General features: G+C 44.9%; 39 protein-coding genes and 1 pseudogene. 4 read left to right on the top strand and 36 right to left on the bottom strand.

Annotation, left to right across the window (positions count from 1 at the left end):
- The 3 genes from CALK_RS08720 to CALK_RS08730 form a co-directional block, all read right to left on the bottom strand.
- Positions 1-284, bottom strand: a 284-nt coding sequence (locus CALK_RS08720; protein ID WP_034637585.1) for a hypothetical protein, incomplete at its 3' end; no start/stop codon positions are given.
- 115 nt (positions 285-399) lie between these two features.
- Positions 400-2,934 (bottom strand): polysaccharide deacetylase, encoded by a 2,535-nt coding sequence (locus CALK_RS08725; protein ID WP_022637319.1) that lies wholly within the window; start codon positions 2,932-2,934, stop codon positions 400-402.
- Between the two features lie 143 nt (positions 2,935-3,077).
- Positions 3,078-4,211, bottom strand: coding sequence for a helix-turn-helix transcriptional regulator (locus CALK_RS08730; RefSeq protein WP_162146722.1), 1,134 nt, complete (start codon positions 4,209-4,211; stop codon positions 3,078-3,080).
- Positions 4,212-4,449: 238 nt separating this feature from the next.
- Here CALK_RS08730 and CALK_RS08735 point away from each other — a divergent pair, with 238 nt between their 5' ends.
- The 3 genes from CALK_RS08735 (at position 4,450) to CALK_RS08745 (ending at position 7,175) form a co-directional block, all read left to right on the top strand.
- Entirely contained in the window at positions 4,450-5,058 is a 609-nt protein-coding gene (locus CALK_RS08735; RefSeq protein ID WP_022637321.1) for an IMPACT family protein, read from the top strand.
- A gap of 115 nt (positions 5,059-5,173) precedes the next feature.
- Complete coding sequence (locus CALK_RS08740) at positions 5,174-5,500, top strand: hypothetical protein (protein ID WP_022637322.1); 327 nt, start codon at positions 5,174-5,176, stop codon at positions 5,498-5,500.
- Complete coding sequence (locus CALK_RS08745) at positions 5,484-7,175, top strand: ABC1 kinase family protein (RefSeq protein ID WP_022637323.1); 1,692 nt, start codon at positions 5,484-5,486, stop codon at positions 7,173-7,175. The genes CALK_RS08740 and CALK_RS08745 overlap by 17 nt, the downstream gene beginning before the upstream one ends.
- Here the strand turns inward: CALK_RS08745 and CALK_RS08750 are convergent.
- From CALK_RS08750 to CALK_RS08910, 33 genes and pseudogenes are all read right to left on the bottom strand, one after another.
- On the bottom strand, positions 7,172-8,413 hold the full coding sequence (locus CALK_RS08750; RefSeq protein ID WP_081698095.1) for a peptidase U32 family protein: 1,242 nt from the start codon (positions 8,411-8,413) through the stop codon (positions 7,172-7,174). The two genes, CALK_RS08745 and CALK_RS08750, sit on opposite strands and share 4 nt — an antisense overlap.
- 8 nt (positions 8,414-8,421) lie before the next feature.
- Positions 8,422-9,225 carry a hypothetical protein gene (locus CALK_RS08755; RefSeq protein WP_022637325.1) on the bottom strand — a complete coding sequence of 268 codons (804 nt, stop codon included), beginning with the start codon at positions 9,223-9,225 and terminating at the stop codon, positions 8,422-8,424.
- Complete coding sequence (gene mltG / locus CALK_RS08760) at positions 9,222-10,256, bottom strand: endolytic transglycosylase MltG (protein ID WP_162146723.1); 1,035 nt, start codon at positions 10,254-10,256, stop codon at positions 9,222-9,224. Before mltG ends, CALK_RS08755 begins: the two co-directional genes overlap by 4 nt.
- Before the next feature lie 117 nt (positions 10,257-10,373).
- On the bottom strand, positions 10,374-11,501 hold the full coding sequence (gene dprA, locus CALK_RS08765; protein ID WP_022637327.1) for a DNA-processing protein DprA: 1,128 nt from the start codon (positions 11,499-11,501) through the stop codon (positions 10,374-10,376).
- A pseudogene (locus tag CALK_RS08770) lies at positions 11,494-12,048 on the bottom strand (flavodoxin family protein); the annotation flags it as partial. The pseudogene CALK_RS08770 and the gene dprA, both read right to left, overlap by 8 nt.
- A gap of 43 nt (positions 12,049-12,091) precedes the next feature.
- Positions 12,092-13,456: a TolC family protein gene (locus CALK_RS08775; RefSeq protein WP_022637329.1), complete on the bottom strand. Its 1,365-nt coding sequence runs from the start codon at positions 13,454-13,456 to the stop codon at positions 12,092-12,094.
- Between the two features lie 48 nt (positions 13,457-13,504).
- On the bottom strand, positions 13,505-13,975 hold the full coding sequence (locus CALK_RS08780) for a CYTH domain-containing protein (RefSeq protein ID WP_022637330.1): 471 nt from the start codon (positions 13,973-13,975) through the stop codon (positions 13,505-13,507).
- Positions 13,976-14,004: 29 nt separating this feature from the next.
- Positions 14,005-15,399 (bottom strand): cell division protein FtsZ, encoded by a 1,395-nt coding sequence (gene ftsZ, locus CALK_RS08785; RefSeq protein ID WP_022637331.1) that lies wholly within the window; start codon positions 15,397-15,399, stop codon positions 14,005-14,007.
- 49 nt (positions 15,400-15,448) lie between these two features.
- On the bottom strand, positions 15,449-16,681 hold the full coding sequence (gene ftsA / locus CALK_RS08790) for a cell division protein FtsA (protein ID WP_022637332.1): 1,233 nt from the start codon (positions 16,679-16,681) through the stop codon (positions 15,449-15,451).
- A gap of 14 nt (positions 16,682-16,695) precedes the next feature.
- Complete coding sequence (locus CALK_RS08795) at positions 16,696-17,496, bottom strand: cell division protein FtsQ/DivIB (RefSeq protein WP_022637333.1); 801 nt, start codon at positions 17,494-17,496, stop codon at positions 16,696-16,698.
- Positions 17,496-18,866: a UDP-N-acetylmuramate--L-alanine ligase gene (gene murC, locus CALK_RS08800; RefSeq protein WP_022637334.1), complete on the bottom strand. Its 1,371-nt coding sequence runs from the start codon at positions 18,864-18,866 to the stop codon at positions 17,496-17,498. The genes CALK_RS08795 and murC overlap by 1 nt, the downstream gene beginning before the upstream one ends.
- Entirely contained in the window at positions 18,856-19,932 is a 1,077-nt protein-coding gene (locus tag CALK_RS08805; RefSeq protein WP_022637335.1) for a UDP-N-acetylglucosamine--N-acetylmuramyl-(pentapeptide) pyrophosphoryl-undecaprenol N-acetylglucosamine transferase, read from the bottom strand. The genes murC and CALK_RS08805 overlap by 11 nt, the downstream gene beginning before the upstream one ends.
- Positions 19,929-21,032: an FtsW/RodA/SpoVE family cell cycle protein gene (locus CALK_RS08810; protein ID WP_022637336.1), complete on the bottom strand. Its 1,104-nt coding sequence runs from the start codon at positions 21,030-21,032 to the stop codon at positions 19,929-19,931. Before CALK_RS08810 ends, CALK_RS08805 begins: the two co-directional genes overlap by 4 nt.
- The gene (gene murD, locus CALK_RS08815; RefSeq protein WP_022637337.1) at positions 21,019-22,380 is read right to left on the bottom strand and encodes a UDP-N-acetylmuramoyl-L-alanine--D-glutamate ligase; all 1,362 of its coding nucleotides are present in this window, start codon (positions 22,378-22,380) and stop codon (positions 21,019-21,021) included. Before murD ends, CALK_RS08810 begins: the two co-directional genes overlap by 14 nt.
- Before the next feature lie 2 nt (positions 22,381-22,382).
- Positions 22,383-23,783 (bottom strand): UDP-N-acetylmuramoyl-tripeptide--D-alanyl-D-alanine ligase, encoded by a 1,401-nt coding sequence (locus CALK_RS08820; protein WP_022637338.1) that lies wholly within the window; start codon positions 23,781-23,783, stop codon positions 22,383-22,385.
- Entirely contained in the window at positions 23,780-25,255 is a 1,476-nt protein-coding gene (locus CALK_RS08825; protein WP_034637589.1) for a UDP-N-acetylmuramoyl-L-alanyl-D-glutamate--2,6-diaminopimelate ligase, read from the bottom strand. Before CALK_RS08825 ends, CALK_RS08820 begins: the two co-directional genes overlap by 4 nt.
- Positions 25,224-27,191 carry a penicillin-binding protein gene (locus CALK_RS12300; RefSeq protein WP_022637340.1) on the bottom strand — a complete coding sequence of 656 codons (1,968 nt, stop codon included), beginning with the start codon at positions 27,189-27,191 and terminating at the stop codon, positions 25,224-25,226. The genes CALK_RS08825 and CALK_RS12300 overlap by 32 nt, the downstream gene beginning before the upstream one ends.
- The gene (locus CALK_RS08835; protein ID WP_022637341.1) at positions 27,188-27,553 is read right to left on the bottom strand and encodes a hypothetical protein; all 366 of its coding nucleotides are present in this window, start codon (positions 27,551-27,553) and stop codon (positions 27,188-27,190) included. Before CALK_RS08835 ends, CALK_RS12300 begins: the two co-directional genes overlap by 4 nt.
- The gene (gene rsmH / locus CALK_RS08840) at positions 27,550-28,479 is read right to left on the bottom strand and encodes a 16S rRNA (cytosine(1402)-N(4))-methyltransferase RsmH (protein WP_022637342.1); all 930 of its coding nucleotides are present in this window, start codon (positions 28,477-28,479) and stop codon (positions 27,550-27,552) included. The genes CALK_RS08835 and rsmH overlap by 4 nt, the downstream gene beginning before the upstream one ends.
- Positions 28,472-28,915, bottom strand: coding sequence for a division/cell wall cluster transcriptional repressor MraZ (locus CALK_RS08845; RefSeq protein ID WP_162146724.1), 444 nt, complete (start codon positions 28,913-28,915; stop codon positions 28,472-28,474). The genes rsmH and CALK_RS08845 overlap by 8 nt, the downstream gene beginning before the upstream one ends.
- A 195-nt stretch (positions 28,916-29,110) precedes the next feature.
- Positions 29,111-29,533: a DUF2141 domain-containing protein gene (locus CALK_RS08850; protein ID WP_022637344.1), complete on the bottom strand. Its 423-nt coding sequence runs from the start codon at positions 29,531-29,533 to the stop codon at positions 29,111-29,113.
- Between the two features lie 15 nt (positions 29,534-29,548).
- Positions 29,549-29,941 (bottom strand): Smr/MutS family protein, encoded by a 393-nt coding sequence (locus CALK_RS12305; RefSeq protein WP_155851839.1) that lies wholly within the window; start codon positions 29,939-29,941, stop codon positions 29,549-29,551.
- A gap of 246 nt (positions 29,942-30,187) precedes the next feature.
- Positions 30,188-31,324, bottom strand: a complete 1,137-nt coding sequence (tgt, locus tag CALK_RS08860) for a tRNA guanosine(34) transglycosylase Tgt (RefSeq protein ID WP_022637346.1) — start codon at positions 31,322-31,324, stop codon at positions 30,188-30,190.
- Between the two features lie 9 nt (positions 31,325-31,333).
- A complete protein-coding gene (locus tag CALK_RS08865) occupies positions 31,334-32,104 on the bottom strand; it encodes an inositol monophosphatase family protein (RefSeq protein WP_022637347.1) in 771 nt (256 codons plus the stop codon).
- Between the two features lie 47 nt (positions 32,105-32,151).
- Positions 32,152-32,868 (bottom strand): hypothetical protein, encoded by a 717-nt coding sequence (locus CALK_RS08870; RefSeq protein ID WP_155851840.1) that lies wholly within the window; start codon positions 32,866-32,868, stop codon positions 32,152-32,154.
- 205 nt (positions 32,869-33,073) lie between these two features.
- Positions 33,074-33,253, bottom strand: coding sequence for a hypothetical protein (locus CALK_RS08875; protein ID WP_022637349.1), 180 nt, complete (start codon positions 33,251-33,253; stop codon positions 33,074-33,076).
- 85 nt (positions 33,254-33,338) lie between these two features.
- On the bottom strand, positions 33,339-34,004 hold the full coding sequence (locus tag CALK_RS08880; protein ID WP_022637350.1) for an LOG family protein: 666 nt from the start codon (positions 34,002-34,004) through the stop codon (positions 33,339-33,341).
- A gap of 94 nt (positions 34,005-34,098) precedes the next feature.
- The gene (lepB, locus tag CALK_RS12310) at positions 34,099-35,178 is read right to left on the bottom strand and encodes a signal peptidase I (protein WP_022637351.1); all 1,080 of its coding nucleotides are present in this window, start codon (positions 35,176-35,178) and stop codon (positions 34,099-34,101) included.
- Positions 35,179-35,197: 19 nt separating this feature from the next.
- On the bottom strand, positions 35,198-35,851 hold the full coding sequence (locus CALK_RS08890) for a helix-turn-helix domain-containing protein (RefSeq protein ID WP_022637352.1): 654 nt from the start codon (positions 35,849-35,851) through the stop codon (positions 35,198-35,200).
- Positions 35,844-38,003, bottom strand: a complete 2,160-nt coding sequence (locus CALK_RS08895) for a RelA/SpoT family protein (protein ID WP_022637353.1) — start codon at positions 38,001-38,003, stop codon at positions 35,844-35,846. The genes CALK_RS08890 and CALK_RS08895 overlap by 8 nt, the downstream gene beginning before the upstream one ends.
- Before the next feature lie 4 nt (positions 38,004-38,007).
- Entirely contained in the window at positions 38,008-40,620 is a 2,613-nt protein-coding gene (locus CALK_RS08900) for a coiled-coil domain-containing protein (RefSeq protein ID WP_022637354.1), read from the bottom strand.
- 15 nt (positions 40,621-40,635) lie between these two features.
- Complete coding sequence (locus tag CALK_RS08905) at positions 40,636-41,874, bottom strand: L,D-transpeptidase family protein (RefSeq protein WP_162146725.1); 1,239 nt, start codon at positions 41,872-41,874, stop codon at positions 40,636-40,638.
- 73 nt (positions 41,875-41,947) lie between these two features.
- Positions 41,948-42,322: a hypothetical protein gene (locus tag CALK_RS08910; protein WP_155851841.1), complete on the bottom strand. Its 375-nt coding sequence runs from the start codon at positions 42,320-42,322 to the stop codon at positions 41,948-41,950.
- 263 nt (positions 42,323-42,585) lie between these two features.
- Between CALK_RS08910 and CALK_RS08915 the strand changes: the two genes are divergently transcribed.
- Positions 42,586-44,721 carry a sensor domain-containing diguanylate cyclase gene (locus CALK_RS08915; RefSeq protein ID WP_022637357.1) on the top strand — a complete coding sequence of 712 codons (2,136 nt, stop codon included), beginning with the start codon at positions 42,586-42,588 and terminating at the stop codon, positions 44,719-44,721.
- The last annotated feature ends 144 nt before the right edge of the window (positions 44,722-44,865 follow it).

The raw sequence follows: 44,865 nt of genomic DNA on the forward strand, positions 1-44,865 counted from the left end.
AGTCTGTTCCATGCAGACCATGTTCTGTTTGCCACGCGCGCCTGAATTTCATCGGAATAGGGAGCAACATCTACAACACCTTCACGCAGCCTTATGGAGAGCCGATATATTGCCGTTTCAATAAACATCCGTGTTGTTTCGTTGAATTTTCTGTCCAATTGAACATAATAATCCATGATAGTTCGAGGAGTACCGGGGGGCATAATGCCCACAAAGGTTCCGGTCCTCTCCTCCACATAGGTCTCTATATCATCTATTAAACCAACAGCATAGAGGGCTTCCACATATTCCTACCGAATCATATAAAACTCCCGATACAATAAGAGTGGTCGCTCCTTTGGGAGCGACCACAGAAAACTGTGTGTGAATAATATATATATCTGACAGTAATTCAGATAATTATCGAATATACAGTTTTTGCTGTTGTAGATCTCCTCCTCGTGCATTTTCAATTTGCAACAGGTACACCCCGCGGGAAATTGTTGGAAGAGACAGTTGATTAACCCCCTGACTCAAGCTCTTTCCGTCAAAGGAAGCTACCTGTCGGCCCATGGGTGTAGTCAGACGTAGAGAATACTGCCCAGCTTCTGGAATAACAAGGGATAGTTGATTGTTGACGACACCTTCTACGGAAAATTGATATTCAGGGGACATGGTCATATCATCAATAATTGACGTTTCACCTTGTGACACAGATCCATAAAAAGTAATGTTTTCCACCATGAAGGAAACTTCATATGGATCAAGTCGGGGTCCCCATGAACCATCATGACGATTCATCGGTGCAAGAGGCTTGATCTCAATAGCTGTAATTTCTGTAGGATCAATAGGATCATAGGTAAGCTCACCCGTATAGGTCTCCTCATAATCAAAGGCATGCAGGGGAATCTTTCCTGATTGCACCATGGGTGATGAAGCAATATTTTCCTTAGGATAGATATTGTTCAATAAGGCTTGCCTCTTTTCTCCCGACTCAAGCTCTATGATAATTGCTAGAGGTGAGGTTGACTTATAGTCAAGGGAGATATGACTCAAATCATCAACATCAAGATTATATGCACTAAAGGTTGCCCAGGGATAATTAGAACCTTGTACTGCATCCACCACAACCTTTCCATCAAAACTTCCCGAGAAGGCTCCTTGGGAAGCACTTGAGTTTAGCTCTTCATTGCGAATAAAAGCAAAGGTAATATCATCGCCAGACTGTGCTTGAAGTGGCTCAGGAGCTTTATTTGCTAAATCACGAACACGATTGATTTGTTCTGTTGCTGTGACAAACTCCGTATTCGGCTGGCTTTGTGCATAGGTTATAAACTTTTCCAAAGCAGAAATACGATCTTCCCACGTATTCCATCCATTGACAACACATAATCCCCAGGCATCGCGATTAAAATCGGTCAGAAGGGTTGCGTTATCATAAATAGGAGTGTGGTAATCTGTGTGCATACCAATACTCAAGGGAGCACGATTTCCTTCCATACGTAAATCAAGGGTATGTTTCATCATCTCAACCCAGTTATCATGAGTCATCCCCCATAAAATCCACGTATTAAAATCGAACCCTGTAATTTTACCATGCTGCAACCAGTACTGTCGATCAGATCCACGAGTCTGATACTGTGTTCCGATGCTGCTATTATCAAAGCCCTCTGCTGCCGGCAGGATATCGTCATCATTTCCCCCACCACTTGCTTCAAGAACTATTTCATAATTGTCATACACATCATCACGAATATGTTCAGGAACAATAAAGGTGTTTACAGGAATCTGCCACAACCCTTCTCCCGCAGGCATTGAGTCGATATGACGACGTCCGCCTCTGCTATATTGAGTCCACGTATTTTGGGCACCGTTATCCACAGTGTATGGCCACAGCATATTCGTCCCATCGCGGTGATTCTCATACCCTTCCTCTAAGGAACAATCCCAAAGATAGCCAAGATCTGCCAAGGCATAGAATAGGCCGGAGCTTGTTTCAAGGCGGGGCGCACGAAACCCGATAAAGGTGTTTAAATCAAACCCTGCATCCGCATAGGCTTCACGAGAATATTCCAAGGCACCTTTCCAGGCATCTTCACTAACAAAACGCCCGGCATAAACAGCCCACCCCATGTGTTGCTGACGCGAACCAACGGGTTGTCCAAATTGCTCAGACTGAGTAATGGTATCTCCCCAGGGAGTTACCTGTGTATTGTTGGCATTAAACCCCTCTCCACCCCAGCTTGAGAAACCACCGGTATTTGACATACCTTGAATGTCTCCTTCACCGTATGGATTATTTCCCTCTTGATACGGAAGGGGAGAATTTGATTCCATGTGATCAAAGGTATGGTCTGCAATCTCATGTCCTGCATCTAAGGCCTGTTGTGTCGCTATTTTAATTGTGTTCGGCTGCACCAATTCTTCGGGGTTTCCACGGACCCACACTTCATGCTCACGCCCCCATGAAACAGCAATAGTATTGTGGTCAAGGCCATCTTCTGAACGTGGCTCATACCATCCATACTCCGATTGATAGTTCATCCACGCTTCTCCTTGCCCATGATTTCCATCGGACCACACATCCACATACAAACCGGTAATCATAGTAAAGGTCTGAGGAACTCCCAGATCAATGGCCCACTTCATACCCATATCACCTTCTTGGATATTTAATGCGTTATTTTGTGGAATCCACGATGGAAAGCCATGAGTTGCGTACGATCCTTGCCCACCAACAACGCTTGCATCTTCCCATGGAATATCTCCATCAGTATGCTCATAGGCTGTTCCATCAAGACCAGAATAGGCATTATCATCCCAAATAATTGAAATGAGCTGCGTAATACCAGCTGGGTCTTTCCCTGCAGGGTTCATGGGGGAAGGGAACACATAATCCTGCGCATAACTCAGTAAGACACATGCCAGAATCATACTTGAAATTCGTTTACACATAAAAACTCCTTTTTAGGGGTACCTAATTACTACTGCAAAGGTATATCAAAAGATATTCGCGAATACATTTCAAAAAGTTGACTTTTTCCCAGCAATCTTTACAACACACTGCTAAACAACACGTTACAACTACCTAAAGACTTTTAACACGACACTATCTTTCCCAGGGATTGTTCTACTTTTTTGTTATCTCTACGCAAACCATATCGATTTCGATACTCCTGGGGAGAAATCCCTTCACAATTCTTAAAGGTTCTGCTAAAAGAATTCGCATATTGATGTCCCGTGAGAAACGATATGCGGCTTATGGGATACTCGGTTGTCCGTAGAAGCTCCCGTGCTTTTGAAATACGTAGGTGTGTCACATATTCCTTATAGGTCATACCCCGCTCTTCTCTGAGAGCAGTTGTTAGTTCTGCTATGGTGTAGCCCAATTTTTCTGCCACGGCAGCTCGGCGCAGCTCTGAGGAGGTAAAATGAATATCGATATACGCTGCCACGGAGATCCGCTGCTCGTGCTTTTCGGGGAAAACTTCATCAGGAAGCACTTTCTTAGACGCATGCTTTTCAGAAACATCAAGGCCTCTTGAAAGAGTGCTCTTACTTCCATAGATACGGGCTTTTATCTTTCTGTTTTTATAGAGACGCATCTGCGTATATACAGTAACCAACAGGATAAATATACCAATGAAGGTGGTTATAGCTCCTGTCAAAGCAGCCCTTTTACTCGGGATAAAACGAATTGAACGAATAAAAAACCGCTCCCCTCGTATGGTAATGTTGCTCACCTTTGAAATATCCTGTGTTCCATACCAAGAGGCATCTCTTTGGGCAAACCATCGTCGGGGCACGGCAAAATCATTGATTGGAATCCGAACACGTCCTTTCAAAGAGCTCTCAAAGGAGTATTCTCTCGGCATATGCGTATCCAGTTTTCCATGATATGATACTGAGTCAATCATAGAACTGAGACAAAGGGTAAACTCTTCTGAGTAAGGATGGATATCAATCTCAAGATAGGAATAGCACGAGAGATCCATTGCACGATGCACAAAGGGTGAGTGATACCGAAAAACGGTCTGTCTATCGCCATCTGCACCAATAAGAGAATCAAGCACCACGCGAGTTCCGGAATCACTGGATACGGAATATTCAAAGAAGGGGTCCCTTTCGGGAAACACAGAAAGAGAAGCAGGGAGAAACAGAGCATACACTACGGTTCCCGCAATAAGAGAAATGAAAAAGATTTGTACATACACCCGCTGTCGTTTTTTCATACCCACACCCATGAGAGATACTGCATACCTCAATATAGTGTTTTTTGATATATGTAACAGACCCCCAAAACAACAAAACACTCTTAACAAACTGATTATAAGCTAATTGCAACATATTAACTCGTACATAACACAGGAAAATGAACACTATTTTGATACAAAAAAAGCTCTTTTGCCTTAAAAAGAGCTCTCAGCATATTGCCGCTTTACAAAAATGACAGCAAAAGGTATTTTTTATATGAAGAATACTTATCATATTCCCCGAAAATCCGAAAAAGATTCCCATGAGGTGAAAAAAAGCACATTCATCTCCTATCTCTTTCATGCGCCTCATATGAATGACGTGTCATCTCATCTCCAAGCCCTAAAACAAAAACACCCCAAGGCACGCCATATCTGCTGGGCTTGCATTGCCGGAGATCCAGCAGACACATCAGTCCGTGGATTTAGTGACGATGGAGAGCCTTCGGGCTGCGCAGGTAAACCTCTTCTAAAAGTACTTGCCTATTCCGGCCTCGGAGAAACCGCCCTCTTTGTGGTACGCTATTTTGGAGGGATAAAGCTTGGTACCGGAGGTATGGTGAAAGCATATACTACAGCTGCACAACGTGTAATTTCCCTCTGCAGTACGGAGAAAATTGTTCCGACCATCTCCGGTGAAATAACAATCCCCTATCGTATGGAGCCACTCCTGCGGTATATACTGCAAGATCCTGCAATTACTCATACTGAATTTCAGTACAGCGAAGCTGTGCGGGTACACCTTTCTCTTGAAGAGACTTCCTTTCAACGAATTTCTGAACGTATTCGCACAGAATGCAACTGCACTATTAGCCCAGATCCATAGCTCATTTTTGAAAACAGATTTCCTGCTGAAACAAAGAAAAAGGAACTCTTCCTCTTTTTTTTCAGAGCACCATGTATATATAGGTATACCTCTCAACACAGTAAAGGTGGTTTGTATGAAGAATTTTATTAAGGGAACTCTTTTTGGCGGAATTGGGCTGGGGCTCCTTACTTCAGAACGCATTGAGCGGCTCCTTAAGGATATGATACAGAAAAGCGAGATGAGTAAATCTGAGGGCGAACAATTTATGGCTGAAGTGAAAAAAAAGTCGGAAAAAACCCAAAAAGAGATTGAAAAACGTATTTCTGAGGAAATTCAAAAAGCACTCTCAAAACTGAATCTTTCTCAGGAAGAACAAGTCGCAAAGCAGGCAAAAAAAATAACCGCCCTCGAAAAACGAATACGGGAGTTGGAATCATCCCAGAATGATACGAGTAAATAAAAAGCAAACCATTGGGAAAACCTACATCCACTTTAGGCGCTATCGTGAGATTGTAGCAATACTTTTTAAATTCGGTTTTGATAACATCATCGATCAACTCAATATCGGCGATGTTATCCCCTTTCTGCCGAAGAAAAAACTTGCCAATATTCATGCCTACAGCAATGTAGAACGCTTACGTATGGCCGTGGAAGAATTAGGGCCAACCTTCATTAAATTGGCTCAAATTCTCTCCGTACGCCCCGATCTCGTCCCCTACGATATAGCTCGGGAATTTTCCCAATTACAAGATCGCGTCCCCCCTTTCTCCTCTGATACGGCCTGCGAGATCATAGAAGAACAAACGGGAGAAAAAATCCCTTCACTCTTTCTTGAATTTGACAAAACCCCCATTGCTGCAGGGTCAGTATCACAAATTCATTATGCCTTGCTTCACAGTGGTGAAGAAGTAGCCGTAAAAGTACAGCGACCCCATATCACAAAAAAAATTGAAGTTGATCTTGAAATACTCTATCATGTCGCAGGTTTTATAAAAAACCACCATAAGAAACTCACACACCATCGCCTCGAGCATATTGTAGAAGAGTTTGCCAAGACCCTCTCAAAGGAACTTGACTTTGTCAATGAAGCGCACAATATCATGCAGTTCTCATCGATGTTCAGATCTTCTGACCTACTGCACGTGCCTCGGGTCTATCACGAATATAGCACGGAGAAACTCCTCGTTATGGAGTATATTCGGGGAACCAAACCGGCTTGCCGAGAAGAATTATTGGAAAAGACACACCTTCCGCCCCTCGAAGAAATAGCAAAATATGGCCTCTCTCTCATCTTTGAGCAAATATTTATCTATGGCTTCTTTCATGCAGATCCTCATCCGGGAAACGTATTTATCCTCGACTCCGGGAAAATATGTTACATTGACTTTGGCATTACCGGACGGGTGACCCGGGAAGAACGAGAAACCTTTATGGATTTGCTCTTAGCAATTTCTCACCGTGATGAAAAAAAACTGGTTCGGCATATTCTCAAATTTACCCATGAATCACACTTAGGGGAAACAGAAAAACTTGAGCGGGATTTTATCGAACTTATCGACCAGTACATTAATGCCCCTTTGGAAGAAATGCGCTACTCCCGCATCATCCATCGACTCTTCGCCATATTAAATGAAAATAGGGTAAGCTTGAAAAGTCATATTTACCTCATGCTGAAAACCTTGGCAACAACGGAAAGTCTGGGACGGACCCTCTACCCCGATCTGATATTACTCGAAGAGATGCGCCCCTTTATACGACGAATTTACCGAAAACGGTTTAGCCCACGTACCCTGTCCGAAAAAGGAGCAACACTCATTGGAGAACTGCTCCAACTTGTCCGAGATTTTCCTGAAGATATTCATACCATCACGCAACGAATTTTACTAGGAGAACTTTCTATTGAGCTACGGCATGAAGGTCTTCGGGAGATCGCCGATACCCTTGATCGGGTAAGTAATCGCATCTCCTTTTCCATTGTGCTTGCAGCTCTTATTGTGGGTTCATCTCTGTTAATTCAGGCTCATACACCACCGCTATGGAATGATGTCTCAGTTATCGGCCTTGGCGGGTTTCTCCTCGCTGGACTTATCGCCTTTATTCTTATTTTTTCTATGTTACGAAAACGGGATTTTTAAATAGTCCGCCGCAACATGTCACCAATTCGAAGCTTTACGCCACCCTCTAAGACAACCACAACTAAACGATTTGTAACAGCTCGTTCTACTAAGTTTCCTGAAAGATCATAGATGCCGGATACACGCACCTTGCACGGGCCTTTTTTCTGATTTACCGGGAGTAAAGAAAGCGCTTCTCCGCACACAATCGGATTTTTAACATCAACCACGGCTCGTCCCCCCGTCAAAACATCCTTTACCCGTCCCAAAACACGTATCTTTGATTTTTCCTTTGCATACCCCGTAGACTGCAACTGATTATCTCCTCCAAGAAATCCCGTGGTATAGGGGCGATGATCGAGTTCATTTAGCTGTTCTACCAGAGCAGGATCTACACCAGAAGAGGGGTCTTTCATAAGCGTATCAATGACAATCCGATAGGCACGAACCACCGTGGTAATATAATTTACACTTTTATTTCGCCCCTCTATTTTCAGTGAGTCTGCCCCAAGGGAAAGCAGGGAAGGAAGAAGCGGCAAGGTATTTAAATCTTTCGAATTAAAAATATACGTCCCCCGTTCATCCTGTTCTAAACGGAGGGCAAAGGAAGGGGAAGGATCCTGTGATGAGGTACCATGGGGAATAAGATCATAAGGAAACCGGCACGGTTGTGAACATTCACCATGATTGGGATGTCTCCCGTCATAATATGCTCCCATGAGACATCTGCCCGAAAGTGACATGCAGAGCGCCCCGTGTACAAATATTTCTGTCTCACAAAGAGATGCCCCTACAATTTGCGCGATCTGACTGCTGTCAAATTCACGGGGAAGCACGACCCGACGTATCCCCTGCTTCACCCAAAAACGCACACTTTCAGTGTTGAATGTGCCCGTTTGTGTGCTCAGATGCAGTTCAATATCTGGGCAATACTCTTTACAAAGAACCAACACACCAGGATCACTCACAATGAAAGCGTGAGGGCGATGGCTCTGTGCTACCATTTCTTGCAAAAACTCGCGAACCGATTCAAGCTCTGTGTCGTTGGGAAGGATATTCAGCACGACGTATATCTTTCCCTGAAAACGATGGGCCAACTCCATAATCTGCGGAAGGTCGGTCACGATGAAGTTATCAGAATAGGCACGCAGATTCAACACTCCCATTCCAAGGTATACCGCATCTGCGCCACTCAGAAACGCTGCTTCAAGGCTTTCAAAATTACCCGCCGGAGCGAGCAGTTCCGGTTGTTTCATCATAGCCCTTTCTAAAAACGGGAAAAATACTCAAGACGAATTTCTCGTCCCCAGCCGTACACACTATCGTCGGCTGGATAGTTTTTGCTGCGAATGCGATTGCTGAACACATCACGAAAATGCAGCGAAAACTGTAAGGAAGAAACAAAACGCCATGAAAAACCGAGATTTAAAAAGCCTGACGTGATACCCCAATAGGTGTCAGGATCAGCGTCTTTCACCTGTTGATTGGTTGCAAAATCGTATTCTATAATTGCGGCAATTTCTGGATTAATTCGGATATTAGTGCCGATCCCAAAGTTAGGCCAGTGTACATTGTCAACATCTTCGAACGAGTAGTTGATATTCATGATAAATTCTGCAGGAAAATTAAAAAAGGCGTAGTTCCGCCCCATGGTTACGTAAACCCCTTCTGATTTGTATACAAACCCCCGATACTCTGGGGCATTACCGCTATAGCCCTGAATATCAACTCCTGTCGCCACACTCCAGCGTCGGTGGGGTTCATTAAATAAATGGTACTTTATTCGTGCTCCAGGCCAAGGATACCAATCAACCTCGTCTCTACCAATAAGCCCGTCACCACCATAGCCAACCCCAACCAATAAGCGATCTGACAACCCCACATCCACAGAAAAAATTACCCCTGCTCCGGAGGTACTTCCACCGGGTGGTGAGATACGACTTGACACAGAATATGCCCCGCGAGGAAGGGTTGATGGTGCAGACATATCGATGAGATGACCACTGTAAAGAGCGTGTGAAAGAGACACCATCACAAGAACCAAGAAAGAAGTATGGACACGTATAGTCATTGAAAGCTACCAATTTTGAAGAGTAGGGTTTTGTTCTCGTACCTGCAACTTTTTCCGATTATGTTCCGCATTTGTTCGAGAAAAATAGTGTTCCCCAGAACCATCCCATTTCGCCACAAAAAAAGTTCATCTGTTTCTAAGGGGTCAAGGGCTGCCACAATGGCTGCTTTTCCCGGGGAACAAATGGGCCCCGGAGGAAGTCCTCGGTGGATACGCGTGTTATAGGGCGAAGGATTTTGCAGCTCTGACACGCGGAGCGGCCCTGTAAATCGATTAATAATAAATCTAACCGTTGCATCAGCTCCCAGAGGGATATTTTGATCAAGGCGGTTATGAAACACACCTGAAACACGGCGGAGTTCATGGGCAACATTGGTCTCTTTTTCTATAATTGAGGCAAGGATCACTGCTTCATAGGGAGAAAGAGAGGGCGTATCAACCTCCTCCAGAATTGCCTCCATAGCTTGAGTGTATTGGCGGACTAATATGCGAATAATCTGTTCTTCACTCAATTCTTTGGGAAAGAGGTAGGTTTCTGGAAAAAGAAACCCTTCAAGGGATTCATAGGAATCTTTAGAAAGGGAGCCCATAAAGGAAGAATCACGGGCAAGGGAGTCAAACCGTACCGTATCAATGGGATACTGGCGCGCAATCGTTCGGGCTGTTTGCTCAATGGTCAGCCCCTCGGGAATTGTCACCGTAACTCCCTCAACAAGGGCAGATCCTAAAAGCACCTCCAGTGCATGAAGCACCCCAGACTGCTCAGGAACCGCATATGCTCCCGCTTGAATTTTATGGCCCACTTCCTGGTAACGAACATAATAATAAAAGAGAGCCCAATGGGGAATTATTTCTGCATCTTCAAGTAATTCAGCAATGCTACGCAGTGATGCACCGCGAGGAATTTCAATACGTACGGTTTCTCCCCGCCGTTCTTCAGGAGCATAAAAGCCCCAATAGGCTAAGAGCCCACAGAGAAGAGTCACAATTACGAGAATGAACATTACAAACTTTTTTACCACTATCTGCATAGCTCTAACCATCCATAAAAAAGCATAAAAAGCATACCCTGCTCCCGCTAATATATATAATAAACCGGTAAACCAGGTCTGTCCGAATTGGCGTATGAGAGAAAAGGCGTGGTGCATTTACCGTTGCAGGCGGTATACCTGCCCTCCTTCTTGGATAATATGCTCATCCATTTCTAATTGCAACAGCGTCGAAAATAACTCCTCATGACGATCAATTTCTTCCATAAACTGATCAAGGCGAAGCCCCTGCGGTGACGCTTTCAACAAAGTCATAATTTTTCGTGCCGCCCCAGTGAAGTTCTCAAGTGAAAGGCTATCAACGGGAGTTATAACTGAAGCAGAGGTACCGGCATCTGATATTGTCTGCCCTGTGGGATTTCCATACATGGCATCCATGGATGAAAAAAAGGAGTCCCCATCAAGATAGGGAGTTGCTCCATGACGAAGCAAGGTGTTTGTACCGCGACTTTGGGCAGAAAAAATTGATCCAGGTACAGCATAAACATCCCGATTCTGCTCTAAGGCATTATGTGCCGTGGACAGCGCCCCACTTTTCTCACCTGCCTCTACAACAACAGTAGCCATAGTTAAGGCCGAAATGATACGATTTCGCCGAAGAAACATATAGGGTTTCCCTCCTCGTCCGGGGGGATATTCTGTTACCAGTGCCCCCTGTCGACGAATACGCACTGCGAGATGCCGATGCCCTGCTGGGTAAATTCTATCCAAGCCATTGGCAAGAACAGCCACGGTGGTTCCTCCTTCCAAGGCCTGTTCATGAGCAACCCCATCAATCCCGTGGGCAAGCCCACTGACCACGCCATAGCCACGAGCGACCGCCTGACGTGCAATATTGGCAGCCACTTCCCGCCCGTATGATGAGGGGGTTCGTGTCCCCACAATACTTACGGAAGGTCGTGATAATGCTGCCGTATCGCCCATTACATAGAGAACAAAGGGAGGATCTGGACTGTTACGCAACAACTGCGGATACGCAGGATCTTCAGGAAATACCAAGGTAATTCCGTAGGAGAAACACCACGAACATACCCGATCGGCCTCATCCAACAGAGAGGGAGAAATATGCTGTGCAACCCGCGATGTAAGAAGCTGTTTTTTCCTTGATGAAGAACAAGTAAAAATTGGTGCTATAGCTCCATACGCTGCGCGTATTTTTTCAATACGTCGCGGACCAACCCCTTCAACAAGAGAAAGGGCAACGCGGGCTCGCTCCTCCTTATCCATACATCTTACGAGCGATAGATACCATTTTCTTTCCGAGGTTTTCCGCAGTCCGAATCCCCGCTGAATCTTCTCTGATTCCTGCAGGATACCCACTCCAAAGATTTGCTCCAAAATGGGCGGTAGGAGCAGCATCAGAAAGGGCGATCATACCATGAATTAAAGCACTGCGAAGAATCTCCATTTCTGTTAATTCCTGTCCCCCATGACGGGAACGCCCCACAGAAAGTGCTCCTGCCAAGAGATTTTCCCAGCGAAAGCCGGTGCGACGAAAGACCACACTCCGATCAAAAAAAGCCTTTAGCTGAGAACTCATACCCCCAAAGTATACAGGAGAAGCAAAGACATACCCCACCACATCGGTATCAACCATACGCGGCAGAAACTCGTTTGTATAGGAGTCATCCTGTGAACAGTTTGGTACATCCAGTCCTGAACAATAGCCGCAATCCACACATCCACTAAAGGTGTAATCTGCCAAGGGAAGTATCTCCGTCTGTATTCCTGCATCGGCAATAATATTCATAACGCGCTCTAAGCCAAAAAGGGTTGTACTCCCCTTTTTTTAGGACTTCCACATACTCCAATAATTTTCATCGACCCATCTCCTCATCTACAAAATCAGTTTCATATAAATAATCAGCCACGAGTAGCCGCATGTCAATCAAGGCATTATTCAAATCGTATAAGGCTTGTGCCCGCCGAAGACGCTGCAAAGCATACGCCTCTTTACGGTGATTCAGTTCTTCTACGGTCATAACCCCATTATCAAATCGAAGACGAGCTATTTCAAGTGCTTCTAAAGCTGCAGAAACAGCTCGATCCTGACGTTCTATGGCTGAAAGATGTTCTGTATACGTTGTATACGCATGACGAAGTTGCCACAGGACATCCTGCTTTTTCTCAATGTAGTCCAACTCCGCAATACGCTTGGCATACCGCGCTTCAGCAAGGCGTTCAACACGTGCACCAAAGGTAAAAAGAGGATATTCTACCTGAAAAAACGCTTCCCGATGATCCTGTAGTGAAATATCACTGTCAGGAAAGGTTCGTACCCCAGCCCGCACTCCCCAAGTAAATTGTGGTAAAAAGGCGGTTCGCTCTTGGCGATACTCCGCAGCAGCAATATCTCGAGCGATATCCTTAAGAAGAATTTCTTTATTTTCCGCAAGGGCCGTTTGCTCAATGGCAGATATCCCCTGTCCATATTGCTGCTGTACAAGACTATCCGTTAAGTCCAACTCCCTCTGTTCCTCTGAAAAACCGCCTAACTCCAAAAACTCTTGAAAGAGAAGCTCCTCTTGCCGTTCAGCCTGACGAAAATCATCCATGGCGTTAGAATAGGCAATGGATGTGACGAGTGTATCATAGGAATCCCGTGTCTCACCGTGAAAAAGGTCTACCGTACGCTTATGAAGACGCTCTTTTTCAGCGGCAAGATCAGCATAAATTGAACTCTTTTTTCGACTTAACAAAACCGAATAGTACATTTTTGTGGCGCGAGCCTTCTCTTCCATCTGTGTTAACTGCCACTCACAAATCATATATGATGTCTGAGTTTCTATAATAGCAAAGGAGTCACGGCGGGGATGAGTTATCCACAAGGGGTTTTCCATGGCAATTCCCGCGTAGACTTGATGGCGAGGCGCCTCTTCAAACCAAGTGGCATATTGTTCATCAAGTAGTCGTGATAAAAACTGCGTACCTGGAGCAGGAAAGGATGACTCCTGAACAAAACGCTCTTCCAGATGAGGCTTGTCATACCCTGCAAAGGGAAGATTTTGCGGCACAAATTGATAGCGACTAAAGGCCATTAGCTGTGGATAAAACTCCCGTTCAAAGGCAGTGTATTTTCGTTGCCACTGCCGATGAATCAGCTGAGATTGCTCTATACGAGGAGACGCTGCATATACGCTGTCAATATAATCAGTAAGAGAAAGTTCTTCTCCAAAGAGCATGAATTGAAAAAAAACATACCACAGAGCAGCGTACAGGAAAAGCTCACTCTATTGGCGAATACGGCCGTTACAAATGTGTTTATTTTTATACCGCTCATCATGGGTCACCTCTCGGCCAAACCATGCAGGTGGAACGAAGGCTGCACTGCTCGCACGGTTCTCAAACTCCACCTCCACAGAATAAAACCCGTTCAGCTCTTCATAATATATATCAAGTTCGAGCTGAAGGTGTGTATAGGGCAGATGATACCGACGTTTCACAACTCTTCGTCCTTCGGTTAAGCGCCACAGGAGAGTAAAATCCTTTTCTTTAAGAAGAATTTCTTCTTCCTCACGCACTTCACCTTGTCCCTGTTTTACCGTAAGCGTAAAGACCGTACCAGCCTGGCGAAGACGCACTTCACGGTCATCCTCAATGCTCAAATATCCCTGTTTGATATCGGTATATGGATATTGAGACAGGTTATCCGGCAGTTTTTTTACCAAAAACTGCCGTTCAATTTCCTGTGTATGCACCATACTATTACGAAAATATTTTCGAGATACTACTACTGCATTTGCTGACGAAGAAAGGCAGGAAACTCATTATCATCACGGGGAATGCCCGCTGCAGATGCTGTGCTTCGCTGGTCATTGCTTCTGTCACGAGAAAGCATTTCCTTCGTGCGACCACCGGACTGATGCTCTTTTCTCACCCAAGCGGGAGTTTCGATATCACGAGGATCAAAGTAATGGGGATTACTACGTGGTGACGGCGGCGTGGACGGTTCCACCTGTTCTCGTTCAACCCGTTCCCGTGAAACATCAACAATGGGCAAATCATCTGATGAAGATGCCGATCTTGCAGGCTCCGTAGTCTGTTGCTCATCGGTAACATTCATGGCCATTTTCTGTTGTACAGGGGGCTTTTTTTCCGTCTGTGCCCGCTCAACACTGCGGGGGCGTTGACCTTCCTGGGCAAACCCCGTGGCTACAACTGTTACCTGCACTCGACTTTCCATGGCTGGATCAATCATTGCACCAAATATAATATTTGTTTCAGAATCTTCTCCTACAAACTCATTGATACGTTGCTGTGCATCACTGACTTCATCAAGAGCCAAATCCATACCACCCGTAAAATTCACTAATAGTCCTCGGGCCCCAGAGATATTTATGTCCTCAAGAAGCGGTGAGTTGATCGCCTCTTCAGCAGCCTGAATAGCTCTGTTTTCCTTATCATCAGATTCACCAACACCCATGAGAGCATCACCCATATCTTTCATCACGGTTTTTACATCGGCAAAATCAACATTTACCAATCCCGGTTCGGTAATGAGCTTGGCAATCCCCTTGGTCGCATCATTTAAGACACGATCCGCTGTTTTAAATGCCTCAAGAATGGGCGTACCCTTCTCTACAATGGAAAGCAGCTTTTGGTTTTCAATAACAATAATGGTATCAACACATTTTTTAAGTTCCTCGATTCCAGAACGGGCATTCCGATCACGAACCTTGCCTTCAAAAAGAAAGGGTTTTGTAACCACCCCAATAGTGAGGATGCCCATATCTTTTGCCAAACGTGCAACCACCGGAGATGCACCTGTTCCGGTGCCACCACCCATACCGGCAGTAACAAACACCATATCAGCCGATTCAATTTCCTTGATGATCTCTTCTTCATTCTCTTCAATGGCAGCCTTTCCCACATCGGGGTTTGCTCCAGCACCAAGGCCCTTGGTTAACTTCTCACCAATCTGAATCCGTCGACTTGCCTTATTCTTATCCAAGGCTGCTGCATCGGTATTTATTGAGATAAATTCAACATCATCCAACCCATCATCAATCATACGGTTTACCGCATTACCGCCAGCTCCGCCAACTCCTACAACTTTAATTTTTGCTTCTGCATCAAACACTTGTTCCATGTCCATATCTGGCACAGTTCCTTTCGTGTTATTCATAGTTTCCCCCATATAACATATAATGTTTGTTTTATTCTTCAATAAGTTTCTAAAAATATTTCTGAAAAACCTCTTTTATCTTTACCCAAAGATCCTTAATTCCATCAACTTCAAGTCCTCCTCTTCCTTTTTCCGGTACATTTTCGATCTCCATACCATGCATACAAAGACCTATCCCTGTCGCATGTATGGGAGATTTTGCCACATCTATCAACCCTGTGAAATTTTGCGGATATCCAATTTTTACAGGATGTTCAAAGACCCGTTCCGCCACACTCTGTATCCCCTCAAGAAGTGAACCACCCCCCGTGAGGACAATTCCCGCACCAAGCATATCGTTATACCCAGACTGCTGTATTTCCCGGTAGGCGTAGTTTAATATTTCTTCTACTCGCGGCTCAATAATTGATGTAAGAATCTCCCGCGAAACCTGACGCTCTTCACGACCACCCACACCGGGCACGGGAAAATCTTCTCCCGTCTGGACAACACGCGGATCTGCACAGCCATACTTCTTTTTTATTTCTTCAGCCTTATCAATGGGCGTACGAATTCCAATGGCGATATCCTTAGTAACGTACTCTCCGCCAAGACCAATCACTCGTGTATCACGCAGGGAGTCATCAAGATAAATTGCAATATCTGTCGTTCCACCACCAATATCAATTAAGGCAACCCCGATCTCTCGCTCATCCTGTTCCAGAACAGACTTGCTGGAGGCAACAGGCTCAAGCACCACATCTGCAACCACAAACCCTGCCTTTTCCACACTTTTACAGATATTTTGTACACTTGTGGTTCCACAGGTAATAATATGTACATTTGTTTCTAATCGAACACCACTCATGCCAATGGGATCTTTAATGCCAATTTGATCATCAACAATGTAATCCTGTGGCACAATACTAATTGTTTCTCTGTCCTTAAGATTAGGTACGGCGCTTGCGTTGTCTATGGCGCGACGAACGTCTTCTTCCGTGATCTCTCCCCCATCACTTTTCACTGCCACAACACCAGATTTGTTAAACGACTGGACATGTTCCCCGGCAATTCCCACATACACCTCTGAGGTATCAACACCCGCAATCATCTCTGCTTCGCGGACAGCAGAACGAATTCCCTGTACAGTTTTATCAATATTAACCACAACGCCCTTGCGCAACCCGTGGGATGGGGCAACCCCGCGCCCGATAACCTTTGTTCCTCCATCAGTATCATGCTCTGCAATTATGCAGGCAATTTTGGTTGTTCCAATATCCAATCCAGCAAAATGCTTTGCCATATTCAAACTCTCCCCTATTTAATAAATGCCACATCATCATACGAGAGATCAATATACTCCCGTATTGTTAGATCACTCCCTTTGAGAAAATCAAAGAGGGTTTCCATATTCTCCACCACCTGCTCATTAAAGGAGTAGCCTACCCGTATTTCCGGACGAACCCCTTTCATCTCCAGTGCAATATGGGAGGAATTACTCATATCAACAGCCAGGATATGTGTAAAATGTCCCGTCGCACGAAGAATCTTTGCCAAGCGATTAAAACGACGGAGATCCTGCGGTATAATTTCATGTTCCCTCTCGTCTGTCACAGTATCACGAAGCCCATACACCACGGGAATGTCAAAATAATCCCCTGCAACAAAGGGCCAGAGTATTCCCTCTTTATTCATAAAATAGACCTGATGTCCAGTTACCATAAAGGCGTGGGGACGATGCTCTACCACCTCAATGGTAATATCTCGACTCAGTGAACGACGTACATGCGCTGTATCTATAGGATCAAGAGTAGAGAGCTTTCGGGCGATGGAGTCTACCTGCACCGAAAAAATTCCCATGGTTGTATCAAGACCACTATGACTGAGTAATGACTCCCGATCAACAAACCGGTTGCCGCGAACAATAAGGGTGTTCACCCTGAAGAATGGTTCAACAACAGTTATATACCACTCCGTATCGATAGCAGGAATGCCCCAGAAGAGCGCAACCATCAGGCTCAAAACAACACAGATGCGACGGCCCGGCTTTACCTGACTTACGCGGTCACGTCGCTCCAATCGTCGCTGCATCTGATTTGTTCCAATACGCTTTGCCATCACCCAATCTCCCGGAGAATTTCAGTGCCAAGCTTCCACACATCTCCTGCACCAAGAAGAAGGACATGATCACCTTGACGCACCCGCCCATGGAGATATGCCGGTGTTTCTTCCACAGAGAGGGCATATGCTTTTTTACCAAGACGAGAAATTTCATGGGCTAAACCTACGGAATCAACGTGTGGATCGTGAGCTTCACGTGCCCCATAAATAGGAAGAAGAAGCACCTCGAAGATATCATCTGAAGCAAGGGCTGTGACAAATTCATGCCACAACTGTTTTGTGCGACTGTATAAATGGGGCTGAAACACCACAAAAAGGCGTTCCGTACTCATACCGGCCATTGCTGACAAAGTAGCTGTAATTTCCGTAGGGTGGTGGGCATAATCATCATATACCGAAACCCCAGCCGCCGTACCAATATACTCCATGCGCCGCTTGACCCCGCCAAATTCAGCGAGTCCGTGACGCACTGCCTCAGGAGAGATACCCATCTCCAAGGCCACCACAGCAGCGGCCGCGCCATTCTGTATATTATGCCTTCCCACAAGAGGAAGTACGATATTTTCAAGGGAAATATCTGCGCCGTATATGGAAAAACAACTCTCATTCCCATGACATTCCACCTCTTCAATTCGATATGTTGCATCATGCGAATACCCGTATGTCACCATGGGTTTATCAAGAGTATCCCAAATAGCCCGCACCCCTGGATCATCAATGCACAGAACACCACATCCAAAAAAGGGTACACGGTGGAGAAACTGGGAAAAGGCATCCTGTATATCTGCAAGATCTTTGTAAATATCTAAATGGTCTTCCTCGATATTAGTCACTACAGCCATGGTAGGGTGCATTTCTAAGAAAGAACGATCATACTCATCTGCTTCAGCGACAAGATAGTTTCCCGAACCAACCATGGCGCCACTGGTGGTTCCACGGCCACGCAAAACCCCTCCCACAATAACTGTCGGGTCATATCCAGCACTCTCCAACACTGACCCGATAATAGACGTGGTCGTTGTTTTTCCATGGGTTCCGCTGATACCGATAGAGAAAGAGCTCCGCATGAGATCACCTAACATACCTGCCCGTTTCATGGTAGGAATGCCCCGTTCATGTGCCCACACAAGTTCTGATGTATCCTCCCGTACGGCACTGCTGTATACCACCAAATCAGCCCCACGCACAAGGTCCACCCCATGGCCAATCTGTACAGAAATACCCCAAGCACGTAATTGCAACACACCGTCACTGCATACACAATCACTTCCCGTAACCGTATATCCGCGGCGATGTAATACCTCCGCCATGGGAAACATTCCTGCTCCGCCAATACCAATAAAATGAATTTGTTGGTTACGCTTCATAATGACGCTCCACGGTTTTTATAATAGTTTCCGTGGCTTGGTACGGTGCTGCCATACGTGCCTTCTTTTGGCGAAGAGCATACTCTTCAGGATCTTCCTTAAAAAGATATTTATACATATCGATAACCTTTCGTCCAAGCCCGTCAGCTTGGGGCAAACAGGTCGCCCACCCTTCAGATTGGGCATTCATTGCATTATGATATTGGTGGTTATCGGCTGCCCATGGAAGAGGGATAAACAGGGCTGGAAGTCCAAAAAAGGCGCTCTCACTAATAGTCGCTGCACCGGCTCTGCCGATTACAAGAGAAGCAACTGCGTAATACGGATACATATCTTCAGTGTGTGCAAAGGGAAAGACGACCTTATTATACGCGTATCGTTGCGCTATTTTTTTATATGAGACTGTTCCCGTTTGCCACAAGACTTGTACTCCAAACCCCGAGATATAATCAATGGCTTCATAGAGAGCCTCATTCATAGATTGGGCCCCCTGACTCCCCCCTGTAATAAGAATTGTACGTTTCCCGCATACAAATCCTTCTGGGTAGAGATCCTGGGCGTACTCTCTTTTTCGAGGCCGAACGGGGGTGCCGCATATTATATCCTTTTCCAAAAGAGCAGGAAGCATTGATGGAATAAGGGGCATTCCAAGAAATATCGCTTCTGCCTTTTTGACAAAAGAACGATTCACAAACCCAAGAACACTATTCTGCTCATGCAGAAAATATGGTACCCCCCGCATACGACATGCTTGAAGAACCGGACCGCAAACATATCCCCCAAAGGCGATAACAACATTATATGATGTAATACGGGGAAACAGACGTGCGGTTGCTCGCACCATTTTCCAGATCGGACCTATACGGTCAAGAATACTCGTGCTTTGAAACCCTTCCACAGAAAGAACTTGTCTCGGTATTCCATATTTTTCAGCAAGGCTAGCCGTCCATCCACGATCTGTGGTAGCCCATTCGACAGTATGTCCCTGATCTTGTAATGCTGCAGCGACGGAAAGAGCAGGAAAAATATGACCTCCCGTGCCACCTGCTGCGATGAGAATGTTCATAGCACCTCCCGTGGTGCAAAGGTAGAAATATTTAGTAAAAGCCCCACACTGAAGATACTCACCATGAGGTTCATTCCGCCATAACTCATAAATGGCAAAGGTATTCCCGTTGTCGGCATTAATCCAATATTAACCGCCGTGTGTGCAACAAAATTCATCACTAAAAAAGCGGTTAGACCAAGGGCCAGATACGTCCCGGCCATATCATCGGCTTGACGAGCAATGCGAAATCCCCGCAGAAAGACAAGGATAAACAGAAACAGCAGTATTGCCCCTCCCACAAACCCAAACTCTTCTGCAAAGGAAGAAAAGATAAAATCGGTATGCGGCTCAGGAACAAAGCCTCTCTTTTGAATCCCCTGTCCCAGTCCCTGGCCGAAAATTCCGCCGTGTCCAATGGCATTTAAGGCTTGGCGTAATTGAAAATTACTATCCTGTACCCCCGCTTCACGATTAAAAAAAGCAGTCATCCGTTGTACACGGTACTCACGCTGATTCATATATACAATACCCACAAGGAGAGTTGATAAAAAGACAATCAGAAGGTGAGTCTTTCGCACCCCTGCCACAAAAAGCATTAGAAACCCTGCCAGAAAAATAAATACGGCACTGCTAAAATCAGGTGCCAAGGCGACAAGAAGCACCACTAAAAGGATAACTGCCCATAGCACCAAAAACTGCGGCAGGGTGCGAACCTGCTCTAAAGTTCGTTGTGACAAAATTTTCGCAAGTAGTAATACAAGCCCCAGCTTTGCAAATTCAGAAACCTGTAGGGCAAACCCAAAAATACTGATCCATCGTTTCGTATTATTGATTTCCGGGACCAGCGGTGTAAGAGCATACAGAAGCATGCATACTGATAGAAGATAGATCCATCCTCCCCACTGTACCACCTTTTTATAATTGACACACATAACTCCCACGGCCAAGATAACTCCCACAAGTCCTCGTTTTAACTGATTCACAACAAAAAAGGTTGGATTATTAAAACGATCTGTAGCAAATACGTAGGATGAGCTATAAAGCTGCACAAACCCAATAAAGACAAGAAGGAGTACTGCCACAAGAAGTACTACATCAATCTGTTTAACTCGTCCCATTATCACCCTCCCTTACCAACTGCTTAAAACGGTTTCCCCGCGCAATATAGTTGGGAAAAAGATCGAAGCTCGAACAGCCCGGAGAAAGCAGCACAACCTCTCCTGAATCAGCCATATTCGACGCCGCATGGAAGGCCTCTTCCATGGTAGAATACAGATGAGTAGGAGCGACATTATTCCAGTGGGTATACATCGTTCTCCCTGCTTCACCAAATAGATATAGTGAAATGGAACGGCCCCTTATAGCTTTGGCAACCTGTTTAAAATCACCACCTTTGAACCGCCCCCCCGCAAGGAGATGTATCTTCTGACCAGGGAATCCAGACAGGGCGGCACATACCGAGTCGAAGGTTGTTGACTTTGAATCATTAATATAGGTAACCCCCCTCACGGCAGTAACTCGTTCCATGCGGTGCGGAAGTCCGTGAAAGTTCGTAACAACCGACTCAAAGATATCACCGGGAACACCGTGAAGATAGGCTGCAAGAGCAGCGGCACAATAATTATCCTCATTATGAACTCCAGCAAGAGGAGCACCTTCCACAGACGCATAGAATGTTTTTTCACCTTCAGAAGTAAGAAAATATATGCGTGATTTATGTACATACATACCGGATTTTTCAGATGGAACGTCTCCAAAGTAGTATACCCGGTGGTTTACGAGGCTATTGCCCAGGGTAACCAACCGCTCCTGCCGACCTGAAAGAATCACCGCCCCGTCTTTTTCAGTCATGGTAACAACTCGCTCTTTGAGCTGTGCATACTCTTCAAAACTACTGTGCCGATCAAGATGATTAGGGAAGATATTTAAAACCATCGCCATGGAGGGGCAAAACTGTGCAACCCACTCCATTTGGAATGTGCTCACCTCACAAACCAAAATCCCCTCTTGCCCTGACTCCTCAACGGCATCAGTAAGCGGATATCCGATATTTCCACAGGCCGGACTTGCTGGATAAATAGTTTCTAAAAGCTTTGAGAGAAGACTGGTCACGGTACTTTTTCCTGCAGACCCCGTAATGGCAATAAGCGGGAGCGTGCTGCGTGATGCGCCAAATTCCAGCTCTCCGACAAGGGGAATGTGGGCCTCTTGTAGTTGCGTACATATGGGAGCATCAACAGGAATCCCCGGTGAAATAACGGCTTGAGATGCCGTAAAAACAGCAGCACTATGCCCACCCGCTTCCCAGGTGCAGCACTCGACAATACCAGCATCTGTTAACCGGGTACGAACCACCTCCACAGAAGCTGTATCACTGAGAATATGAGGTATGCCGTGATGTACGCAATATCGTGCAACAGCGCAGGCGCTTCTCCCGCTTCCAATAATGGCAATCTTTTTTGACATACTCACACCTCTCCCGTAAGAAAAGGAATTAGGGTTTCTAACTCACTTGCACGAGACCCTTTTAATAAGATTCGATCTCCCGGCGCAAGCAACTGGGGCGCTGCTGTAATAAAAGCATCTTTACTGGCAAAACAGTGGCATACTTCTTGATCCATCCCTGCCATCATCGCGCCTTCACAAAGGGCAGCACCGAACTCACCGATATGGATAATTACTTCCATCCCATATTCAGCCGCCGCTGCACCGCAGTTTCGATGTAAGGAGTCACTATACGCTCCTAATTCTGCCATGTCACCGCTAATACTCACCAAACGCCCCGAAGGCGCAGGCATGTCATGCATCATCTGAAACGCCGCGTTCATAGACGAGGGGTTTGCATTATAGCAGTCTAGTACCAATGTATATTGCCCTGTGTTTCGGACTTCTCCCCGAAGGGGAGCAGGACGCAGGGTTGCTAAGACACTACGAACCATATCAGAATCAACCCCCATGGATTCTGCAAGAGCAAGAGCAGGAAGCATGGCATACACAAAATGTCGTCCCGGCAAAGGGATATGAAAGTCCTCTCCATGATAGGTAAATCCATAGGTGCCTTCGGAAGTACAATAGACATTTTCAGCGCGTAAAGAAGCCGCCTCACTGGTTCCAAAGGTACACATTGTAAGCCCGGCATATGCACTATGACGCATTTGCTCCATACTATGAGAATCATCCCCATTAACGTAGAGTACGCCTTGATGAAGCCCTAAGACCTCAGCCAGCTCAAATTTTGCAGCAGCAGTCTTTTCTATTCCTCCAAAACACCCGACGTGAGCATACCCAATATTAGTAATTATCCCCATATCAGGCTCAAGAATTTCTGCAAGATCAAAGATTTCTCCGCCGTGGTTTGCGCCAAGTTCAAATACAGCTAAGTCCTCATGTCCTGTAAGACGAAGAATGGACAGGGGAAGCCCAATGTGGTTATTCCAATTACCTTCTGTTCCCCCCACGCGATAATTTTGCTCTAATATGGTGCGTAGAAACCGAGCTGTCGTAGTTTTTCCGTTTGAGCCGGTAATTCCGATACAGGGAATATCAAGATATCGACGATATGCACGGGCTGCTGCACTCACCGCCTCAAGGGGATTATGAACAAGCAAAACACGATCTCGGAACGCCCCTGGTATTTTTTCCAGAGAAGAAACAATGGCAGCACACGCCCCCTGCTCCAAAGCAGTAACCACATAGTCATGTCCATCACGTTCTTCACCGGGCAGGGCAAGAAAGAGATCTCCCGGAGTAATCTTTCGTGAATCCATCCAAATATCAGGTAAAGAACGGGCTCCCAAAGAGGAAACAATTTCCCTTTCTACGCCCATCCACAAAGCAAAATCAGAAATAGTTACAGGACGTGAACTCATCGACGCGCCTCCAGTCGTTGCCATGCACGGCTCACTTCTTCACGATCATCAAAATGATACTTTTTAGTACCAATTTCTTGATATGTTTCATGTCCCTTCCCGGCAACCAAGACAACATCTTCATCTCCTGCCTTGTCTAAGGCCGTCTCAAGAGCAATTCGTCGATCCTCAATCATCTTGAACGGAGCATCTGCTGGAACACCATCTGCAATATCCCGGAGGATACCCGCAGGATCTTCTGTTCGGGGGTTATCACTCGTAATAATCGTATAATCGCTGTAACGGGCTGCCACGGCGCCCATGCGAGGACGCTTGCCCCGATCCCTATCGCCGCCAGCACCGAAAACAAGGATGAGGCGTCCCTTTGTCAGTTTTCGTACGGTGGTAAGAACATTCTCCAAGGCATCGGGCGTATGTGCATAATCTACCACAACTTGAAATGACGCAGCTTCCAGGGTAACTTTTTCCATTCGTCCAGGAACCGGTTCCAGCTGATCAAACACCCTTTGGATTAGCGCTGAAGAATACCCCTGGAGCAAGAACGCTCCCGCAGCTGCCGTAAGATTATACACCGTAAAGTCTCCCGTAAGAGGAGAAGAAAAGGGTATTGTCTCTCCCCGGAAGGAAAGACGAAAAAACACTCCATCCCAGCTACTATGTTTTTCGGTAATAGAGAAATCAACTTCGGCAGTACATCCGTAGGTATATACAGCGCCAGATAATTCTTTGGCAAGCCGTTTTCCATAGGGATCATCCCTATTGATCAATGCATACCCATCACTCTTTAGGTGATGGGTAAAAAGTGTCTTTTTCGCCTGAAAATACGATTCCATGGAGTCATGGAAATCTAAATGATCTTGGGTAAGATTTGTAAACAGGGCAATATCAAAGAGAATACCTCGAACCCGCTGAAGAGACAGGGCATGAGAAGAAACCTCCATGACAAGAGCCTCGGGAGCAGGATCTGCTGTACCAATTTCGCGAGCAAGATCAACAAACTCTGGTGTTGTACGTCCCGTATCAACATACCGTTCTCCATACCAGTTTCCAAGCGTACCAATCTGCCAAACTGTTGATTGTGAAAAGTGGGAAACGCACAAAGCGCGCAGCACCGTTGCAATGGTTGTTTTTCCGTTAGTACCTGTCACGGCAAAGCTCTTCATGGAAGAAAAATCAATCGACCAAAGCTTTTTGGCAACGTCTGCCATGGCTGCACGAACATCCGTAACGGTGACCCAGCCATGGGTACACCCCTCAGGGCATGATCGTTCCGAAAGAACCGCCACAGCCCCCTTTGCTCGAGCATCAGAAATGTAGTCATGCCCATCACAGGAAAAGCCCGCAATGGCAACAAAAAGTGTGTCGGGAACAACCCTGCGCGAATCATAGGTAATGGAACGAATATCTACTCCGTCCATATTATGCACAGCAAGAACAAATTCATTCGTTTTCAGAAAAGTATCTATCTTCATACTCTTTTTCTCCAAATAATGTACATACGGGCGCTCCTTGAATCACTTCTCCTGCCGTAGGAGATTGAGCAACCACTGTTCCACGTCCGGAAAAGTAGGGGGTAATCCCCTCTAGGCTCAGGGTATTTATCGCATCTTTCATGGATCGTCCAACACAATTGGGCATCACCTGAATATCCGTATCTTCAAGAGACGTGCTCGTAAAGAGAAGCACGGGGCTATTATCGATAATCCTACTTCCAGCTTTGGGAGTTTGATTTACAACAAATTCACCGTTTCCAACAAATTCAAAGGAAATCTCCTTTTCAAGACATGCAGATACAGCTTCACTTCGTGTTTTGTCCTGTAGATCTGGATAGGTTCGTACAGAACGCGGAGCGACCGAAGCTGTTGCATCATCCCAGTCACGTAACCCGTAATCAAGATTAGGAGAATGGGCAATACGGGTAAAGATATCTGCCACTGCCGGAGCAGCCACAGCCCCACCTCCCTTTGCATCTTTAGGTTCATCCACCACGACAGCAGCCACCAGGCGAGGCTCATCCACCGGTGTCATGCCCACAAAGGATGAGAGCACCTTATCGGTACTGTACAAACCCGTTTCAGGATCAATTTTTTCACTTGTCCCCGTTTTACCCCCCATGGTCGTTACATCATAGGTTGCCCTTCGGGCTGTACCGTGTGTTACCACTCCTTCTAAAATCTGCCGCACCTCATAGGCTGTCTGCGGAGAAATAACCTGGCGAAGTACCGTCGTATCTGCCGTACGCACCACCTCACCATTTTGATCGTTTATGGTATGAAAAATACGGGGACGTACTAAATATCCACCATTTGCAATGGCATTTGTCGCCGTGACTAACTGCAATAAGGTCGCTGAGAATTCATGTCCAAAAGAGATTGTCGCGGGAGTTCGCCCAGACCATGTATTATACGGTCGAACAACCCCTCGCTCTTCTCCCGGAAGGACAATGCCGGTTCTGCTGCCAAATCCAAAATCAGTCAGATACTGATACATTCTCTCTCGTCCAAGAGAATCTCCGATTTGGGCAAAACAGACATTACTTGAATACCAAAAGGCCTCTTCAAGAGAAAGTGTGTCAAAGGGACGGTGATCACGGATTACTTCACCATAAATCTCAAAGACCCCCTGCCGTCCGTCAAGACTGTCCCCAGGAGCATACAACCCTTCTTCTAAAGCAGCGGCAAGGGTGAGTGTTTTAAAGGTAGAACCTGGTTCATAACTTACTGAAATAGGAAGATTTCTCCGATCTTCTCCAGAAAACATCCACCAATATCCCGGATTAAACCCATTATCAGATGCCATGGCAAGAACATCTCCACTATGGGGCTCCATAACCACCGCAAAAGCTCTTTTGGCTTCATAGGTCGTGCACACCTGAGCAAGAACATCTTCCACAATGGCCTGTATCTCCGTGTCAAGGGTAAGACGAACATCCATCCCATCTATGGTGGGCATGCTATCTTCTCCGAGAATCTGAAAGAGTCTCCGCTGCCCATCATATCGATATCGACTATACCCCGACTCACCGGAAAGATAGTGATTAAAGCTGTATTCAACACCACCCCAGCCCTTATCACGGCCAGTCCATCCAATTACAGGAGAAGCAAGATTTGCATAATTATAAATGCGATTTACATATATCTCACCCTGATCAATTGCCTCCTCGGCAATGCGAACACGAACATTCCGATCCAAGCTTTTTGCCAAGACCCGTCCATTTCTATCAAGGACTCTCCCCCGACGCGGCTCAAGGACAATACGAGCAGAGGTTTGATTTTGAATAATTGCAGAAAACTCATCACTTCGTACTATCTGCATATTAAAAAGATACGACAGGACAACAACAGCGTAGATACACAAAAGAATCTGTGTACTCTTTAAACGCCGTGATACTCCTTGATCGAGGGTCATTCTAAGGGCCGTAAGAGCTTTTCAAAAAAATCCCTGGTGCTACTCCGCCTGCTCGTTTCCTGCGAAGATCTCTCACGTCGAACATAGAACGTATTTTCCATGGTCGCCTCTTCTAAATCGTCAAAGAGAGCACGATACTCCCCCAGTCTTCGCGGGTGTGTCAAGTGAGAAATTTCAACCCCCATGGCAGCAATACGGCTTTGCAACTCTCGAAGCTCTTGCCGAAGAGTTATCTCTTCGCGAGTCAACACATGGGCACGCCCTTCCTTCCAAACAGAACCTACGAAGGGAACCAACACCACCCCACACCAAAAAAACGCCGTCACCACGGCACGGAATACTCGCAGGGGAAGAACCATCATACCCGCACCCCTCCCCGTAATTTAGCACTTCGAGCACGGCTATTACGCGCAATTTCTTCCGACGATGCAACCACGGGCTTGCGTGTAAGGGCTCGCATCCGAGCATTGTTTCCACCACAAGTGCATACAGGTACATGGGCAGGACAATGACAGCTTTTTTCTGCAGAACGAATAAAGTTTTTTACAATCCTATCTTCCAGAGAGTGGTAAGAAATCACCGCAATGCGACCTCCGGGAGAAAGATAGTGAAGAGAATGTTCTAAAACCTGCCGCAACTCAGCAAGCTCATCATTTACTTCTATACGAAGGGCTTGAAAAATCTTGGAAAGCGCCTTGGGAGAAATACGAGGATACTCCTGTTCAAGCAAGGATACAAACTCCCCCGTGGTATGTACAGGCATGGTTTTGCGATACCGACAAATGCAATCTGCCATTTTGGCAGCTCCACGCACTTCTCCATATTCACGAAGAATCGTACCTAACTGCTTTTGACTATATTCAGAGAGGACCGTTTCCGCAGAAAGGGGGCTCGACCGATCCATCCGCATATCAAGGGGGGCATCCATACGATAACTAAACCCGCGGGGCCCCGCGTCAAACTGATGAGATGATACGCCAAGATCAAGGAGAATCCCCGATACAGAAGAAATTTGTAAAGAGTGCAGTGTTTCGGGAAAATCCTTAAAACAGCGCTTATCAAGATGTACTGATTCAATCTGTTCTTCCTTCAGTCGTCGCGAAACCTCCGCAAGGGCATCTTCGTCACGATCGATACCAATCACCATCCCCTCACTCCCCATAGCACGGGCCATGGCAAGGCTATGTCCTCCGCCGCCGAGTGTTCCATCGAGAAAGACTCCGCCCGAAGCAACATCGAGTAGCTCCAGACACTCCGGAAGAAGCACAGGGGTGTGATATCTACTCATGTTCAAACTCCGCAGCTGCTGAATAAAAAAGCTCATCAAAATCCTCGGTATCCTGCACGAGGGCATCAGGATGAATTACTTCAATAAAATCTCCCATGCCTACGAGGGCCACCTTCGACGCTGTCCCTACATGGGATAACTGTTTTCCTGAAATGGTTATCCGTCCTTGCGAATCAATCACGGAGTCAGTCATAGAACGATACACCATGGAGTAATACTTCAGATTCTTCGGAGTTTTGGGTAAACGAGCCAGTTTTTCGGCCTCTGCTTGCCAAACATCTTCAGGGTAAATCCAAAGTGCGTTATTGGGGGCCATACGAATGTACAAGGTTGTGTCGGAACAGGAATCAATGGAACGACGAAACTTTGCCGGCACGTTAACACGCCCCTTAGAATCTACAGAGTATTCATACGTTCCAATAAATCGATTTATCACACTATCACCCACTATCACCCACAATTTCCCATTTCACATAGAATATACCATATCCAAAGGGTAAATCAAGAGAAAATGTCAACTTTTTTCAACAAAAAAAACGCCGTGGCAGACGCACGGCGTTAAGAGAAAACAACGTAAAAGTATCTCAGTACAAAAAGGGGAGTTATGAACCCTCAAGCTCTCCCAAAAAACCTACTCTTCATAGTGCAAATGCAGGTCTATCTCCATGGAGGGGCGAAAGATAAAGCATGCCTCAATAAAACTCATCAATCGATGCTCTTTTTTAGTACCCGAAAACCCGTAAGGCTCTACAGGCTGAGATTTAAAGTTTCTATCCAAAACCCCACTTTCAGAGATATCTTGAAATACAAACAGGGCATAGACATCTCCTACCGTGAGATTATGAAAACTTCCCCGAAGAGTATCTGTCACAACAGACTCCGCAGATATCACGGTCTTTTTATATGCCCGTGAAAAATCTCCAAACCCATACTCATCGCGATACAGGGCTATATAGAGATCTCCCTTCTCTGGAAGATGACCCGTAATAGTCACCCCCAGAGAAGCGGCCGACAAAAAGGCCACTAAACAAACCAGCCAGAGGCACAATTTCATACGTAACTCCTTAGACTATTGCAAAAAAACTCGCGTCGCACCATCACCGCCTTCGGCTCCGGATACATATTTGTAAGAATCTACACGGTGAGCCCAGTCAGTATCGAAACTTTGACGCAACCGTTGTCGTAACACATCACTGCCGTGATTCCCCCGTCCGTGAATAAGCAATACCTGTGTAACCCCATCGTTACGAGCAGTTGCAAAAAGATCAGCCACAGCTTTTCGTGCTTCCTCCCAACTCTTTCCATGCAAATCAAGCCGCTGCTCCATGGCCCGCCCCTTGCGATACACCGAGGACTTTGTTCGAGGGGAGTTGTGTACATAAAACTCCTCCTTTTCGGCACCCAAAAAACCTTTTTGCTCTACATACTCTAATATGGCAGCTTGCTCCGGTCGTAAGGACATCTCCTCTTCCCAAAAGGGAGTTTCCTGATATTCTGAGACCACCGATGAATCCTGCTTCTTTCCTTTGGGTGGTGTTTTTTTAGGGAATCATCTGAAGAACAATGACGCTCCGACTCTTCAGAACACCTCTCTTGTACCGCAAGAAACTCCTCATACAACTCTTCCTGCATTATTTCATCACACTCCTCAGTATGAGAATTCTGACGAGAGAGACAGCGGAAAAGGTCACGGAGCATTCTCTGCATATTAAGCCTTTCCCGCCACCGCATGAACCGTTTCTTCTTTCCACTCTAGAAAAGAGTTATCCACAATCCGTCGACGTGCTTCTGCCACTAAATTTACATAAAAATGGATATTGTGCAAAGAAAGAAGACGAAGCGCTAAAATCTCACCGGCTTTATACAAATGCCGCAAATAAGCACGACTAAAATGCGTACACGTATAACAGGTACATGCCGGATCAAGGGGGGTAGAAAAATCGAGCCTATGCGCACTATTTTTAATATTCAAACGTCCTTGACTGGTAAAAACCGAACTGTTTCGTGCATTCCGCGTCGGCATAACACAGTCAAACATATCAATACCGGCGCCAATAGCCTCTAGAATATTTTCGGGCTTCCCGACTCCCATTAAATATCGCGGTTTGTCAACAGGAAGAAGTGACGCGGTATAACGGGATATATCATATAGTTGTTGTGTACTTTCACCGACGGCAAGACCGCCAATGGCATACCCGGGAAAATCCATGGCAACAAGCTTCTCTGCGCAGTAGGCACGATAGTCGCGATGAATACCTCCCTGGACAATGCCAAACAGAGCTTGTTCATATCCGAAATGGAGCGGAAGGCGGTGGTGAGCTTCCAGAGATCGTTCAGCCCAACGAAGCGTTCGTTCAACCGCTGCATAAATAACTTCACGCGAAGCGGTTGAAGACGGGCACTCATCAAAGGCCATGATAATATCAGCCCCAATATTATGCTCTATTTCCATTACCTTTTCCGGTGAGAAGAAGTGACGCGATCCATCTAAGTGAGACGAAAACTCAACCCCCTCCTCGGTAATACGAGAAATATCTTTCAAGGAAAAAACCTGAAATCCACCGGAATCAGTAAGAAGTGCCCCCCCCCAGTTTTCAAAGCGGTGCAAACCACCGGCACTGCGAATAACCTCACTACCGGGACGCAAATGCAGATGATACGTATTCCCTAAAATTATGGAAGCCCCTGTCTGAGAAACATCATGCGGAGAAAGTGTTTTCACACATCCCTGGGTACCCACAGGCATGAAAACCGGAGTTTCTACCGGACCGTGATCTGTATAAAAGACGCCCGCACGAGCATCTCCACTGCGCCCGTGTAGCTCAAATGAAAAGGTATTTCCCACAATCTATCCTTACTGCCATACAACAAGATTAAAGAAGTCATTAAATATATTTTGTGAACCACAGATAATGCCCCGAGATTTCAAATTCATTTCACCTCCATCAATATCTGCCATACCCCCGCCTGCTTCCCGCAGTATACAAAGCCCTGCAGCAAAATCCCACGGATGTAGTTCATACTCAAAAAATGCGTCAAATCGTCCGGCTCCTGTCCAACAAATATCAAGGGCCGCACTCCCCGTTCTACGCAACCCGCGAATATTATGGTGAAACAAAGCCTGCACTGTATCAAGGGTTTTTCGCATCATTTCACCTCGATCGTAATAAAAGCCTGTGCAAATAAGGGCTTGAGACCAGCCTGTTCGTTGCGAAACAACCATGGGTTGACCATTCAAAAAGGCGCCTTTTCCCCGTTCTGCGTAAAACAGTTCATCACGGGAAGGGTCATATACAGCCCCGACCTGCACCACACCATTCTGTGCATAGGCGATGGAAACACTATAATGGGGCATACCGCAAGAAAAATTATTGGTGCCATCAAGGGGATCAACAACCCACAGATGCTCTGCATGCAAATCAACCTGCTCTGCAGACTCTTCACCCAAAAAAAGATGCGTAGGATATGCCTCTGCAATAGCGGTACGAATGTATGCTTCAGCAGCATAGTCAGCTTCTGTTACTGTATTGATAGCGGAACCTTTTTCTGAAATGTGAGCAACACCGTAATAGTCCTGCACTATTTTTCCAGCGCTACGAATAATCTCCGTGAGAAACTCTTCCATGACTCCTCCAATAAAAAAAGGCCGAAGCTACTGCTCCGGCCTTTATATTAACGTCGTCCGTATACGATCTTTTCTTTCTTTTCACTCTTCTCTTCACTGCGAGGTGCTTCAGTCTTTTCGGGAGTAACCTTTGCTGGAGCAGCCTCTTTCCGAGGAGCCTGTACTTCATCACGAGCCTTTGGCGCAGTTGGAGCCGGAGCCTTCGGCGTTTCTTTCCGAGGAGCTCTGTTGGCGTTTGATGCATCATTGTTCTCGCTCGTCTTCTTATTTGACGAAGTGTCTTTCCGCACATTTTTCTGAGACGGACGGCTCTGCTGCTGAGATCCACCCTTCCCGCCTCTTGCATTAGCAGTATTTTTCTTCAACTCACGATTAATATCACGTAAGGATTTATCCGGAGAACTTACCTTTGGCGTAGTATCTTTCTGAGTATTTTGGCGTCTATTTCCGCCAGATGATCCATCTTTGCTTCCGCCAGATCCGCGTCCACCCCGTCCCTGCGTATTATTTCGATTATTTCGGGGGGCTCCACTTCTCTGGCCATTACCACCCTTTGAATCATTTCCCCGACCTTTTCCGCCAGAGCGAGAATCGCGTTTATTCGAATTCTGTTTTTTTGTGTTGCGATTATTTTGTTGCCGTCTATTGGCAAAGGATTTCTTAAAATCCTCTAAGCTGTTATCCAGCTGTGAAAGCTTGATAAGAATAACAATCTGCAAGACTGCAAGAATTATTACGACAGCAAATAAAGCATGGTTTTCCATAAAATCTTTCTCCATTACATGTTCTGTAAAAGCCTCATTACGTATAATCAATAGATAGGTCTATCCAGTAAAGGCTGATGCTGCATTGGTTGCGAGGCTCTAAATATAGACTCAACACACTCCGTACCATGTTTTTTTACGTAATCAACGGAATATTCACGCAGCCTTTATATGTACCTGTTTTAAATATTTCAAAGAGCCGGCCTTACAATTCTATATCACCAATACCATCAGACATATCTTTTACTTCATCTATTCGTTCTAGATATTGATTGATACGATGCACACAACGTGCAGAAATCAATAATTTTGCCCAAATGAAGAAGAGAATGAGACCGAAAAAAAACAACACTAAAATCCAAAGCCACTGAATGGTTTCAGCCATACATCTCTTCTCCCAACAAAAATATGTTATCCCACAGGAAGATATCAGAATAAATTAAAAATAATATTCCCATGGGACCAACTCACTAAAAATTCGTTGCGGTATTCCGCGTGTTATAGAAACGATCTATTACCGAAATTGTTTCTTCCACATCATCTGTTATATGAAGTAAGCCCGTGTCTTCAGGGCTAATATACTTGCTCTCAAGCATCACCGTTTCAATCCAATCAACCATGCCTTTCCAATACTCTTTCCCCATAAGGACAAGAGGAAGCTGTGGTGTTTTTTGTGTTTGGATTAAGGTAAGGGTTTCAAACATTTCATCAAGAGTACCATACCCACCGGGCAAAATAACCACTGCGGCAGCATAGCGGAGAAACATCACCTTACGAACGAAAAAATAGCGAAAATGCATCTCCACATTCTGATACGCATTGGGAGTTTGCTCAAAGGGAAGCTCTATATTAAGGCCAATAGAGTCGCCTCCTCCATCGCGGGCACCTCGATTAGCCGCTTCCATAATACCCGGACCACCTCCGGTAATTACACCATACCCGTGCTCTGCCAAACTTCGAGAAAGGTTCATTGCCATCTTGTAATACGGTTCTTCTTCCCGAGTACGGGCTGAACCAAACACAGAGATACAGGGACCACGATTCGATAGTGTCTCTATACCCTCAACAAACTCTGAAATAATTCGAAACATTCTCCATGTTTCTTCTACATCATGACGATCCGCTTTTGCAACCATAGAATCCTCCAGGATAAACACAGGAAGTGTAACCGTTCTATTCTACAATACTGCGTAAAAAACAACAAGAAGTTTTCTCATATCTCTTTTATTTTCAGTCTGTACTATCTTCTAACGCAGCTTCATATCCATCCCAACTGCGTATTAAGCTCCCCAATCGATTCCAACGTATTTTTGCAGGAAGAAGAAACCATGGAACATCTTCTTCAAGTGAAAAATAGATAATAAACGCTTGAGCTTTTACAAAATTATCGTTCACAAACCCCCAAAAACGAGAATCTGAAGAATTGTCGCGATTATCACCCACGGCAAAATAATTATCATTCTGTACTACATATTCTTGGATCTCCGTACCATCAATCGTAAGGGTCTGCCCAATAGTTAGGGTATCATCGGGATAATAGTAGGAAAAGCGCTTTTCGATTTCCTCAAAAACCAAGACATAGTTAAACCAGTAAAAATGAGGGTTTTGATCAATCAGATCAAACCATTCAGAGGAAAAACGAAAACGACTAATAATGTCATAAGGCCACATATTGTCAGAGACAAACTGGTTCCCAAACTCTTGCTGCGCATCTCCGTTTACTTTGAAGGTGTAGTAGTCCCGTATGCGTTTTCTTGGATTCTCTTGATGAATCAACCGCTTGTAGAAGAGAAATTCTCGCAAGGGCGCATTGACAAGATCGAGGGTATCTCCACGGCCAGGAATATACAAGGGGTCAAACTCTTCTATCAATCGATTATAGGGCTCAACAAAGGAAAATTGACCGTTCTGCAAAAATTGAGCTGAGTCAGGGGGCAACGTGCGAACACTATTAATATACATATCAGCACCATCAAACCACACCGTATCACCAGCAACCGCTACAAAGCGCTTGATATAGTCTTTACGCTCCGGCCCAGGGTATTTAAAAATAACCACATCCCCCCGTTGTGGGGTTCGGATACCGGGAAATTTGAGGTAGGTAAAGGGAATAACCGGTGCACCATACACAAATTTTAGCCCTAGAAGGAAATCACCGGCAAGCAGAGATCCCTCCATTGATTTGGTAGGAATAGTAAAGGCCTGTATGACATAAATAATAAAAATTAATGCCGTAGCAAGAGCAGAAATCATCTCTTTACTAAAATTTAAGATCCCTTCTTTTTCCCCTCTTCGGCCGCTCTTGGTCATGATATATCAACTCCTGCTGTCATATAAATTGAAATCGTTCATGGACTTCCCGATCCGTTTTTGCTAATATACGTTCCTTCAACAAAGATGGAAAGAAATATATCTGCTGAGAAAGCAATTCCAAATCATGGGGGGTGTGAATATACACGGTCTTAGCTGGAGAAAGAAGACGAACACAACGATTTCGCAGCTCCATTGGATACGGAGGGGCTGAAGAAGACAAGGCAGAACACATGTCATCTGTAAATACAAGAGCAACAAGGCTACGATTCTTTTGTGCCTGCTCTATCTTATACAAAATATCAGCAGCAAGACAGGAGAAAGTACCAGCCAAAAAGAAAAAGGAGGTAAGACTACCTTCATGAGCGTCCAAAAAAGCGGAGATCTGATCATAAACTCTATTCCCGAGCGCTTCTTCTCGCAAAATACGATACACCGAACTCTGAGATACCCGATACCGTCGAGCAATCTTCTCCACCGACAACCCTTGTCGATACAACAAACGGATATGTGTATTCCTTCCGGCAAACGAGCGCTCATAGGCAGGGATACCATACTTTTTACGTAATTTATAAATTGCCTGTCGTGTAACCCCATAAAATTCCGCAATTGCAGCATCGGTATGATACTTTTTTTGTAGAGAAAGTAACTGCTCACGTCCAATTCTATTCACGTCCAACCCCATCCACCAAGGGACGAGACACTTTGCTTACTCCCGGAATTTTGCGCAGGTTCCGCTTTACGGTAAAGAGTGCTTCCGTGTTAAAAACTTTTAATGTAAGTTCAACATACAGCTTTGCCCCTTCAACACGATATTCCAAAAACGAGATTTCCAACTTATGGTTCTCCACCAGAGAAATCACATCTTTTAAAAACACTGGATTATCATGGGCTTCCAAGGAAATTCGCGATGTGCTCGATTCCCCTTTTTTGGTATCCTCCCACACAAGAGAAACAGCGCGGAGAGGGTCATCTTTAAACAGAGACGCCGTGGGACAGTCTGTACGATGCACCGCAATTCCTCTTCCATGGGTTATAAAGCCGACAACATGATCTCCCGGTATGGGGTGACAACACGGTGAAAACCGAATCATCGTACTTGGCATACGACGAATAACAAGACTTTTCCGGCCTTCCCGCCGAATAGAGTCAATCTCATCAATGGCCTGTTTCTGTGTCACTGTTCGACGGGTGATAAATGTAATAATCTCGCTGGAGAAACGAGATTTTTCAGCCACAGCAATAAACAGCTCATCCTCTGATTGAAAATTAAACTCTCGCAAGACTTCCGGTAGGTAGGTTTCCAGATTTTCACGCAAATGGAGTTTTCCATACTCCCGGAAAAGAAGTTGCTTGCCTATGGACAAACGGTCCTTGCGCTCTACTTTTCGCAACCAGCGTTTTATTTCAGAGCGTGCACGGGGAGTGCGAACATCATTAAGCCACTCCACGTTTGGTTTACGTTCAAAAGAGTGCAGAACTTCCACTAAATCACCATCGTAGAGTTCTTGATCAGGCTTTTCAATATGACCATTTACCTTTGCACCAATACAGTGCAAGCCGATATCGCTATGTATTGCAAAGGCAAAATCCATTACGGTAGCACCCTTTGGCAAAATAATCTTTTCGTTCTTCGGTGTTCTGACAGAAATATCACGCTGTTTAATATCAATCTTAAAAAACTCAAAGAACTCCGTCGAATCTGAGAGTTCTTTCTGCCATGACACGAGGTTACGAAGCCATTTTACGGCATTACTCTCTCCAATGGGACTATCTTTATACCGCCAATGTGCCGCCACCCCTTCCTCTGCTTGATAATTCATCTCTACGGTACGAATTTGTATCTCTACAATGTTCCCATCAAAGCCTGCAACGGTCGTATGAATAGACTGATATCCGTTTGACTTGGGAGAGGCAATGTAGTCTTTCAACTTATACGGAACAGGCTGCCATAAACTGTGAACAACCCCCAATAAACGGTAGCAATCATCAACACTATTGCAGATTAAGCGTATGGCAAGAAGATCAAAAATCTCATTATACGGGATATTCCTATTTTTATTTTTTTTGTAAATACTGTAGTAGGTTTTGCTCCTGCCAAATACCTCTGCCTCAATACTCTGCTTTTGAATCTTATCTTCAAGGATGGACCGTAATTTATGAATTAAAACCTGACGTCGAGATTCACTTTCGGAGATCTTCTCCACAACCTCATGATATTCTGCAGGATACAAGTGCTTAAAAGCAAGATCCTCAAGTTCTGACTTTACATTTCCCATGCCGAGACGAAGGGCGAGGGGGACATAGATATCAAGGGTTTCCCGGGCAATACGCTCTTTTTTCTCTTGCGCCATATACCGAAGCGTTCTCAGATTATGTAAACGATCGGCAAACTTTATCATAATAACGCGTACATCCTCAGCAGCGTTTAAAAGAACCTTACGGTATGTTTCAACTTTTCGAAAGTGCTTATCCTCTTCATGAACAGAGGTGAGTTTTGTGACGCCATCTACAATACGAGATACGGAAGCCCCGAAGCACGTTTCAATATCCCCGGTATTAACACTCGTATCTTCCACCACATCATGCAGCAGGGCTGCAATAACCCCGGTTGTTCCCATACCTTGCTCTGCACAAATAAGGGACACCTCCATGGGATGAATAAAATAGGGTTCACCAGACTTTCGCAACTGGCCCTCATGAGCATCCCAAGAATAGGTAAAGGCATGAGAAACACGGTCAAAATCAAGATCAGGACTCAAAGACTTGAGCCGATCAAGATATTGCGTTTTGGCAATCCGAGCATTGGAGAAGTCAAGATTCATACAATTACTCATCCACAAGACGGGACTTTTCTTTTTTCAACTCCCGAAGTTTCGATTCTACCTCGCCCAGAAGAAACTTCAATTCGGCAGTTTTCTCTATGGCCGACAAGATCTCCTCTTCATCCTCTTTCAAATTTGTAATTTGAGCTCGAAGATCACCCACCAGAAGCTCAAGATTATTATATTTTTTCTCCGCTTCACGGATCACCTGTTCCTTATCGTCGAGGACGGAAATACGCCCCTCAATATCCTGAAGAACTCCCATGGCGCTATCAGAGCTTTTCTTTATTGAAGCAATCTCTTCAGCTTTATTTTCTATATATTCCATATCGGAGTTCAGTATTGTCAGCACTTCGTGGAGTTTTTCAATTTCTTTGTTCGCCTGTTCTATGCGTTCAAATCCCTCATCGATACTTGATATTCGATACTCAATATCACTCACCACGGTTTCCACAGAATCGATACGCTGGTCCACCGTATCAATACGGCTGGAACGAAGTGATATCTGTTCCATTTCATGACGAAGATCGGCAAGCATCTCTCCCACACGAGAGACACGTCCTTCTGCTTCCTGAATATACGACTTCTGTTTATCTATTTTACGAAGCTCTTCCTGGTGCACATCCAACATCTCCTGAAAGCGCTTTTCTGAGAGTGTGATCTTTCCCTCAAATTCACTAATCTGCTTTTGAAAATTATCAAGCCCCCGCTCTGAGTCACTCATCAAGGCAGTGATGGTATTACTCATTTCACTGAGTTTTTCCTTTTCCCGATCGATAACCAACTTTTCCTGACGAAGGTTGTTCAAAATATTCTGTGCTTCAATGGAGTGTCCCGAGAGCGTTGAAATTTTCTGTTCAACCTTAGAGACATTTTCACGTTCACGATCAATTACCTGAATTTTCATATTAACATCGCCCAACAGATAATTCAGCTGGTCAAGACGCTTCTCTGTCTTTTCAACCATGCTTTGTCGCTCAAGCTGCTGTTCAATACGGGAGTCAATATCCTCAACCATCAAATCAAGGCTGTCTATTTTTCGACCAACCTCATCAACGGCAGATGATTTTTCATTCACCATATGTATACGATCACGCACAGAATCGGATATAATCTGTAGCTCATCAAACCGTGCTGAAAGTGCAGACAACTCTTGCTCCCGTTCAGACAGCTCTAAGGTTTTTCTGTTGAGCTTATCCTCTTTCTTTTCCAATTCAAGACTTATCTCAAAGAGGTCGTCCATCTTCTTCTGTATATGATCCAGCTCTTCACTGCGTGAGAGAATTTGCCGTTTTTCTTTTTCCACAGCACTGATTTTTGAATCGAGGAACTGAATACGGCTCTCCAAACCGGCTAATTCATCAATGCGAGACTCATATCGTTTCAAATCCCCATCAAGATTATTAACCCGATCAGAGATTTCGTCATACACAGATAACTCATTTTCTGTATTTTTGATACGCTGTTCAACACGATCAAGATTCTTTTCATATTCAAGAATCTTTGCACGACTTTCATCAATACGCTCTTTATGCTTAATAATTGTATCCGCCGTGGCCTTGGTATTTTTCGCCACGTCAAATACTTCATGAATTTCCTGTTTCACCGACTCAACATGGCTACTCTTTTCAAGGATCAAGTCAACCTTTTGATCGAACTCTTCACGAATGGTGTCAACATTAGCAATCTTTGCACGGGATTGCTCAAAGAATTTCCGAAACTTTCGCACCTCATCAATCGCATCACGACTGTCGTAAAACAATGAGTCTAAGCGAGAGATATTTTTATCGATACTGGTAATTTTATCCTGTTTTTCTTCAAGATGTTTTAAATCGCTCTCTAAACGCCACGTCAAGGTATTAAGCTGGCCATTCATCTCCGTGGCCTTTTCCACCACAACCTGCTGCCGTTTCAACCCCTTTATCTTTCCATCAATATGCTCCACCAAGGCATGAAGCTGTTCGGTTTTCTCTCGGGTCAACTTATACTGATCAACCTCATCCTTTAACACCTCAAGCTGACTTTTTAACATGTCAGCCTGGCCCCGACCACCGGCAAGAATACGCTCTAACTCATCCTCTTTTCGAGTAAGCTGCTTATGCCTATTTCCACATTCCTCAAGCCCCTCGGAAATTTCTCTATAGGTTGATTCAACTGCGTATAATCTTTCCAGAAAGGTTTTTACAACGCCCTCAGGATCTTTATCTTCAGAAAGCAACATCGTTAGTTTTTCTACAGAAGAAGCAAGATGAATATCCTCTTGTTTAATATCATCCATACGGTGTTCTAACTCTGTAAACTCCTGCTTCATTTCGTCCATGGCTGTCGCCATTTGAGAAAGTTGTGTTGATTTTGTATCCCACCGCGTCAACTCTTCACGAATATTTTTGAGGCACAGGGTTATCTCTTCCTTATTTTTCTGAAAGTCAGCAAGGGTTCCTTGGGCTTCACGTGCATTTGAAACATACTCACCCAGCTCGTCAAGAAGTGGTAACAACTCCTTTCGCTCTGCTAAAAAGCTATCATAAAACGACTCAAATCGCTCAATCTCCCGAGCTAGTGTATCCGCTACAACCGCCGGATCTTTCATATTTTTCTTAAAAAAATCAGAAATCACATTATACTCCTCTCATTATTGGACAGACACCTCGCTGACAATCCGCCACGAACCATCTCTCTTTAAAAGGTCTAACCGCTTCCTGCTTACAGAGCGGAAGACTTCTGACTCATAGGTTTGATTAAAAACAAGCGACACGGTTGTATCTGTCATGTTTTTCACTTCAGGAGAGTCAACCTGTATTTCAATACGATCATAGCGTTCAAAGGTACTCTGTTTATGAGCAATCCACGACTCCCAGGTATGTCCCGGCACGTCTAAGTTCTTCGCATCATAAAAGGGGGCATATACTGCTGTATCCATGGACTCCCATGCCTCTTTCCATGAGTCAACGTAGGAAACAAAAAAAGTGTGTAGAGAATCCTTGCGTTCCTGTTGAGCGATGGCATTTTCCCGTTCCTGCACAAGATACGTGCGTTCTGCCATGATATTCTCAAGGTCAACACTTTCCTCAAAATTGAGGCCGCCATTTTCATGAATCAACACAGGTATCAGCTCGTGCCCATATATTTTATCGTACAGTTTTTTAAGGTTATCATTATGAACAGCCAAACAACCTCGAGTACTAACGGGAACTTCATCAGGGGTTGTCCCGTGAATCCAAATACCACTCCCTGTACGACCCGCCGCAATATCGTGGCGATTCGGGTAATTTAAAACAAAGGAGTACGGCCCATATATTTCGGCTGATGACCCGTACCGTTTATACAACTCTTCATCTGATTTTTTTTGGATAATGAAGTAAATACCTTGAGGAGTGCGAAGATCACCCTCATACATTTTCATACCCGGACGCGACCCCGATGCTACAGGAAATGTTCGCGTATGATTCCAAAACAAACCATCACGCTGGAGAACATGTAATACACGATCGTTCTTATCCGCTACGAGAATATATGAGAAATCTTCACCCATACTTCTAAAGCCAGTGCGTGTAATACCACCCTCTTGAGATGAATCCAGAGACGTGTCTACAGGAGTATCGTCCACCTGCTCCTCCCGGTCGTCATGAGAAGACACCCCGTTCTTCTCCACCCTGTTAGCATCTACCTGTCTCTCACCAACCGTGGAAAATAGGAATAGTGCCACAGAAACAAAAATACCGGAGAGAACAATAAAGGCGCCCAGTGCAAGAAAGACCCGTCGTATCAAAAGAGGACTTTGCTCATAAGCACTGCGAATACGCCATTTATCAATGGTGGTCCGAACATGGTTCTCAAATCTCTTTGCTCGAAGGAGCATTCTACGAATCATACTTTCCATCACCGACGTATCTCTATCCTTTCCACGTATTCACTTTGTACAGCAGTATACTATATTATGTTGTTCAAGTACAAAAAGATTTTACAAAAACAGCAATATCACGGAGAACCGCCTGGGGCATCTCAATCGCAATATTTGCATAGGGGTACGAAAGAGCAGCTCCAAAGGAGACCCGAAATGCTGGTTTGATTGTTGCTATCAAAAAGGCAAGATGGGGTGTCTGAGTCTCAGAGCGAAGGACAACCATATCATAGGACGGTCTATCTTCCAACAAAAAACTACGCACCTGCACAGCCGAAGCAACATCAACAATAGAGAACGCATCAAAAACACGTTCATATTTCTTGTGATCATCAACCTTATCAACAATACCATGCACCACAATTCCGGGACACTCTGTACGCAAAAAACGGACATCGTCGCACAGGGCCTCGTACACGCAGTCATTTTCCCCTTTTACGAGGTATAATACAGTAGAGACGTTTCCCTTCATATCAGTGAAACAGGTTTTTTCCTGACCACGAAAGGTTATATAACAATCCAACCATTGCACGATATATTTTCCGAGTATCCTTCGCAAAAACTGTTTTACTACCACCATGTACATTCTCTGCAATAAAGTTTAAAAAAAAGTGGACAACCCACAACAGGAAATATATAATAATGTCTTCCGAAAGAATGTTAATATAATAAGGTAGGAGAATGAAAAAACACAGGACGCTTTTGACTTTAGAACTACTTGGGTATGCCTGCGCTTACGTCTTTGTCCTTTTTTGGGGAGGTGAAATATTCCCCGAACCCACAGATCTTATGAGCTATCTTTTTCTGGGGCTTTCCAGCGTAACAGTGTTAAGCAGTATTACCCTTTTAATAATGTGGACACGAGCCATGGACTCCATGAGAGCCGTTGGGATAACCTCAGTACTCCTCCTCCTCTTTTATACAAACTCAACCTATACATGGCCTGTAAACCCACATATTGCACTCTTTTTTACACTTTTTCTCATCTATTCTTCGCGAGGAAATGTGAAAGTCTGGCTGTTCTCTCTCTTTTTTACAATCCTGCTTTTTGCCCATCTTCTTGGACAAACACCACCGCTTACTGCAGTAGATACGACAACCCTTGCAGGCTTTTCACTCATATTTTCTTTGGGTTCTTTTTTGTCTTCTTATTTCACTCTCAGAGAACAGCGTATTGAGCACGACATTACTACCAAGGAAGAGGTCTTAAAAAGTAGAAAAACCCTTTCTGATGAAGCAGAAGAGCTTCTCCAACAGCAACAAAGCAGTTCAGAATCAGAAACCCCAGAGTTTGACATTAGTAAAGATGAAAATCTTAAAGACCTTATTTCCAAAGAAATGGACTACGTTGTTTATTTTGTAGAACGGATCTTTCATCCTCACTCAACTATCGCCTTTATCCATGACGGTACAAATTCCGAGAATAAAAAAACCCTCTCCATATACTCTGCAAAATCTAAGGGCATGAACATAGACAGCACCTGCACGATAGTGGAAGGAGAAGGTATTATCGGTGAGGTAGCTAAGACCAAACAACCCTTCATTAGCGGAAATTTAACTCTCTATAGTAAAGATATTGGATATTACAAGGGTAATGAGGCAATTCAGTTTCTTGTGGCGGTCCCCATAATTTCAAGAACAAACCGTTTTCTCGGTGTTCTTGCCATTGACTTTCGTGAAAAAAGCATCTTTCGCGAACATCACAAAGACGCTATTCATCGATTTGCAAAAATAGCGGCAAGTCTTTTAACCAATATTCATCTACGTAAAAAAGAACAGGAAAATGCTGCCCGGTTCCATCTATTCTATGAAACCTCACGAAGTATCTCGAGTACAAATAACAATATAGAAATTTTAAAACATGTCCTTCGGGCAATAAAGAAAACAGGCCCCATTTTCCGTACTGCTGCAGTAGCCTATTTCCCTGAAAGCAACACCTGTCAGATTATTGCCGTTGATTGCGGAAACCGCGAGATAATAAAAGGGTTTAGTTTCCCCGCTTCAAATTCTATTATCGCATCAACCCTGACAAAAAATGCCATAGAATATGTCTCTGACTACTTAGAAATTCGAGAGGCAACACCTGTCTATGCAAAGGGAGAAATGCTTAATAAGCAAATTCGTTCGATCCTTGCAATCCCCTTTAAAAACACAGGAACAAATTACAAGCTTGCCGTTATTGCTGAAAGTACAGAAAAAGGAATATTCAATGAACGGGCCTATCGTGACAATATTAACATCTTGGTCAAGAACGGCAGTACGGCCTACGAAAAAGCGATACTCTATCAGCAAATGCAATTGCAAGCAACAACCGACGGCCTCACGGGATTGGTTAACCACCGAACCTTTCAAGAGCATCTTCATGAGCATATTCTGAGAAGCCACCGCTATGAACGAAAGCTCTCTTTACTCCTTATGGATATTGATCACTTTAAAGATTTCAACGATACCTATGGACACCAAATCGGTGACCTTGTCTTAAAAACTATTTCCAAGTGCCTTAAAAAGAGTGTCCGCTCAAGTGATTTGGTTGCCCGATACGGTGGGGAAGAATTTGTTGTAATACTTCCAGAAACAAATATACCTAATGCGGAAAAGATGGCAGAACGTATTCGTGTGAACATTGAAAAGCAACGAATCTCCGTGGAAGAGAAACAATTAAGTGTCACCGTAAGTATTGGTGCCGCAACCCTGGATGAACACGCATCCTCACAGTCAAAACTCATAGAAGCGGCTGATGCTGCTATGTATCATTCAAAACGGAATGGAAGAAACCAGGTTACCGTGTTCGAGGACGGTATGGAGCCACAGTCATGAGACTTGATACACGATACTCAATTTCTCTCCCCGTAACATATCATGAATATGAAAGCTCAACCCCATTTCAAGGAGCAATCCTTAACATATCCCAGAGCGGATTAGCCCTCTCTTCAGAAACACCACCTCCCGTTGGAACAGAAG

Source organism: Chitinivibrio alkaliphilus ACht1 (assembly GCF_000474745.1).
Classification (GTDB): Bacteria; Fibrobacterota; Chitinivibrionia; order Chitinivibrionales; family Chitinivibrionaceae; genus Chitinivibrio; species Chitinivibrio alkaliphilus.

What these genes read in the sequence shown, in the direction of transcription:
- CALK_RS08780 (WP_022637330.1), bottom strand. Translation starts at nt 13,975, where the DNA reads ATGGTGCATACACAGGAAATTGAACGGCAGTTTTTGGTAAAAAAACTG.
- CALK_RS08735 (WP_022637321.1), top strand. Translation starts at nt 4,450, where the DNA reads ATGAAGAATACTTATCATATTCCCCGAAAATCCGAAAAAGATTCCCAT.
- murD (WP_022637337.1), bottom strand. Translation starts at nt 22,380, where the DNA reads ATGTCAAAAAAGATTGCCATTATTGGAAGCGGGAGAAGCGCCTGCGCT.
- dprA (WP_022637327.1), bottom strand. Translation starts at nt 11,501, where the DNA reads ATGGATAAGGAGGAGCGAGCCCGCGTTGCCCTTTCTCTTGTTGAAGGG.
- ftsZ (WP_022637331.1), bottom strand. Translation starts at nt 15,399, where the DNA reads ATGAATAACACGAAAGGAACTGTGCCAGATATGGACATGGAACAAGTG.
- CALK_RS08750 (WP_081698095.1), bottom strand. Translation starts at nt 8,413, where the DNA reads ATGATGAAACAACCGGAACTGCTCGCTCCGGCGGGTAATTTTGAAAGC.
- CALK_RS08755 (WP_022637325.1), bottom strand. Translation starts at nt 9,225, where the DNA reads ATGACTATACGTGTCCATACTTCTTTCTTGGTTCTTGTGATGGTGTCT.
- CALK_RS08810 (WP_022637336.1), bottom strand. Translation starts at nt 21,032, where the DNA reads ATGGGACGAGTTAAACAGATTGATGTAGTACTTCTTGTGGCAGTACTC.
- CALK_RS08865 (WP_022637347.1), bottom strand. Translation starts at nt 32,104, where the DNA reads ATGGAAGAGTTTCTCACGGAGATTATTCGTAGCGCTGGAAAAATAGTG.
- CALK_RS08905 (WP_162146725.1), bottom strand. Translation starts at nt 41,874, where the DNA reads ATGATTCGTAGAATGCTCCTTCGAGCAAAGAGATTTGAGAACCATGTT.
- CALK_RS08825 (WP_034637589.1), bottom strand. Translation starts at nt 25,255, where the DNA reads ATGAAGATAGATACTTTTCTGAAAACGAATGAATTTGTTCTTGCTGTG.
- CALK_RS08870 (WP_155851840.1), bottom strand. Translation starts at nt 32,868, where the DNA reads ATGGAAAACCATGCTTTATTTGCTGTCGTAATAATTCTTGCAGTCTTG.
- CALK_RS08730 (WP_162146722.1), bottom strand. Translation starts at nt 4,211, where the DNA reads ATGAAAAAACGACAGCGGGTGTATGTACAAATCTTTTTCATTTCTCTT.
- murC (WP_022637334.1), bottom strand. Translation starts at nt 18,866, where the DNA reads ATGAAGCGTAACCAACAAATTCATTTTATTGGTATTGGCGGAGCAGGA.
- CALK_RS08820 (WP_022637338.1), bottom strand. Translation starts at nt 23,783, where the DNA reads ATGAGTTCACGTCCTGTAACTATTTCTGATTTTGCTTTGTGGATGGGC.
- CALK_RS08795 (WP_022637333.1), bottom strand. Translation starts at nt 17,496, where the DNA reads ATGGCAAAGCGTATTGGAACAAATCAGATGCAGCGACGATTGGAGCGA.
- CALK_RS08805 (WP_022637335.1), bottom strand. Translation starts at nt 19,932, where the DNA reads ATGAACATTCTCATCGCAGCAGGTGGCACGGGAGGTCATATTTTTCCT.
- ftsA (WP_022637332.1), bottom strand. Translation starts at nt 16,681, where the DNA reads ATGGCAAAGCATTTTGCTGGATTGGATATTGGAACAACCAAAATTGCC.
- CALK_RS08895 (WP_022637353.1), bottom strand. Translation starts at nt 38,003, where the DNA reads ATGAATCTTGACTTCTCCAATGCTCGGATTGCCAAAACGCAATATCTT.
- CALK_RS08880 (WP_022637350.1), bottom strand. Translation starts at nt 34,004, where the DNA reads ATGGTTGCAAAAGCGGATCGTCATGATGTAGAAGAAACATGGAGAATG.
- CALK_RS08775 (WP_022637329.1), bottom strand. Translation starts at nt 13,456, where the DNA reads ATGCTCTTTGGAGAAGAACTTTCTCTTACTGATTATATTGACAGCGTA.
- mltG (WP_162146723.1), bottom strand. Translation starts at nt 10,256, where the DNA reads ATGCAGATAGTGGTAAAAAAGTTTGTAATGTTCATTCTCGTAATTGTG.
- CALK_RS12305 (WP_155851839.1), bottom strand. Translation starts at nt 29,941, where the DNA reads ATGTCCTTACGACCGGAGCAAGCTGCCATATTAGAGTATGTAGAGCAA.
- CALK_RS08725 (WP_022637319.1), bottom strand. Translation starts at nt 2,934, where the DNA reads ATGTGTAAACGAATTTCAAGTATGATTCTGGCATGTGTCTTACTGAGT.
- CALK_RS08915 (WP_022637357.1), top strand. Translation starts at nt 42,586, where the DNA reads ATGAAAAAACACAGGACGCTTTTGACTTTAGAACTACTTGGGTATGCC.
- lepB (WP_022637351.1), bottom strand. Translation starts at nt 35,178, where the DNA reads ATGACCAAGAGCGGCCGAAGAGGGGAAAAAGAAGGGATCTTAAATTTT.
- CALK_RS12300 (WP_022637340.1), bottom strand. Translation starts at nt 27,191, where the DNA reads ATGACCCTCGATCAAGGAGTATCACGGCGTTTAAAGAGTACACAGATT.
- CALK_RS08740 (WP_022637322.1), top strand. Translation starts at nt 5,174, where the DNA reads ATGAAGAATTTTATTAAGGGAACTCTTTTTGGCGGAATTGGGCTGGGG.
- CALK_RS08835 (WP_022637341.1), bottom strand. Translation starts at nt 27,553, where the DNA reads ATGATGGTTCTTCCCCTGCGAGTATTCCGTGCCGTGGTGACGGCGTTT.
- rsmH (WP_022637342.1), bottom strand. Translation starts at nt 28,479, where the DNA reads ATGAGTAGATATCACACCCCTGTGCTTCTTCCGGAGTGTCTGGAGCTA.
- CALK_RS08875 (WP_022637349.1), bottom strand. Translation starts at nt 33,253, where the DNA reads ATGGCTGAAACCATTCAGTGGCTTTGGATTTTAGTGTTGTTTTTTTTC.
- CALK_RS08745 (WP_022637323.1), top strand. Translation starts at nt 5,484, where the DNA reads ATGATACGAGTAAATAAAAAGCAAACCATTGGGAAAACCTACATCCAC.
- CALK_RS08850 (WP_022637344.1), bottom strand. Translation starts at nt 29,533, where the DNA reads ATGAAATTGTGCCTCTGGCTGGTTTGTTTAGTGGCCTTTTTGTCGGCC.